This is a genomic window from Mesorhizobium sp. M0500 (assembly GCF_040321165.1).
GTDB lineage: Bacteria > Pseudomonadota > Alphaproteobacteria > Rhizobiales > Rhizobiaceae > Mesorhizobium.
In genome coordinates, this window is the sequence record NZ_JAMYRB010000012.1 from 55,233 (window position 1) to 111,626 (window position 56,394).

Annotated in this window: 52 protein-coding genes, 3 tRNA genes and 2 pseudogenes (1 of these 57 cut by a window edge); 35 read left to right on the forward strand and 22 right to left on the reverse strand. The window is 62.2% G+C overall.

Annotated elements, in window-relative coordinates:
- The first annotated feature begins 160 nt into the window (after positions 1–160).
- Positions 161–1,054, forward strand: a complete 894-nt coding sequence (locus NKI70_RS21005) for a LysR family transcriptional regulator (protein WP_023676402.1) — start codon at positions 161–163, stop codon at positions 1,052–1,054.
- 511 nt (positions 1,055–1,565) lie between these two features.
- Here NKI70_RS21005 and NKI70_RS21010 read toward each other — a convergent pair.
- Positions 1,566–1,640, reverse strand: a tRNA-Asn gene (locus NKI70_RS21010).
- A gap of 220 nt (positions 1,641–1,860) precedes the next feature.
- Here NKI70_RS21010 and NKI70_RS21015 point away from each other — a divergent pair.
- On the forward strand, positions 1,861–2,121 hold the full coding sequence (locus NKI70_RS21015; protein ID WP_023676401.1) for a hypothetical protein: 261 nt from the start codon (positions 1,861–1,863) through the stop codon (positions 2,119–2,121).
- Positions 2,122–2,185: 64 nt separating this feature from the next.
- On the opposite strand, the gene NKI70_RS21020 is transcribed toward NKI70_RS21015, so the two are convergent.
- Positions 2,186–2,386, reverse strand: a complete 201-nt coding sequence (locus tag NKI70_RS21020; protein ID WP_156937330.1) for a hypothetical protein — start codon at positions 2,384–2,386, stop codon at positions 2,186–2,188.
- 217 nt (positions 2,387–2,603) lie between these two features.
- Between NKI70_RS21020 and NKI70_RS21025 the strand changes: the two genes are divergently transcribed.
- The 8 genes from NKI70_RS21025 (at position 2,604) to NKI70_RS21060 (ending at position 13,747) form a co-directional block, all read left to right on the forward strand.
- A tRNA-Cys gene (locus tag NKI70_RS21025) sits at positions 2,604–2,677 on the forward strand.
- A gap of 89 nt (positions 2,678–2,766) precedes the next feature.
- Positions 2,767–3,435 (forward strand): protein-L-isoaspartate O-methyltransferase family protein, encoded by a 669-nt coding sequence (locus NKI70_RS21030; protein ID WP_352724872.1) that lies wholly within the window; start codon positions 2,767–2,769, stop codon positions 3,433–3,435.
- Between the two features lie 186 nt (positions 3,436–3,621).
- Positions 3,622–5,013: a TolC family outer membrane protein gene (locus NKI70_RS21035; RefSeq protein ID WP_023676398.1), complete on the forward strand. Its 1,392-nt coding sequence runs from the start codon at positions 3,622–3,624 to the stop codon at positions 5,011–5,013.
- A gap of 199 nt (positions 5,014–5,212) precedes the next feature.
- On the forward strand, positions 5,213–6,103 hold the full coding sequence (locus tag NKI70_RS21040) for a DUF2497 domain-containing protein (protein WP_352577583.1): 891 nt from the start codon (positions 5,213–5,215) through the stop codon (positions 6,101–6,103).
- Positions 6,104–6,489: 386 nt separating this feature from the next.
- On the forward strand, positions 6,490–9,273 hold the full coding sequence (locus NKI70_RS21045; RefSeq protein WP_352724873.1) for a valine--tRNA ligase: 2,784 nt from the start codon (positions 6,490–6,492) through the stop codon (positions 9,271–9,273).
- A 425-nt stretch (positions 9,274–9,698) separates the two neighbouring features.
- The gene (locus NKI70_RS21050) at positions 9,699–10,919 is read left to right on the forward strand and encodes an OmpP1/FadL family transporter (RefSeq protein ID WP_352644698.1); all 1,221 of its coding nucleotides are present in this window, start codon (positions 9,699–9,701) and stop codon (positions 10,917–10,919) included.
- 280 nt (positions 10,920–11,199) lie between these two features.
- Positions 11,200–12,924 carry a dihydroxy-acid dehydratase gene (gene ilvD / locus NKI70_RS21055; protein WP_352724874.1) on the forward strand — a complete coding sequence of 575 codons (1,725 nt, stop codon included), beginning with the start codon at positions 11,200–11,202 and terminating at the stop codon, positions 12,922–12,924.
- Positions 12,911–13,747, forward strand: coding sequence for a tetratricopeptide repeat protein (locus tag NKI70_RS21060; protein WP_023678939.1), 837 nt, complete (start codon positions 12,911–12,913; stop codon positions 13,745–13,747). Before ilvD ends, NKI70_RS21060 begins: the two co-directional genes overlap by 14 nt.
- Positions 13,748–13,771: 24 nt before the next feature.
- Here NKI70_RS21060 and NKI70_RS21065 read toward each other — a convergent pair whose 3' ends face one another.
- The 5 genes from NKI70_RS21065 to erpA form a co-directional block, all read right to left on the reverse strand.
- Positions 13,772–14,089: a hypothetical protein gene (locus tag NKI70_RS21065; RefSeq protein WP_352587859.1), complete on the reverse strand. Its 318-nt coding sequence runs from the start codon at positions 14,087–14,089 to the stop codon at positions 13,772–13,774.
- A 77-nt stretch (positions 14,090–14,166) separates the two neighbouring features.
- Positions 14,167–14,961 carry an exodeoxyribonuclease III gene (gene xth / locus NKI70_RS21070; RefSeq protein WP_023678937.1) on the reverse strand — a complete coding sequence of 265 codons (795 nt, stop codon included), beginning with the start codon at positions 14,959–14,961 and terminating at the stop codon, positions 14,167–14,169.
- 30 nt (positions 14,962–14,991) lie between these two features.
- Positions 14,992–15,381, reverse strand: a complete 390-nt coding sequence (locus tag NKI70_RS21075) for a VOC family protein (RefSeq protein WP_352568994.1) — start codon at positions 15,379–15,381, stop codon at positions 14,992–14,994.
- A gap of 2 nt (positions 15,382–15,383) precedes the next feature.
- Complete coding sequence (locus NKI70_RS21080; RefSeq protein WP_352568862.1) at positions 15,384–15,863, reverse strand: hypothetical protein; 480 nt, start codon at positions 15,861–15,863, stop codon at positions 15,384–15,386.
- 37 nt (positions 15,864–15,900) lie between these two features.
- Positions 15,901–16,248, reverse strand: a complete 348-nt coding sequence (erpA, locus tag NKI70_RS21085; RefSeq protein ID WP_352568861.1) for an iron-sulfur cluster insertion protein ErpA — start codon at positions 16,246–16,248, stop codon at positions 15,901–15,903.
- A gap of 73 nt (positions 16,249–16,321) precedes the next feature.
- Here erpA and NKI70_RS21090 point away from each other — a divergent pair, with 73 nt between their 5' ends.
- The 13 genes from NKI70_RS21090 to NKI70_RS21150 all read left to right on the forward strand — a co-directional run bounded on the left by NKI70_RS21090 (position 16,322) and on the right by NKI70_RS21150 (position 33,052).
- Entirely contained in the window at positions 16,322–17,536 is a 1,215-nt protein-coding gene (locus NKI70_RS21090; protein ID WP_352568860.1) for a deoxyguanosinetriphosphate triphosphohydrolase, read from the forward strand.
- A 61-nt stretch (positions 17,537–17,597) separates the two neighbouring features.
- Positions 17,598–19,355 (forward strand): arginine--tRNA ligase, encoded by a 1,758-nt coding sequence (gene argS, locus NKI70_RS21095; RefSeq protein ID WP_352568859.1) that lies wholly within the window; start codon positions 17,598–17,600, stop codon positions 19,353–19,355.
- Positions 19,356–19,458: 103 nt separating this feature from the next.
- The gene (locus tag NKI70_RS21100; protein ID WP_352697805.1) at positions 19,459–23,061 is read left to right on the forward strand and encodes an SPOR domain-containing protein; all 3,603 of its coding nucleotides are present in this window, start codon (positions 19,459–19,461) and stop codon (positions 23,059–23,061) included.
- A 116-nt stretch (positions 23,062–23,177) separates the two neighbouring features.
- Entirely contained in the window at positions 23,178–24,197 is a 1,020-nt protein-coding gene (gene nagZ, locus NKI70_RS21105) for a beta-N-acetylhexosaminidase (RefSeq protein WP_352697803.1), read from the forward strand.
- 58 nt (positions 24,198–24,255) lie between these two features.
- Positions 24,256–25,056: a segregation and condensation protein A gene (locus tag NKI70_RS21110; protein WP_023678931.1), complete on the forward strand. Its 801-nt coding sequence runs from the start codon at positions 24,256–24,258 to the stop codon at positions 25,054–25,056.
- The gene (scpB, locus tag NKI70_RS21115) at positions 25,053–25,832 is read left to right on the forward strand and encodes an SMC-Scp complex subunit ScpB (RefSeq protein WP_352451389.1); all 780 of its coding nucleotides are present in this window, start codon (positions 25,053–25,055) and stop codon (positions 25,830–25,832) included. The genes NKI70_RS21110 and scpB overlap by 4 nt, the downstream gene beginning before the upstream one ends.
- A 176-nt stretch (positions 25,833–26,008) precedes the next feature.
- Positions 26,009–26,230, forward strand: a complete 222-nt coding sequence (locus tag NKI70_RS21120; RefSeq protein ID WP_352490594.1) for a twin-arginine translocase TatA/TatE family subunit — start codon at positions 26,009–26,011, stop codon at positions 26,228–26,230.
- A gap of 29 nt (positions 26,231–26,259) precedes the next feature.
- A complete protein-coding gene (gene tatB, locus NKI70_RS21125; RefSeq protein WP_352568855.1) occupies positions 26,260–26,946 on the forward strand; it encodes a Sec-independent protein translocase protein TatB in 687 nt (228 codons plus the stop codon).
- The gene (gene tatC, locus NKI70_RS21130; protein WP_023678927.1) at positions 26,943–27,806 is read left to right on the forward strand and encodes a twin-arginine translocase subunit TatC; all 864 of its coding nucleotides are present in this window, start codon (positions 26,943–26,945) and stop codon (positions 27,804–27,806) included. Before tatB ends, tatC begins: the two co-directional genes overlap by 4 nt.
- A 413-nt stretch (positions 27,807–28,219) precedes the next feature.
- Positions 28,220–29,527, forward strand: a complete 1,308-nt coding sequence (gene serS, locus NKI70_RS21135; RefSeq protein WP_352697801.1) for a serine--tRNA ligase — start codon at positions 28,220–28,222, stop codon at positions 29,525–29,527.
- A gap of 244 nt (positions 29,528–29,771) precedes the next feature.
- Positions 29,772–30,530 carry a 5'/3'-nucleotidase SurE gene (surE, locus tag NKI70_RS21140; RefSeq protein ID WP_352724875.1) on the forward strand — a complete coding sequence of 253 codons (759 nt, stop codon included), beginning with the start codon at positions 29,772–29,774 and terminating at the stop codon, positions 30,528–30,530.
- On the forward strand, positions 30,527–31,192 hold the full coding sequence (locus tag NKI70_RS21145) for a protein-L-isoaspartate(D-aspartate) O-methyltransferase (protein ID WP_352568853.1): 666 nt from the start codon (positions 30,527–30,529) through the stop codon (positions 31,190–31,192). Before surE ends, NKI70_RS21145 begins: the two co-directional genes overlap by 4 nt.
- Positions 31,193–31,519: 327 nt before the next feature.
- The gene (locus NKI70_RS21150; protein ID WP_352587890.1) at positions 31,520–33,052 is read left to right on the forward strand and encodes a peptidoglycan DD-metalloendopeptidase family protein; all 1,533 of its coding nucleotides are present in this window, start codon (positions 31,520–31,522) and stop codon (positions 33,050–33,052) included.
- 96 nt (positions 33,053–33,148) lie between these two features.
- Here the strand turns inward: NKI70_RS21150 and NKI70_RS21155 are convergent, their stop codons facing one another.
- Positions 33,149–34,024, reverse strand: a complete 876-nt coding sequence (locus NKI70_RS21155; RefSeq protein WP_352587892.1) for an ATP-binding protein — start codon at positions 34,022–34,024, stop codon at positions 33,149–33,151.
- 292 nt (positions 34,025–34,316) lie between these two features.
- On the opposite strand from NKI70_RS21155, the gene yajC reads away from it, so the two are divergent.
- The 5 genes from yajC (at position 34,317) to NKI70_RS21185 (ending at position 39,840) form a co-directional block, all read left to right on the forward strand.
- Positions 34,317–34,658 (forward strand): preprotein translocase subunit YajC, encoded by a 342-nt coding sequence (yajC, locus tag NKI70_RS21160; RefSeq protein WP_352588014.1) that lies wholly within the window; start codon positions 34,317–34,319, stop codon positions 34,656–34,658.
- Positions 34,659–34,713: 55 nt separating this feature from the next.
- Complete coding sequence (locus NKI70_RS21165) at positions 34,714–35,814, forward strand: SecDF P1 head subdomain-containing protein (protein ID WP_352587894.1); 1,101 nt, start codon at positions 34,714–34,716, stop codon at positions 35,812–35,814.
- Positions 35,815–35,999: 185 nt separating this feature from the next.
- A complete protein-coding gene (secDF, locus tag NKI70_RS21175) occupies positions 36,000–38,552 on the forward strand; it encodes a protein translocase subunit SecDF (protein ID WP_352618273.1) in 2,553 nt (850 codons plus the stop codon).
- Between the two features lie 45 nt (positions 38,553–38,597).
- Positions 38,598–38,987, forward strand: coding sequence for an Mth938-like domain-containing protein (locus NKI70_RS21180; RefSeq protein WP_352647784.1), 390 nt, complete (start codon positions 38,598–38,600; stop codon positions 38,985–38,987).
- 25 nt (positions 38,988–39,012) lie between these two features.
- The gene (locus tag NKI70_RS21185; RefSeq protein ID WP_502898927.1) at positions 39,013–39,840 is read left to right on the forward strand and encodes a phytoene/squalene synthase family protein; all 828 of its coding nucleotides are present in this window, start codon (positions 39,013–39,015) and stop codon (positions 39,838–39,840) included.
- An 86-nt stretch (positions 39,841–39,926) separates the two neighbouring features.
- Here the strand turns inward: NKI70_RS21185 and NKI70_RS21190 are convergent, their stop codons facing one another.
- The 5 genes from NKI70_RS21190 to NKI70_RS21210 all read right to left on the reverse strand — a co-directional run bounded on the left by NKI70_RS21190 (position 39,927) and on the right by NKI70_RS21210 (position 42,722).
- Positions 39,927–40,259 carry a type II toxin-antitoxin system RelE/ParE family toxin gene (locus NKI70_RS21190; RefSeq protein ID WP_198023610.1) on the reverse strand — a complete coding sequence of 111 codons (333 nt, stop codon included), beginning with the start codon at positions 40,257–40,259 and terminating at the stop codon, positions 39,927–39,929.
- A complete protein-coding gene (locus NKI70_RS21195; protein WP_352454489.1) occupies positions 40,243–40,533 on the reverse strand; it encodes a type II toxin-antitoxin system ParD family antitoxin in 291 nt (96 codons plus the stop codon). The genes NKI70_RS21190 and NKI70_RS21195 overlap by 17 nt, the downstream gene beginning before the upstream one ends.
- A gap of 70 nt (positions 40,534–40,603) precedes the next feature.
- Positions 40,604–42,013: a methylenetetrahydrofolate--tRNA-(uracil(54)-C(5))-methyltransferase (FADH(2)-oxidizing) TrmFO gene (trmFO, locus tag NKI70_RS21200; protein WP_352697797.1), complete on the reverse strand. Its 1,410-nt coding sequence runs from the start codon at positions 42,011–42,013 to the stop codon at positions 40,604–40,606.
- 379 nt (positions 42,014–42,392) lie between these two features.
- Complete coding sequence (locus NKI70_RS21205) at positions 42,393–42,533, reverse strand: DUF1127 domain-containing protein (protein WP_023678914.1); 141 nt, start codon at positions 42,531–42,533, stop codon at positions 42,393–42,395.
- 48 nt (positions 42,534–42,581) lie between these two features.
- Positions 42,582–42,722: a DUF1127 domain-containing protein gene (locus NKI70_RS21210; protein WP_023678913.1), complete on the reverse strand. Its 141-nt coding sequence runs from the start codon at positions 42,720–42,722 to the stop codon at positions 42,582–42,584.
- A gap of 222 nt (positions 42,723–42,944) precedes the next feature.
- Here NKI70_RS21210 and NKI70_RS21215 point away from each other — a divergent pair, with 222 nt between their 5' ends.
- Positions 42,945–44,063, forward strand: coding sequence for a DUF2157 domain-containing protein (locus NKI70_RS21215; protein WP_352724877.1), 1,119 nt, complete (start codon positions 42,945–42,947; stop codon positions 44,061–44,063).
- Entirely contained in the window at positions 44,060–44,644 is a 585-nt protein-coding gene (locus NKI70_RS21220) for a GDYXXLXY domain-containing protein (RefSeq protein WP_352587907.1), read from the forward strand. Before NKI70_RS21215 ends, NKI70_RS21220 begins: the two co-directional genes overlap by 4 nt.
- Before the next feature lie 91 nt (positions 44,645–44,735).
- Here NKI70_RS21220 and NKI70_RS21225 read toward each other — a convergent pair.
- A tRNA-Leu gene (locus NKI70_RS21225) sits at positions 44,736–44,820 on the reverse strand.
- A gap of 343 nt (positions 44,821–45,163) precedes the next feature.
- Between NKI70_RS21225 and tig the strand changes: the two genes are divergently transcribed.
- The 5 genes from tig to NKI70_RS21250 all read left to right on the forward strand — a co-directional run bounded on the left by tig (position 45,164) and on the right by NKI70_RS21250 (position 50,097).
- On the forward strand, positions 45,164–46,639 hold the full coding sequence (gene tig, locus NKI70_RS21230; protein WP_023678910.1) for a trigger factor: 1,476 nt from the start codon (positions 45,164–45,166) through the stop codon (positions 46,637–46,639).
- A gap of 160 nt (positions 46,640–46,799) precedes the next feature.
- Positions 46,800–47,321, forward strand: coding sequence for a hypothetical protein (locus NKI70_RS21235; protein ID WP_023678909.1), 522 nt, complete (start codon positions 46,800–46,802; stop codon positions 47,319–47,321).
- Positions 47,322–47,533: 212 nt separating this feature from the next.
- A complete protein-coding gene (locus tag NKI70_RS21240) occupies positions 47,534–47,887 on the forward strand; it encodes a c-type cytochrome (RefSeq protein ID WP_502897749.1) in 354 nt (117 codons plus the stop codon).
- A 148-nt stretch (positions 47,888–48,035) separates the two neighbouring features.
- Positions 48,036–48,968, forward strand: coding sequence for a heme o synthase (locus NKI70_RS21245; protein WP_352697793.1), 933 nt, complete (start codon positions 48,036–48,038; stop codon positions 48,966–48,968).
- Positions 48,969–49,284: 316 nt separating this feature from the next.
- Positions 49,285–50,097: a DUF2189 domain-containing protein gene (locus tag NKI70_RS21250; RefSeq protein ID WP_023678906.1), complete on the forward strand. Its 813-nt coding sequence runs from the start codon at positions 49,285–49,287 to the stop codon at positions 50,095–50,097.
- Positions 50,098–50,163: 66 nt separating this feature from the next.
- On the opposite strand, the gene NKI70_RS21255 is transcribed toward NKI70_RS21250, so the two are convergent.
- The 8 genes and pseudogenes from NKI70_RS21255 to NKI70_RS21290 all read right to left on the reverse strand — a co-directional run.
- A complete protein-coding gene (locus tag NKI70_RS21255) occupies positions 50,164–50,637 on the reverse strand; it encodes an aminoacyl-tRNA deacylase (RefSeq protein ID WP_023678905.1) in 474 nt (157 codons plus the stop codon).
- Positions 50,638–50,781: 144 nt separating this feature from the next.
- Positions 50,782–51,186, reverse strand: a complete 405-nt coding sequence (locus tag NKI70_RS21260; protein WP_023678904.1) for a cytochrome C oxidase subunit IV family protein — start codon at positions 51,184–51,186, stop codon at positions 50,782–50,784.
- Positions 51,187–51,196: 10 nt separating this feature from the next.
- A complete protein-coding gene (locus tag NKI70_RS21265; protein WP_352466991.1) occupies positions 51,197–51,919 on the reverse strand; it encodes a heme-copper oxidase subunit III family protein in 723 nt (240 codons plus the stop codon).
- A 13-nt stretch (positions 51,920–51,932) separates the two neighbouring features.
- Positions 51,933–52,637, reverse strand: coding sequence for a cytochrome c oxidase subunit 3 (locus NKI70_RS21270; protein ID WP_352466990.1), 705 nt, complete (start codon positions 52,635–52,637; stop codon positions 51,933–51,935).
- A complete protein-coding gene (gene ctaD, locus NKI70_RS21275) occupies positions 52,634–54,403 on the reverse strand; it encodes a cytochrome c oxidase subunit I (protein ID WP_352470447.1) in 1,770 nt (589 codons plus the stop codon). The genes NKI70_RS21270 and ctaD overlap by 4 nt, the downstream gene beginning before the upstream one ends.
- Positions 54,404–54,494: 91 nt before the next feature.
- The gene (gene coxB, locus NKI70_RS21280) at positions 54,495–55,310 is read right to left on the reverse strand and encodes a cytochrome c oxidase subunit II (protein WP_352620497.1); all 816 of its coding nucleotides are present in this window, start codon (positions 55,308–55,310) and stop codon (positions 54,495–54,497) included.
- A 167-nt stretch (positions 55,311–55,477) separates the two neighbouring features.
- Positions 55,478–55,671 (reverse strand): annotated as a pseudogene (locus NKI70_RS21285) (efflux RND transporter permease subunit); the annotation flags it as partial.
- 6 nt (positions 55,672–55,677) lie between these two features.
- Positions 55,678–56,394: pseudogene (locus NKI70_RS21290) on the reverse strand (PQQ-dependent sugar dehydrogenase) (it continues 629 nt past the right edge of the window).

Sequence of the window (56,394 nt, forward strand, 5' to 3'; positions counted from 1 at the left end):
GCCATGGACGGCAATCTTTCTCTGCCGCTATGGACGGCAATGGGTTCACGGGAGACATGCGCCAGCGGGCGACGTTGCCTGGACGCAATTTGCCGTTCCTTTTGGTGATGCAGTAGTGCCATAATCAGGCAAGCTGTGTCGCGAAATGAGGAACGCTGAATTGGACATCGAAGATCTACAGACATTCGTCGCAGTGGCCGATGCAGGGGGCGTATCGGCCGCCGCGCGCCGGCTCGGCGTCTCCAAGTCAATCGTCAGTCGGCGGCTCTTTCGGGTTGAAGCGGAACTTGGCGTCCAGCTTCTTGCACGAACGACCCGCGGCGCCGCGCTCACCGAAGCGGGAATCGCGTTCAGAGACCATGCGGCCCGGGCCAGCGCAGAGATCGATACGGCTCGGGAAACGATCCTCCCCACCGGTGAGCTGCGCGGCCGCCTGAGGGTTGCCATGCCGCTTACTTTCGGCGCGACCCACTTCGCCCCCGTGCTCGCGGAAATGGCGCGTCTGCACCCGAAGCTTCACATCCATACTTCCTACAGCGATCGCTTCGTCGATCTCATCGCAGAAGGTTTCGATTGCGCGATCCGGGGCGCCTACCTTCAAGACTCCAACCTGATCGCGAAGCGCGTCGGGCCGATCCATGGAAAGCTTGTCGCAAGCCCGGATTATATCGAGGTGCACGGGTCACCCGAGACTCTGGACGAACTCGTCACCCATCAGGCCCTCATGCAGGGAACGGAAGCCTGGCAGTTCATAAATGGCAGCAAGATTGTTACGGTCCAGCCGCAGGGCAGGTTCAAGGCCGATAGCGCCACGGCGCTTGCCGCCGCGGCGGCGGCAGGTCTCGGCATCGCCTGGCTCCCCGATTGCATCACACATGAATATGTGGCCTCCGGCGCGCTGGTCCCGATCATGACACGCTATCCGGTACCTCCAGGGGCCGCGTATGTCGTCCGACCGCCGGGTCAGCATCCCACGCGGAAAGTGCGGGTGCTCACCGAGATGCTAATTGAGTACTTCAAACGGAACACGGATCTTTGGGGTCTTGACAACTAGGACACGAACGGTGCGAAGCCTCCCCACCGGCAGGAGGCACGGGGGTAAATTCTCCAGGCAACGCCGCAGGCGCGACGTCCACGCGGATCATGTTCAACCGAGTAGGCGTTGAGATCTTGCCTGTGCAGATCTGGCGCGAGGCCTCTCCGCTTTGTCCCAGCGACGCCTCGCGCGCGCAGGCTCAAAGCTATGCAATCCGCCGTCCACGAACACCTCGCGCCCGTCTGTAAGCTGCTGTCGTTGAGGCAGCGACGGCAAGTAATAACGGGCGGCAACGTTCGGACGCCGCCGCGGCGAACTGAACGGCGCACTCGGGCGCGAAGCCGCCGGTCATCAGTATTTCCGCGCGGTAGCCGCCGAATAGGCGTGGGCGGGCGAGCCCTGCTATTCTACGCCTGATTTCATCGGTCCTCGATGCTCTGACACTCTGGAGGCAGGACTATGGAGATCGACGCGTAGGGAGAAATTGCACGCTGGCGCGCAATATCGCGCTATGGCGTAGAAGAGGCGGTGGCTCCCCGGGCCGGATTCGAACCAGCGACCAACCGGTTAACAGCCGGTTGCTCTACCACTGAGCTACCGGGGAACAGAGGCTCTTGCGTGAGTGGGGCAGCCTATAGCAAACCCGTTTCGGCTTTGCAAAGAAGCATTTCGCATTTTTTCGGTGCTTTTTGGCGCGAGGCTTGCTGGCAATGGCCGGCGAGCGCCCTCATATGAGCTGTCTCTCGCCTGTCAAGGAACAGAAAAGGCCGTTGCGGCTTTCTCCGGCTGATGGTGCTACTGATGCAAACGGATCGACATTTCACATGACGGCAATGAGCGACGAACAGCCACCGGCCCGGAAAATCTCGGTCTTCGGCCGCCAGTTCACCATGCCGCGCTCGCGCGGCCTCAGGATTGCGATCGGCGTCGTGCTGATCATCGGCGGCATTCTCGGCTTCCTGCCGATCCTGGGTTTCTGGATGGTGCCGATCGGATTGCTGGTGCTCTCCTACGAATTCGCATTGGTGCGCCGTCACCGGCGCCGCTTCGTCGTCTGGTGGGAGCGACGGCGCCGGCCGGATTGAGACTGCCCTGCTGACAGGCCGGTATCCGGCAAAATGTCGGAGAGCGGCGTGGTCCGTCCAGGCCTCACCGAGGCTGGTCGAAACAGCTTTCCAGGCGTTCGCAAAGCTCCTTGAGAACGGCGGTAGCCGATGCCAGCCGCGCCCGGTCGCGCGGCGGCAGGCTGTTTGCGCCTTCTATGCTGAGGCGGTCGATGGCATAGCGCACAAGCTCTGCAGACTGCGACAATCCGCGCGACGTGCCGTCCTTCGTAGCTGCTCGACGCATGGCGGAGCCTCCTCTTTGCCCAACGTGGCCGCCGGTTTCGGGTTCCCGTCGCCCAGAATCATGCTTAACGATAAGCTAATATGTTATTGCTAACATGAGCATTGCGTTGATAAGGCAGGGCATGGAATGTCGAGGAAACGTTGGGAATGCATGGTGGCCGCTTGACGGCATTTTCGCCGCAACCTATTGGAGCCGGGTGGAACGCCGGGAGCAATGAGGCCTCGTGGCGGAGTGGTTACGCAGAGGACTGCAAATCCTTGCACCCCGGTTCGATTCCGGGCGAGGCCTCCAATGCCCGAGCTCCCGCGCGTCAGCGCCAGGGGGCTTCAGTTCCGGTCGAAACAGCCGCGGCCTTTGCGCGGCAAGCGGATGGTTGGAACATGAGCGCTGATTTTGCCGAACGCCGGGTGAAGATGGTCGACGGCCAGATCCGCACCACCGACGTGACCAGCGCACCGCTGCTCGAGGCGATGCTTGTCGTGCCGCGCGAGGCCTTTGTCGGCGCCGGCCAGCGTGACCTTGCCTATATCGACGAGGACATCCGCATCGCCGATACGGCCGATGGCCCGCGCTATCTGATGGAGCCGTCGCCATTGGCCAAGCTTATGCAACTGGGCGATATCGGCCCAAGCGATTCGGCACTCGATGTCGGCTGCGGCACCGGCTATGCGGCGGCGATCCTGTCGCGGCTGGCAAGGTCCGTGGTGGCGCTGGAAAGCGATCCGGCGCTGGCCGAGACCGCCACTTCGATGCTTGCGGCGCTGGGTTGCGGCAATGTCACCGTGGTCCACGGGCCGCTGCCGCAAGGCCATGCCGCCAAGGCACCTTACGACGTGATCCTGATCGGCGGCAGCGTCGGGGACGTGCCGGCGGCGCTGTTCGACCAGCTTGCCGAAGGCGGCCGACTCGTCGCCGTGGAGGGGCAGGGCAATTCGGGCGTAGCCCGGCTTTTTTTTAAGACTGGAGGGGTTGTAACGGGAAGACGCGCATTTAATGCGGCAATTAAGCCACTACCGGGATTCGAACGCATTCCCGCCTTCGAATTCTGAGTGATTTTGCCTTGCAGCGAAGGCGCTGTCATGATCGCTTGCGTTTGAACAATCGTTGCTGATCTGCATAACCGGGCGTTTCTGGGGGCTTTCAGCGGGGGAACGATAAAAAACGCGGCGCCGGCTGATCAGAAGGAGAAGCCAGCGTGGCGCAGTTCCCGTGCAAAACGAATGAGGGAATATAACGTGCCGTCTGTACGCAAGTTGCTTTTTACCGCTGTCCTCGTTTCGGCGACAGCGCTGTCTCCAATGGCCGCCTCGGCCGAAACCATTCTCGGGGCCCTTTCAAAAGCCTATCAGAACAATTCCTCGCTCAATTCGACACGCGCCGGCGTTCGCGTCACCGACGAGGGCGTTGCAATCGCAAAGTCCGGCTGGCGCCCGACCATCACCGGTTCCGCGGACATCGACTACACCAGCACCCATATCAATGGTACTAGTCGAACCGCGCGCATAACTACCGGCAACTTTGGCGTCCAGATCAATCAAACCCTGTTCGACGGCTTTCAGACCAGGAACAACGTCGCGGCCGCCGAAGCGCGGGTCAGCGCCTCGGTCGAGAGCCTGCGCAACACCGAAGAAAACACCCTTTTCAACGCGGCAAGTGCCTATATGGACGTCATCCGCGACCGCCAGATCGCGGTGCTGACCGAACAGAACCTGCAGTTCCTGACCGAGCAGGCGCGTGCGGCGCGTTCGCGCTTCGAGGTCGGCGAAGGTACCCGCACCGACGTCGCGCAAGCCGACGCGCAGCGTGCCTCCGCGGTGGCGCAGTTGAGCGCCGCCCGCGCGACGGCGCTGGCAAGCGCTGCGACCTATCGCCAGATCGTCGGCGACGAGCCGGGCAGGCTCAGGCCGGCTTCGCCGCTGTCGAAGCTGTTGCCGTCGAGCCTCGATGCAGCGATCGCGATCGCATCGGCCGAACATCCGGCCATCCTCGCCACCGAGCACCTGGTCGACGCGGCGGCGTTTTCGGTTAAATCGGCCGAAGGCGCGCTGCTGCCGCAGCTTTCGGCTAGCGCCGGCGTTTCCGGCGACTATCGCAACACGGTTCCGGGCGTCCTTGGGGCATCGCAGGATGGCACAAGGACGTCGGCGAACATCGGCGCGACACTGACCGTGCCGATCTATTCCGGCGGACGGACCTCGGCGACCGTGCGCCAGAACAAGGAATCGCTCAGCCAGGCGCGGATCGAAGTCGACGTGAGTCGCGACCAGGTGCGCCAGGCCGTTACCTCGGCATGGTCGCAATACACCGCCGCGCAGCAAAGCGTCACGGCCAACCGGCAGGTGGTCGCCGCCGCGCAGCTTGCCCTGAACGGCGTCATCGAAGAGCGCAATGTCGGCCAGCGCACCACGCTCGACGTGCTCAACGCGCAGGCGACCCTCATCACTGCCAAGATCAATCTTGTCAGCGCCGAACGCGACGTGGTGGTGGCGAGCTATGCCATCCTCTCGGCGGTTGGCCATTTGTCGGCAGACCGCCTTGCGCTCAACGTGACGAAGTACAGGCCCGAAGAGCATTACAACGCCGTCAAGGACAAGTGGATCGGCCTGCGCACGCCGGACGGCCGCTGATCGCCAAGCCGTGTTTTCAGCCCGCGCTCGAACGACGCGCGGGCTTTCAACTCCCGACCCTAATCTGTTGAAATCCGAGATGTCGCCAGATTGGGGATTCTCGCAAGCCGTTCCGTCGGTTACGCTGTTGCCATGATTCGAATCCGGCATTGCCGGACAGGAAATCTGAGAACGAGTCACAAGGGCGGCGGATGTGACGATGGCGACGGCAAGCAGCGTACAGCGCGAACCTTCCATGGAAGAAATACTGGCTTCCATCAGAAGGATCATCGAGGACAGCGATACCGGCCGCAAGCAGCCGGGCGACGCGGACGAGCTGCGCCAGGATCTGCAACCGGCGCCGGCAGCCGGACGGGCAGCGGAGGGGGATGCGTTCCGCTCCGAACTGCGCGGCGGACTGGAGATCGCCAAGCCGGCCACGCGCGCCGAGGTGCAGCCAACGGCCGCGCCGGTCATTGAGCGCCTGGAAACGCCGCTGCGCGCCGGCCCGGCAAAGGCAGCGGTGACGCTGGCTGAGGTGAACACCGCTCCCGAACCGCCCGCAAAGCCGGATCGGCCTGCGACAGCCAAGGCTGCCGAGACGACCGACACCATCATTGCCGATTGGCGGCGCGAGATCGCCGCGGTCGGCGACGCGATGGCCAAGCCGGAGCGCGCCGAGCCACTCCGGACGCCGGACGCCGAGCCGAAAGCCGAGGTTTTCGAGAACGAGGCGACTGCTGGACCTGTGCCGGAGCCTTCGGAAATTGGGCCGGAGCCTTCGGAAAGCGGCCCGGAGCCTTCGAAAACCGGCCCGGAATCTTCGAAAATCGGCCCGGAATCTTCGAAAATCGGATTGGCGCGTCCGGCGGCCAGCGAGGCGCCGCCCGCACGTCCGGCAATCCTTTCGGAGCATACGGGCCGGCAGGTTGCCGCCGCCTTCGGCGAGCTTTCCGACGCGTTTGCCAGCCGCAGCAAGAAGACCTTCGACGAGATGGCCGAGGAGATGCTGCGGCCCATGCTGCAGGACTGGCTGGACAACAACCTGCCGACGCTGGTCGAGCGGCTGGTGCGCGAGGAAATCGAGCGCGTCGCGCGCGGCGCGCAGTAGCAATTCGGAGAGCCGCCAATAGGCGGCGCTCGACCGGCGAATTGTCGAAGTCGGCGCTGCCCCTCATCCGCCTGCCGGCACCTTCTCCCCGTATAGTGACGGGGAGAAGGGGTTGACCGCAATTTAGGCGCCTTTTCCGCAACGTTCGTGATTGGCGAGAGCTTCAGTACAGGCGTCTTTCTCCCCGTCACTATACGGGGAGAAATGCCCGGCAGGGCAATGAGGGGCAGCGCAAACCTGAAGCGATTGCCGTGCAACATTCAGTTCCGCGAGTTGCACCGAACCATCCCGGCGCTATCTATCGGCCATGCCCTTGCGGTTGACTTGGCAACAACCTTCCGATTTACACCGGACCACAAATTCCGGACAGCGCGGACCGTTTTCCCATGCTCGAAAAGACCTACGACGCGAAAGCCGTCGAGCCGAAGATTGCCAGGATCTGGGAAGAGGCCGACGCCTTTCGGGCCGGCGCCGGGGCCGAGGAGGGGGCTGAAGCCTTCACCATCGTCATCCCGCCGCCGAATGTCACCGGCTCGCTGCATATGGGTCATGCGCTCAACAACACGCTGCAGGACATTCTGGTGCGCTTCGAGCGCATGCGCGGCAAGAATGTTCTTTGGCAACCAGGCATGGACCATGCCGGCATCGCCACGCAGATGGTGGTAGAGCGCCAGCTTATGGAAAAGCAGATCCACCGCCGCGACCTGACGCGCGATGAGTTCATCGACAAGGTGTGGGAGTGGAAGGCCGAGTCCGGCGGCGCCATCCTCAACCAGCTGAAGCGGCTCGGGGCCTCGGCCGACTGGAGCCGGGAGCGCTTCACCATGGACGAGGGCCTGTCCAAGGCCGTGCTCGAAGTGTTCGTGACGCTCTACAAGGAAGGGCTGATCTACAAGGACAAGCGCCTTGTGAACTGGGATCCGAAGCTGTTGACCGCCATCTCGGATCTCGAGGTCGAGCAGCAGGAAGTCAACGGCAACCTCTGGCACTTCCGCTATCCAGTCGAAGGCATGACCTTCGATCCGGAAAATCCGAAGACCTTCATTACCGTTGCGACGACCCGCCCGGAGACGATGCTGGGCGATACGGCTGTCGCCGTCCACCCCGACGACGAACGTTTCCGGCATCTCATCGGCAAGAACCTCATCCTGCCGATCGTCGGCCGCAGGATTCCGGTGGTGGCGGATGAGTATTCCGATCCCGAAAAAGGCAGCGGTGCGGTCAAGATCACGCCGGCGCATGACTTCAACGACTTCGAGGTCGGCAAGCGCCACCGGCTGCCGGCGGTCAACATCCTTACCGTCAATGCGGCGGTGAGCCTCAAGGACAATGAGGACTTTCTCGCCGGACTGGACGTGACACCGGAGCGCCGGGCCGTCTGGGACAGCCTCGATGGTCTGGACCGTTTCGATGCGCGCAAGAAGATCGTTGAACTGATGCAGGCGGGCGGCTTTCTCGAAAAGGTCGAGCCGCATCGCCACGCCGTGCCCCATGGCGACCGCGGCGGCGTGCCGATCGAGCCGTTTCTGACCGACCAGTGGTATGTCAATGCGGCGGAACTGGCCAAGCCGGCGATCGCCTCGGTGCGCGAGGGCCGTACCAACTTCGTGCCCAAAAACTGGGAAAAGACCTATTTCGACTGGATGGAAAACATCCAGCCCTGGTGCATTTCGCGCCAGCTCTGGTGGGGTCACCAGATCCCTGCCTGGTACGGGCCGGACGGGCATGTCTTTGTCGAAAAGACCGAGGAAGAGGCGCTCGGTGCCGCCGTCGAATATTATCTGGCGCTGGAAGGGCCGTGGAAGGCCTGGGTCGAGGACAAGCTTGAGAATTTCCAGCCTGGCGAGATCCTGACCCGAGACGAGGACGTGCTCGACACATGGTTCTCGTCGGCGCTGTGGCCGTTCTCGACGCTTGGCTGGCCGGACCAGACGCGGGAGCTGAAGACCTATTACCCGACCGACGTGCTGGTGACCGGTTTCGACATCATCTTCTTCTGGGTCGCCCGCATGATGATGATGGGCCTGCATTTCATGGATCAGGAGCCGTTTCATACCGTCTATGTCCATGCGCTGGTTCGCGACAAGAACGGGCAGAAGATGTCGAAGTCGAAAGGCAACGTCATCGATCCGCTCGAGCTCATCGACGAATACGGCGCCGATGCGCTGCGCTTCACCTTGACTGTGATGGCAGCGCAAGGGCGCGACGTTAAGCTCGATCCGGCCCGCATAGCCGGTTATCGCAATTTCGGCACCAAGCTGTGGAACGCGACGCGCTTCGCCGAGATGAACGAAGTGGCGCGCGACGACGATTTCTGGCTGCAGGACGCCAAGCTGGCGGTCAACCGCTGGATCTTGACGGAGTTGACGCGAGCCGCGCGGGACATAACGGACGGTATCACCTCATACCGCTTCAACGAGGCGGCGGGTGCCGCCTACCGCTTCGTCTGGAACCAGTTCTGCGACTGGTACCTGGAACTGCTGAAGCCGGTGTTCATGGGCACCGACGAGGCCGCCAAGGCCGAGAGCAGGGCATGCGTCGCCTTCGTACTCGACGAGATCTACAAGCTGCTGCATCCGATGATGCCGTTCATGACCGAGGAACTGTGGGCCGAAACCGCCGGCGAGGGCAGGCAACGGCAATCGCTGCTTTGTCATGCGGCATGGCCGTCGCCCGACTTCGAGGACGAGGCGGCCGCCGCCGATATCAACTGGCTGGTCGACCTTGTCTCCGGCATCCGCTCGGTGCGTTCGGAGATGAACGTGCCGCCGGCGGCTATCGCACCGCTCGTGGTGATCGGCGCCAACGACGCGACACACGAAAGGCTCGAGCGTCAGGGCTCGGCTATCAAGCGTCTGGCGCGGGTCGGCGACATCTCGCTCGCCGAGGCGCCACCGAGGGGATCCGCCCAGATCGTGGTCAACGAGGCGACGATCTGCCTGCCGCTCGGCAGCCTGATCGACCTTGCCGCCGAGGCAGCGCGCCTGCACAAGGAGCTTGCGAAGGTGACCGAGGAAATAGCGCGGCTCTACAAGAAGCTGTCCAACGAGAAATTCGTCGCCAACGCGCCGGAAGAGGTGGTGGAGGCCGAGCGTGAAAAACTCGCCGAATATCGCGAGGCGCAAGAGAAGCTTTCGGTGGCATTGGCGCGGGTGCGCGATGCCGGTTGATCGAACGGATTGGGCCGGTTGATCGAACAGATTGGGCCGGCTGATCAAACAAATTGGGCCTGTTGGCCGCAATAGATTCGCCGGTCACGAATCTGCCTTCCAGACAGGCCTCCTGCCACGAAAACAGGCATTCCGCAGCGTAAATCTTGAGGCAAACTGAATGTTTTTGCCCCATTGTTGCCATAATGTAACAATGGCTGACTGGGCACGCAAAATGCCCTGATCTGTAGTGATTTAGGGGTTTTTCCCGAGTTTTCTCGTCGATCTGTATTGTGGCGGCCATTTTCCCGCCTCGGTAAGAAGGCCGACACCTTGTCGGAAATGCGTTCAGCCAAGGTGTACATGTACGCACGGCGAATTCGTTGTTGCGCCGTTAACCTGAATTGGTTCTAGCTTGATGCAAGGATATTTCGGGGAGGAGATTCATGTGTTATTCGCGTCTGAAAGTGCTGCTGGGCGCGGGGGCTTTTTCGCTGGCTTTGGCTGGGACGGTGCAAGCCGGGGGCTTTGACCGGGGCGGCGTCAATATCGACCAGCTGTTCGACGCGGCGCCATATTCGTTCGACGCAGGCGTCACCTATGTTTCGCCACAGCGCAAACTCAAGAATGTGCAGCGCCTCGATGGCTCGGGTTTGTCGACATCAGCGGTGGATGTTGGTGGCGACTATGCGGTGCCGCATGTCGGCATCAAGGCCAACATCTTTGAGCCCGTAGACTGTCTTGCCACCTATACGAGACCGTATGGTGCGGACGCGAATTTCGGCATGAACAACGCCTATTCGCCGACAGCGGTCAAATACGCCGTCGACACAGACGATTTCGGTCTCACCTGCTCCTACAAGGTGAACGTCGGCAAGGGCGCCATACGATTCATCGGCGGTGTCTCCTACCAGCAGGTAGACGCGTTTCTTTCCCGTCAGACACTGCTCGCCTTCGGCAATACCGGCCTCGGCGTCTTCAAGCTTTCCGACGAGGCATGGGGTTGGCGTGCGGGCGCAGCCTATGAGATCCCCGAGATCGCTCTGCGCGCCAGCCTGATGTACTCTTCGAGCTACAAATATGACGGGCTGTCGGGAACCGTCGACACGACCGGCTTCAGGGGCGCCTTTCCAGCGGATCTGATTCCCGGCTCTACCGGCGTGTACCCAGTCTCGGCGTCGGCTGAGATACCTCAGGCTCTGGAATTCAAGCTGCAGAGCGGCATAGCTCCTGGCTGGCTGGCCTTTGGTTCCGTCCGCTGGCAGGAGTGGAGCAAGCTTGGCGTCATTGCCATCAATGGCGTGCGCAGTCCGGTAACCGGTTTGCCCTCGCCCGTTTCATTCGACCTGCTTTATCGCGACGGCTGGACGGTCACGGGCGGTATCGGGCACAAGTTCACCGATCAATTGTCGGGCGTGGTTTCGCTGACCTGGGATCGCGGCACCTCGACGACCTCCGGCTATCAGTCGGATACCTGGGCCGTTGCCAGCGGCGTCTCCTATTCGCCGAACGATCAGGTCGAGGTCAGGCTGGGCGGCTCGATCGGTGTGCTGACGAGCGGGTCATCGACTTTCAGCGGTGTCGGCGACGTGGCAAATGCCGTTACCTACACCTACGGCAACGACCTGCTTCTCGCTGGTTCGGCTTCCGTCAAGATCAAGTTCTAACTATTAAATTTTAAACGACAAAACGGCCGGGCGTTGCCCGGCCGTTTTGTTTCGGTGCGTCATCCGGCGTTCGGCCAGCGCAACAAATTGCCCCCATGATGTTCGCTCCGATAATTGTGACGTTTTGGCAACAGTTTCTGAACAACCCTCGCGTCGCCCGGCCGCCCGGGAACATTGCCTATTTCCCGCCATAAACCCGGCGCACCTCGAACCTGTCTCGGGACATGCGCCAAAAGGCTAGGCGAAGAGGCAGGCCGCACCGCCCGCGGCAAGGACGAGTATGGACGCCAGAGCGATCTCCAAGGCCAAGCTGCCGAGCCGCCACGTGACCGTTGGTCCCGAGCGGGCGCCGCATCGCTCCTACCTTTATGCGATGGGGCTGTCGGCGGCCGAGATCGCGCAGCCTCTGGTCGGTGTCGCCAGCTGCTGGAACGAGGCCGCGCCCTGCAACATCTCGCTGATGCGCCAGGCGCAAGTGGTCAAGAAGGGCGTGGCGGCGGCCAACGGCACGCCACGCGAATTCTGCACCATCACCGTCACCGACGGTATCGCCATGGGTCATCAGGGCATGAAGTCGTCGCTGGTGTCGCGCGAGGTCATCGCCGACTCGGTCGAGCTCACCATGCGCGGCCATTGCTACGATGCGCTGGTTGGATTGGCCGGTTGCGACAAGTCGCTGCCCGGCATGATGATGGCCATGGTGCGCCTCAACGTACCGTCGATCTTCATCTATGGCGGCTCGATACTGCCCGGCAGCTACCGTGGCCGGCAGATCACCGTGCAGGACGTGTTCGAGGCGGTCGGCCAGCACTCGGTCGGCACCATCGGCGACGCCGAGCTGCTCGAGATCGAGCAAGCCGCCTGTCCGTCGGCCGGCTCCTGCGGCGCCCAGTTCACCGCCAACACCATGGCCACCGTCGCTGAGGCGATCGGCCTGGCGCTGCCCTATTCCTGCGGCGCGCCGGCACCCTACGAGATGCGCGACCGCTTCAATTTCGCTTCCGGCGAAAAGATCATGGAGCTGATCGCAAGGAACATCCGCCCGCGCGACATCGTTACTATAAAAGCGTTGGAAAATGCCGCGACCGTGGTCTCGGCCACCGGCGGCTCGACCAACGCGGCGCTGCATCTGCCGGCGATCGCGCACGAGGCCGGGATAAAGTTCGATCTTTTCGACGTGGCCAGGATATTCGAGAAAACACCCTATATCGCCGACCTCAAGCCGGGCGGCAAATACGTCGCCAAGGACATGTTCGAGGCCGGCGGCATTCCGCTCTTGATGAAGACGCTGCTCGACCATGGCTATCTTCATGGCGATTGCCTGACGGTGACCGGCCGCACTTTGGCCGAAAATATGGAACATGTTTCCTGGAATGACAGCCAGGATGTGGTCCGTCCCGCCAATAGGCCGATTACCCAGACCGGCGGGGTCGTGGGCTTGAAGGGTAACCTTGCCCCCGAAGGCGCGATCGTGAAGGTCGCTGGTATGGCGGAACTGAAATTCTCGGGTCCGGCACGCTGCTTCGATTCGGAAGAGGAATGTTTCGAAGCGGTTACGCACCGTAACTATAGCGAAGGCGAGGTTCTCGTCATCCGTTACGAGGGTCCGCGCGGCGGCCCGGGCATGCGCGAAATGCTGTCGACGACGGCGGCTCTCTACGGCCAGGGCATGGGCGGCAAGGTGGCGCTCATCACCGACGGGCGTTTTTCGGGCGCAACGCGCGGTTTCTGCATCGGCCATGTCGGGCCGGAAGCGGCAGTGGGCGGCCCGATCGGGCTGCTTAGGGATGGCGACTTGATCTCGATCGATGCGGTGAACGGCACGATCGAGGTTGCATTGTCCAAAGCCGAACTGGCGGCGAGGGCAAAAGCATGGAAGGCGCGCACGACCGACTATCAGTCGGGCGCGATCTGGAAATACGCACAGACGGTCGGATCTGCCCGCGACGGCGCGGTCACCCATCCCGGCGGTGCCAAAGAAACACACTGCTATGCGGACATCTGAGTTGTTGAGGTCGTCTGTCCTTTCGGCACTGGTTGCGCTCGCCACGTTTGGCGCGACCTTGGGCGCCGTCGGCCAGGCCATGGCCTTCGACGATAAGGTGTTCGACGACAAGACCGGCGTGAAGCCGCAGTCGAGCCCGTGGGCGGTGTTCCAGTTCGGCTTTTCCGCCTACAAGAACGGCCATAAGGAGCAGGCCGCGGAAGCCTATAAATATGCCGCCGAGAACGGCCAGATCGGCGCCACCTGGAAGCTTGCGCGCATGTATGCCGAAGGCGATGGCGTGGCGCGAGACGACTACGCGGCATTCAAGTTCTTCAGCGAGATCGTCGACCAGGATGTCGAGCCCGGTTCGCCCGAGGAAAGCTATGTTTCGGACGCGCTGGTGGCGCTTGGCGACTATCTGAGGAAGGGCATTCCCGGCAGCCCCGTCGAGGAGAACGAAGTGGCGGCCCAGGAATATTACATGCGTGCCGCCGCCAACTACCGCAATCCGAACGCCCAGTTCGAGATGGGCCAGATGTTCCTCAAGGGTGAGGGCGGCGTCAAGGCCAGCGTCAAGCAGGCCGGACGCTGGTTCCAGCTGGCGGCCGAAAAGGGCCATGCGGGCGCGCAGGCGACGCTCGGCAACCTGCTTTTCCAAAGCGGCAAGATCGTGCGGGGGCTGGCGATGATGACCGCGGCGCTCGAACGGGCCTCACCCGCCGACCAGCCATGGATCCGCGGCATGCAGGAAGAAGCGTTTGCAGCCGCCGGCGAAGCCGACCGCCGCACCGCGATCTCGCTGGCCGACGACATCCTCACCAAGGGTGGCGGCGACCAGTAGGCCGGCAGAAATTCCGTTTTGAAATCAATTCTCGGTCGGTTCCGCCGGCATGCCGCTGGGCGCCGGTGTTGAGATCGGCGTGCCCTGCAGATGTGGGGCCAGCGTGTTCTCCGGGCAGCCATCCCGCTGCTTTGTCCAGGACGTGTTGTTGAGCACCATCTCGCAACGGGCGAGGTAGCTTTGGCCGGCAGGCGTCAGGCAAGCCACCCGGCCGATCTCGAATGATTTGCCGTTAGCCAGGCACTCTGCATCGGCAAAGGCCGGCGTCGCCACCGCCATCGCAAGCGCGCAGCCGATCGGGCAAAGTGCAAATCGAGTAGTCATGGGAACCCCAGCCACCATGATGATTTCTCATCAAGCACGCGATTTGTGGCGATAAGAGGTCAACTTATCAATGTGCCGCCGGACAGCAGCTCCGGTCAGGCCGGCTGCAGCGCCAGATCGATCGCCACCGGCACGTGGTCGGAGGGTTTTTCCCAGGCGCGCACCTGTTTTTCGATCGAAGCCGAGGAAAACCAGTTGGCGGCTTCGGGCGACAGAAGCAGGTGGTCGATGCGGATGCCGTTGTTCTTCTGCCAGGCGCCGGCCTGATAGTCCCAGAACGTAAAAATGTCCGGTGCGTCGGTGACGGCACGCACGGCTTCGGTGAAGCCGAGATTCTTCAGCCGCCGGAACGCCTGCCGCGTCGCGGGCTGGAACAGCGCATCGCTTAGCCAGTTTTCCGGATACTTCGCGTCGATCGGCTCGGGAATGACATTGTAGTCGCCGGCCAGAACCAGCGGCTCTTCCAGTGCAAGCCGCTCCTCGGCCCAGCGCTCAAGTCGCGCCATCCAGGAAAGCTTGTAGGAGAACTTCTTCTCGTCGTCGATCGGGTTGCCGTTCGGCAGATAGATCGAGGCAACGCGCAAGGCGCCCTTGTCGGTCGAGAACACGCCCTCGATGAAACGCGCCTGCTCGTCGGCATCGTCGCCCGGCAAGCCGCGATTGACCTCGTCGAAACGCAGCTTCGACAGGATGGCGACGCCGTTGAAGCCTTTTTGGCCGTAAGTCTCGACATTGTAGCCGAGTGCCTCGATCTCGGCGCGGGGAAACTGCTCGTCGACCGTCTTGATCTCCTGCAGGCAGGCGATGTCGGGCGCGCTTTCCGTCAGCCAATGGGTCAAATTGCCGATGCGGGCGCGAACGCCGTTGATGTTCCAGGTGACGATTTTCATGACGGCCTCGATAGGCTGGTGGTCCGGAGACTAGCGATCCGGTGGATGACGTTCGACAAGGCCGATCGTATTGCCTGCCGGGTCCTTTAGGAAGGCCATCCATTCGCTTTCCCCCGCCTGGCCGAACAGGCCTTCGGTGTCGCGATGGACGAGCGCCGGCGGCGCGGTGAAGGGAACACCGGCGACCCTTGCCGAAGCGTGGAACTCGTCGAGGCCCGATATGTCGAGATAGACGGTGCCGGCAGGTAGGCCGTCGGTGAAAAGCAGGCGCACGTCACCGGCCATGATAAAGGCGATGCCTGGCGGATCGAAACGCGCATGCAGGTTCATGCCGAGCACCTCGCGCCAGAACGCCAGCGTCGCATCGAGGTCGCGCCCGGCGGAAAGCGCGACCTGACGGACCGCGCCGACACGGCGCATGCTCATTCACTCCCGAAAGGTTGGGGTTCGGCATTTTCCGCGAGTATTTGCTCTATCATCCATCGCAGGTGCGATGCCTGCTCGCGCGTTGCATTCTCGTCCATCCAATCACAGCCGTTGTAAAGGTCTCCAAGCCAGTGTGGAAAATCGTATTTGTCCTCAATCGGCGACACCATACGGCAGACCTGAAAGGGTTCCAGGTCGCCGTCAAGGTAAGTCCGAATGCGTCGAAGGAACAGCTTACGTGCTATTTCCTTGGCTTCATCGGACTTGTCGTTGAAATCGGGAAAACACCGCGCGATCAGCGACCTCAAATGGCCATGAGCTTTCGCAAGATTAACGGCATTCCGCGGATTGCACCGCACGAGCTGCACATAATCAGCGTCGTCTGCGTAGACCCGAGCTGCCTTGTGACGGTTGGCCCAACCAACGATATCGATATCGGAAATTGCTTCTATCTCGCGGGCGACAAGGACCGTCATCGGATCCTCAAGGCCCTCGAGGAGCGGCTTCATATTTTCAAATACTGAAGCTGGTGCCGCAGCCGCAGGAGGCGACCGCATTGGGGTTTCTGATCTGGAACGACTGGCCCATCAGATCGTCGACGAAATCGATCACCGAGCCGCCCATATAGACCAGCGACAGGTCGTCGATCAGCACGGTGGCGCCGTCCTTCTCGATGGCGACGTCGTCGTCATTGCGCCCATCGACCAGGTCGAACTTGTAGGAGAAGCCGGAACAGCCGCCGCCCTCGACCGAAACGCGCACGGCCGTCTTACCGGCTTCGCTCGCCACAATCTTGGCGATCCGCCTGGCGGCGGCGTCGGTCATCTCGACTTTCATGGCGGTCTTGGCATCAGCGCCCATGGGCGTCACCTTGCATTCGGTTTCGTATGATAGGTATGAAGCGCGACGGGGCAAGTCAACTGCGGCATACGCTATGACCAACGAGTTTGGCGACATCGGATTCGGCTATCGACCGCGCGCGGCCTATGCCAGCGACCCGGCGAAGTCGCGCGGGCGGCTGTTCGACGAGGTGGAAAGCCCGACGCGTACGCCGTTCCAGCGCGACCGCGACCGCATCATCCATTCGACGGCGTTCCGCCGGCTGAAGCACAAGACGCAAGTGTTTGTCGCGCACGAAGGCGACCATTACCGCACGAGGCTGACGCATTCGATCGAGGTAGCGCAAATCGCACGCGCTCTGGCGCGGGCACTGCGCGGCGACGAGGACTTGGCCGAGGCGGTGGCCCTGGTGCACGACTTCGGCCACACGCCCTTCGGCCATACCGGCGAGGACGCGCTGAACGAGAAGATGGCCGCCTGGGGCGGCTTCGACCACAATGCGCAGTCGCTGCGTGTGGTGACGCGGCTGGAGCGGCGCTATGCCGAGTTCGATGGGCTGAACCTCACCTGGGAAACGTTGGAGGGGCTGGTCAAGCACAATGGCCCGCTGACCGATGCCAAGGGCAAAGGGCTGAAGGGGCCGGTGCCGCAGGCTATCCGCGACTATTCCGAACTGCACGACCTCGAACTCGACCGCTTCGCTGGTATCGAGGCGCAGTGTGCGGCGATTGCCGACGACATCGCCTACAACACCCACGACATCGATGACGGCTTGAGGGCAGGGCTGTTGACGCTGGATATGCTGGAGGGCGTCTCGCTGCCGGGGTCGATCCTCAAGGGCGTGCGTCAGCGCTATCCGGCGCTCGATGACGTACGCACCGGCCACGAGCTGATGCGCCGGCAGATCACCATCATGGTCGAGGACGTGATCGTCTCGACGACAGCCAATCTGGCGCGCATCAAGCCCGGCAGCGCCGAAGCGGTAAGGGCGGCCGGCGAGCCGATGGTGAGCTTCTCCGCCGAGACGGCCGTATTGGAAAAGGAGCTGAAGGCCTTTCTCTACAAGCACCTCTACCGGCATGCGGAGGTCATGCGGGTGCGCGCCGATGCCGACCAGATCGTCAGGGACCTGTTCGACGTCTATTTCGCCGATCCGCGCGCTATGCCGGATGGCTGGCGCGAAGGGCTCGACCGGGCAGAGGACCGCGTCAAGGCGCGCAGTGTTGCCGATTTCCTAGCCGGCATGACGGACACTTATGCGCTCAAGGAACACAGGCGTTTGTTTGACCATACGCCGGATTTGAGCTAGGGCGGGCGCGATTTTGCCGGCCAACGAGCCGGATCCCTGCAAAACCGTCAGAGCCACAGCAATGAACATCTTCGCCGATTTCAACGCGCGAATCATAAAGGCCGTCGAAGCGCTTGATTTGAAAGACAAGGATGGCGTGTCGCCGGACCTGTCGCGCATCGCCGTCGAGCCGCCGCGCGATGCCAGCCATGGCGATCTCGCGACCAACGCAGCCATGGTGTTGGCCAAGCCGACCGGCCAGAACCCGCGTGCGCTGGCCGAAAGGCTGGCCGAGGCGCTGCGCGCCGACGAGGATATCGCGGCCGCCGAGATCGCCGGCCCGGGCTTCGTCAATCTCAGGCTCAAGGACGGCTTCTGGCAGGCGCATCTGACGGCGCTGCTCGGCGAAGGCCGCAACTATGGCCGCTCGACTATCGGCGACGGCAAGAAAACCAATGTCGAATATGTCTCGGCCAACCCAACCGGCCCGATGCATGTCGGCCATTGCCGGGGTGCTGTAGTCGGCGACGCGCTGGCCAATCTGATGGCCTTCGCCGGTTACGACGTGACCAAGGAATACGTCATCAACGATGCCGGTTCGCAGATCGACGTGCTCGGACGCTCAGTCATGCTGCGCTACCGCGAAGCGCTCGGCGATGAGATCGGCGACATTCCGGCCGGGCTTTATCCAGGCGACTATCTGATCCCCGTTGGTCAGGCGCTGGCCAGCGAATTCGGCCGCTCCCTGCTGCAGATGCCGGACGAGGAGGCGCTTGCCATCGTCAAGGACAGGACGATCGACGCGATGATGGCGATGATCCGCGAGGATCTGGCGCTGCTCAACGTGCATCACGACGTCTTCTTCTCCGAGCGGACGCTGCATGCGAACAACGCCCGCAAGATACGCTCGGCGATCAGCGACCTGACGCTGAAGGGCCACATCTACAAGGGCAAGCTGCCGCCGCCCAAGGGCGAGAAGCCGGACGACTGGGAGGACCGCGAGCAGACGCTGTTCCGCTCGACCGCGGTCGGCGACGACATGGACCGGGCGCTGGTCAAGTCGGACGGCACCTTCACCTATTTCGCCGCCGATGTCGCCTACCTCAAGGACAAGGTCGATCGCGGCTTCGTCGACCTGATCTATGTGCTTGGCGCCGATCATGGCGGCTACGTGAAGCGGCTGGAAGCGCTTGCCCGGGCGATTGCCGGCGACGAGGTCAAGCTTACCGTGCTGCTTTGCCAGTTGGTGAGGCTGTTTCGCGCCGGCGAGCCGGTGCGTATGTCGAAGCGGTCGGGCGAGTTCGTGACCTTGCGCGAAGTGGTCGAGGAGGTCGGCCGCGACCCGATCCGCTTCATGATGCTCTACCGCAAGAACGACGCGCCGCTCGACTTCGACTTCGCCAAGGTAACCGAGCAGTCGAAGGACAATCCGGTGTTCTACGTGCAGTATGCCTCGGCGCGCTGCCATTCGGTATTCCGGCAGGCGAGCGAGCAATTGGGCGAGGCCATGTTCGACCGCAACCAGCTGGCCGCCGAAGTGGCTTTGCTGACCGATGAGGGGGAGATCGGCCTGATCAGGAAGCTCGCCGAATATCCTCGGCTGATCGAAGCCGCGGCGCTCGCGCTCGAGCCCCACCGGCTGGCATTTTACCTCTACGAACTCGCTTCCAGCTTCCACGGACACTGGAACCGGGGCACCGATAATCCCGACTTACGTTTTGTTAAGGTTAACGACCGACAATTGACGCATGCCAGACTAGGGCTGGTGCAGGCTGTTTCGGACGTTTTGACGTCCGGCCTGACGCTGATCGGAGCCAATGCGCCCACCGAAATGCGTTAGGTTTGAGTAAAAAACCTGTCACCTTTTGCCCACATTGCGCTGGTAAGGGCCAACCCTACGCGACGTCCATGGCGTCCGAATGAGTGCGAGTTCGGGAACAATAATGGCAGACAGAACCCAGCTGAGAGCAGCCGACCACAACGACATCGCCAACGATGATCCGTTCGCGGAACTGACCAGGATCATGGGGTTCGACCCGCGCCAGCCGGTCAAACCGCAAACCCCGGCCCAGCCGAAAACCGCTGCCGCCGAACCGTCGGTGGACGAGGGCGATTTCGAGATCGATCTCGAGAAGGAGTTGATGGGCGAATTCGGCGCCGACGCCAACGACAATGCTTCCCCTGCCAAGCTTCGCGAGCCGACACCCGAACCGGCCGCCGCCGACGAAATGGAGGACGCGCTTGCTGCCTCGTTCGAACAGGATTTCGCGTTCGACGACAGTGCGGCGGATGATGCTGCTCCTGTTGCAGCCACTCCTGTTGCCGCCGACGAAATTGCCTCCGCCCCCGAAAGGGCGTTCGCTCCCGCCGTCGAGCCGGAGCTCGACGACGATTTCGATAACGCCGTCGCCGGCTCGCTCGAAGACGTGTCGCCGTTCGAGGACGACCTTTCGAGTGACGACGAACTTGCCGCCTCGCTCGACCAGGATTTTCGGCACGACGACGGTGTGACGGCCAAGATCGCGGTGACCGGCGAGGATGAACCCAGGGCCGCAGCCGAGGCGATCGAGCCGGTCGACGAGCCCGCCTTCGACGATGAGTTCGACAACGCCGTGGCAAGTTCGCTCGAAGACGAGCTGATGCTCGAAGAGCATGAGCCGATGGAGCAGACCGTCGCCGTTGAAACCGCCGCGCAAGCGGCCGCGTTCGATGACGAGTTCGACGATGCCGTTGCAAGCTCGCTCGAAGACGAGCTGATGTTCGACGAGCATGAGCCGGCGGAAAACGTCGCCGCCACGTCATCGCCGGTTGAGGCGGTTTCGGCCGATGAGGATCTTGCCGGCCAATTCGATGATGCCATGGCCGATGTCGACATGGACTTCGATGTTCGCTCGAACGGGCCTGCCGAAATCGAAGAACCAGAGTTTATCGAAGAGCAGTCGATCGAAGAGCCAGAGGCCGCCCGGCTTTCCGGCGCGGCCGCTGAAGCGGCGTTCGACGACGATTTCGATCTGAGCTTCGACGATGCGCCTGCCGAGGAAGCCGAAGAGCCCGTGGCGCAAGTTGCGGCCGAACCAGTGGCGCCAGCCGCTGTCGTCCCGACGGCCCCAGTGGCTGAGGAACGCAGCCTGGAAGACGAACTGAACGCGCTGCTCGGTGCGATGAGCACACGGCCGGCACAAGCGGTCAACGAACCTCAGACAAGCCAGCAGTCTGCCCAGCAGCCCGTGATGGCTGTTCAGCAGCCTATCGCGCCGGTAATTCAGAAGCCAGCAGTGGCCGCTGAACAGCCAATGGCGGCGGTCAAAGACGTCGCCAACGAACCGGTGCATGCTGTCGACGAGCTGGATTGGGAACTCGACGAGCACGAGCCCGCTGAGCCGCCGCAGTCCAGTGCCGCCGATGACGCCGAACTTGGCAGTGTCCTCCTCGATGAGCTTGAAGGCGAGGATTTCGGTGTTGAAGCCGCTGCCGGACCCGCGGATGATCTCGACAGCGATGCGCTCGATGCCGACTTCGCCAGGAATATCGGCCTGGATCATGACTCGGCCGACAAGAGTGCGGCAGCTGCTGCCGAAGAAGACCCGCTCGATGCGCTGAACTGGCTGACGACACGCGCCACGCCGCCCGAGCCGGCCCGCTCGTGGAGCCGCGTGACACCGGTCGCACAGCCTCAGCCCGCTTTTGCAAGCCAGCCGGTAGCTTCGGCGCGTCCGGCACCACCGCCGCAGCCGGCTGCAACGCCGTCCTATCGGGCCGCACCGGTCGAAGAGAGGCCATCCTATGAAGATCGGCCCGCCTACACGGAAGCTGCACCAAGCTCGCATCAGCAGCCTTCCGCTTATGACGAGATGCCCGATGTCGAGACGGTCGACGTGCCCGAGCGCGTCGTGGCGCTGGCGGACGATCTCGACATTCCGGAGCTCAACTTCGACGATGACGAGCCGGTGGCGCCCGCCTACGACGATCTCGATGCCGATTTTGCCAGCCTTCTCACCGAAATGAATGCCACGGATATAGCGCCTGCCCCGGTGCGCAGTGCTGGCTATGACGATGAATACGATGCCGGCTTCGCGTCTGGCTATAAGCAAGATCGTAGCGAGACGCGCGCCTATGGCGCCAAGCCTGCGGAAGCCCCCGTCAGCGCGGCGGCCGCTTCCTATGCCGATGCAGCGGACGGTTTCGATCTGGGCCCATTGCCTGGCGGCCAGCCGGTTTCGCAAGCCGACGATTTCACCTTCGATGAGCTCGACTACGATCCCGAACTGGACGAGGAGATGTCGGTTCCGGGCCTCGCCGAACGCGAGGCCGAAAGGCAGCCGCGCAGGCGCGGGCTGCTGATAGGAGCGGTGGTCGGCGCCGTGGCGATCGCCGGAGGCCTTGGCGCCTTTGCGTTGACCCTCGGCGGCAAGAGCGGCAGCGATGCGCCGGTTATCGTCAAGGCCGACAACAGGCCGATCAAGATCAAGCCGGAAAATCCAGGCGGCACCGTCGTGCCGAACCAGGACAACAAGGTTTATGACGCTGTGGTCAAGGGCGCCAAGCCCGCCGAGCCGGTTCAGCAGAAGCTGGTCACCAACACCGAAGAGCCTGTGGACCTGAAGGCCGACGAACCGGAGAGCCGCGTCGTCGATCTTTCGCCCAATGACCCCGATGCCGCGGACGATATCGACGCGCCCGGCACCGTGGCGTCCGACACCGACGGGTCTGGCACCAATGCGCCTGGCACTAACGCGTCTGACTCCAGCGCGCTTGGCGCCAGTGCGGCTGGCGCTACCGAAACCGCCGCCGCACCGGCGCCCAAGTCCGAGGATCGCATCGCGCAGGTTCTGCAGGAGGCCGAGAAGGGTGCAACCCCCGAGATCGTCGCTGTTGCGCCGCGCAAGGTACGGACCATGGTCGTGAAACCTGACGGCTCGCTCGTGGCGCGCGAGGATCCGGCGCCCGCCGCCCCGCAGATGGCTGCTGCCGAGCCGGCCGATCCGGCGCCGCAGCACGTGGCTCCGGCCGCCCAGGCCGACGCCGCGGCGCAGACCGGCACCGTGCCCCTGATCGACCAATTGACAAGTGATCTGAAGATTGGCGACCAGGCGAGCGGCGATCAGGCCGAAACCTCCAAGCTGCAGCCGGCGCCCAAGCCCGACATAAAGGCTGAAGCCAAGCCGTCAGCCAGCAAGCAGTCCGCCAGCACCCCGGCCACGGTTCCGGTGGCGCCGCAGCGCCCGTCCGACCAGCCGGTCGACGTGGTCGGCGAGGTCAAGCCCGATCAGGTCGCTTCCATCGATCCGGCCGCGGCCGGCGCTGGTTCGTGGTCGATACAGATCGCTTCGCAGCCGACCGTCGAAAGCGCCCAGGCGACTTATCAGGATCTGCAGCGCCGCTACGGCAGCGTGCTTTCCGGCCGCACCGCCAACATCGTCAAGGCCGAGATTGCCGGCAAGGGCACCTTCTACCGCGTCCGCGTTCCGGCGCAGTCTCGCAACGAGGCGATCAAACTGTGCACCAGCTACAAGGCTGCCGGCGGCAATTGCTTCGTGTCCCACTAGGCACCAAAACCTCTCGAAAAGCCGGCGTCCGCGCCGGCTTTTTTGCGTGAACGGAAACCTCTGAAGGCAATTGCGGGCGATTCCCTTTGTCGGCGCGAAGCTCTAAACTGTTCCGCATGACCGAATCAAAATCCATGATCCTCGGCTGCGCCGGGAAATCACTGACCCGCGACGAGATCCGTTTCTATCGCAACGAATGCCCGTGGGGCTTCATCCTGTTTGCGCGCAATATCGGCGAGACCGAGCAGATCCGCGATCTGGTCGCCGCGATGCGCGACTGCGTCGGGCGTGCGGATGCGCCGGTGTTTATCGACCAGGAGGGCGGCCGGGTGCAGCGCCTACGGCCGCCGCTGGCGCCGAACTATCCGGCTGCCGGTGCACTCGGCGCCTTGTGGCGCGACGACCATGACGCCGGCACCCGTGCCGCATGGCTGATGGCGCGGCTGCATGCCTTCGACCTGCTGCGCTACGGCATCACGGCGGATTGCCTGCCGGTGCTCGACGTGCCCATCGAGGGCGCCAGCGACGTCATCGGCGCGCGCGCCTATGGCAAGGAGCCGCGCGCCGTCATCGAATTGGGTCGCGCCGCGGCGGAAGGCCTGATGGCGGGCGGCGTGCTGCCGGTGATGAAGCATATTCCCGGTCATGGAAGGGCCTTCGCCGATACGCATTTCGAACTGCCGACCGTCGACGCCTCGATCGGCGACTTGCAGCGGCATGATTTTGCCCCGTTCAGGGAGCTCAACCATTTGCCGATGGCGATGACGGCGCATGTCGTCTATAGCGCGATCGACCCGAAGAACCCGGCCACCACATCCGGCAAGGTCATCGAAAAGATCATCCGCGACGAAATCGGCTTCGACGGGCTGTTGATGAGCGACGACACCTCGATGAAGGCACTTTCTGGGGATTTCCCGTCAAAGGCGGCCGCTATCCTTGCGGCGGGCTGCGATCTGGTCCTTCACTGCAACGGCGTGTTCGAGGAGATGGCCGGCATTGCATCGCGCACGACCGGGCTGGAAGGCAAGTCGTTTGAGCGCGCGGAGCGGGCGCTGACCTATATCAGGAACCGTGACGTGGCGGACGAGACCGAGATTCGGGCCGAATTTGCCAGTTACTTCGACGCGGTGGCCTAGCATCAAAGGAAGCGAAGTGGCGGAAACATTGGACCTGAAGGCCGGCAAGGCCGCACCGATGGACCGCTTGTGGGCCGAGAACGACGATTCCCGGCTGACCGGCGATCCGGCGTTGGTCGTCGATGTGGCCGGCTTCGAAGGTCCGCTCGATCTTCTGCTGCATCTTGCCCGCAATCAGAAGGTCGACCTGTCGCGCATCTCGATCCTGGCGCTGGCCGAACAGTATCTGGCCTTCGTCGAGAAGGTGAGGGCGCTGAGGCTGGAGCTTGCCGCCGACTACCTGGTGATGGCGGCATGGCTGGCCTTCCTCAAGTCGAAGCTCCTGATCCCCAAGCAGCCCGGCGACGAAGGCGAAAGCGGCGAGGAACTGGCGGCGGTGCTGCAGTTCCGGCTGAAGCGGCTGGAGGCGATGCGCGACGCGGCGGCACGGCTGGTCAACCGCAACCGGCTCGGACGCGACGTGTTTGCACGTGGCATGCCGGAAATGGTGATCGTCGAGAAGCGCAATGCCTATTCGGCCTCGCTCTACGACCTGTTGACCGCCTATGCCCAGCAGCGCCAGAAGCAGGCAATAACCAATGTGACGATCGCCAGGCGCGGCGTGTGGTCGCTCAAGGATGCGCGCGACGTGCTGACCAGGCTGATCGGGTCGCTGCGCGACTGGACGGCGCTCGACAGTTTCCTGGTCGAATATCTGGCCGGCCCGGAAGAGCGGCGCACCGCGGTTGCTAGCTCGTTTGCCGCGACACTGGAACTGGTGCGCGAAGGCAAGATGGAAATGCGGCAGGACCAGGTGTTCGCGCCGCTTTATCTGCGCGGCCGCGCCCAGGCCATCAAGATAGTCGAGGTAACACCATGAGCGAACGCGCCAACGCTTCGGTCATTCCGTTCAAGGTCGACGACGACGCCGAGCAAGGCGCGGTCGCCGAAAACCCGGCACAAAATCAGGGGCAGAATTTGTCGCGGAATCCTGGCGAGCGGCTGCATATGGCGGAGGCCGTACGGATGGCCGAGGCGATCGTATTCGCCAGCGCCGAGCCGGTCAGCGAAAAACAGCTCACTTCGCGACTGCCCGACGGCATCAACATTGCCGCGGCAATGGCCGAACTGCAGCAGATCTATGCGCGGCGCGGCGTCAATCTGGTGCGCGTCGGCGATGCCTGGGCGTTTCGCACCGCCGGCGACCTCGCCTTCCTGATGAGCCGTGACACGGTGCAGCAGCGCAAACTGTCCCGCGCTGCCCTCGAAGTGCTGGCGATCATCGCCTACCACCAGCCGGTAACGCGCGCCGAGATCGAGGACATCCGCGGCGTCGAGACGTCGAAGGGGACGCTCGACACGCTGATGGAGACCGAATGGGTGAGGATGCGCGGCCGGCGTCGCACGCCCGGCCGTCCCGTCACCTACGGCACGACCGACATTTTCCTCGACCATTTCGCACTGGAGGAGATACGCGATCTCCCCGGCATGGAGGAATTGAAGGGTGCGGGGCTGCTGTCAGGCCGCATGCCGTCGAATTTCTCGGTGCCGCTGCCGCCGGCCGACCCCGATGCGCTCACCGACGACGAGGATCCGCTGACCGACATCGACCTCGAAGAACTCGGCCTTTTGACGCCGCGCGTCACGGAAGATTGAGCCGAGCGCCATCTTAGCCACAGGCAGGATGGGACTGCGCCGATTGGTAGCGGGCCGCCGTGCCGAAAGTGCGTGACTTCGGCGACTCATTCATGAACTCTGTCGCAGTTCTGTTTGAATCCGAACCCGAAAGCGCATAGATCAGCGTCTGGGAAACCGTTCGAGAGAGATTTGCTATGGGTTCATTTTCGATTTGGCACTGGATGATCGTTCTGGTGATCGTGCTGCTGGTGTTCGGCCGCGGCAAGATCCCCGAGTTGATGGGCGACATGGCCAAGGGCATCAAGAGCTTCAAGAAGGGCATGGCGGACGACGAGACTGCCGAGGACAAGCGTACCGTTGAACACCGTGCCGACGAAACCGTTTCGGTACCGAAGGAAAAGGCCAGCAAAAGCTGAGCCCAAAACTTTAGTCGGAACGTATAGCCATGTTCGAAGTCGGCTGGACCGAGATGCTGGTGATCGCGATCGTCATGATCGTGGTCGTCGGGCCCAAGGATTTGCCCAACATGCTGCGCACCTTCGGCCGCACGACGGCGAAGCTGCGGAGCATGGCGTCCGATTTCCAGCGGCAGTTCAACGATGCGTTGAAGGAAGCCGAGCTCGACGACGTCAAGAAGTCGGTCGATTCGCTGAGAAGCCTCAATCCGGCAGCCGAGATCAGGAAGCAGCTCAATCCATTCGAGCAGGCCGCCGCCGACGTCCGTTCCGGCGTCGACGCAGTGATGAAACCCAAGCCGGCCGTCGATGCCGCCGCTTCGACAGAGCAGACAGCCGAGCCGCTGAAGAACGGCGCAACGACGATGCCGGGCGTCAGCCCGCCGGAGCCGACGCCGGCCACGCCGATCTTTCCGGCGATGACGGACGAGTCCGTCGTGGCGCCGGCAGTGCAGGCGCAAACGACCGCAGCGGCCGTGCCGCAAAAAGCGCCGGCGGCAAAGAAGAAGCCGGCGCCCGCAAACGCCGCGGCCGCAGTGCCGGCCAGGCCGGCAAAGACTGCTGCGCCAAAGGCTGCCGCAAAAGCTGAGCAAAAAGCGCAGTTGTCAGCAGCGAAGAAGCCGGCGTCAGCAACGAAGAAGCCGGCCGCCAGGAAAACGGCGGGAGCCGCCAAGTGAGCGTTTCGGACAAGGAAAAGGACGAGATAGAAAAATCGTCGGCTCCGCTGATGGAGCACCTGATCGAGTTGCGCCGGCGGCTGATCTGGTCGATTGGCGGTTTTTTTGTTGCCTTCCTGGTCTGCTTCTTTTTCGCCAAGCGGCTGTTCAACCTTCTGGTCATTCCGTTCAGATGGGCGACCCAATGGGCCGGGCTCGACCCGCACAAGGTCGAGCTGATCTATACGGCGCCACAGGAGTTCTTCTTTACCCAGGTCAAGCTCGCCATGTTCGGCGGCATGGTCATCGCCTTTCCGCTGATCGCCACGCAGATCTACAAATTCATCGCGCCCGGCCTCTACAAAAACGAGCGCAACGCCTTCCTGCCGTTCCTGATCGCCTCGCCGATCCTGTTCCTGATGGGCGCATCGCTGGTCTATTTCTTCTTCACGCCGATGGTGATGTGGTTCTTCCTCGCCATGCAGCAGACCGGCACCAACGACCAGGTGCAGATTTCGCTGCTGCCGAAAGTGTCCGAATATCTCAGCCTGATCATGACGCTGATCTTCTCCTTCGGCCTGGTGTTCCAGCTGCCGGTGGTGACAAGCCTGATGACGCGGGTCGGCATGCTGTCGTCCACGGCCCTGGCCGAGAAGCGCAAATGGGCGATCGTCATCGCCTTCGTCGTGGCGGCGGTGCTGACGCCGCCCGACCCGATGAGCCAGATCGGCCTCGCCATTCCGACGATCCTGCTCTACGAGGTCTCGATCTGGTCGGCCCGGCTGATCGAACGCAGCAAGGAGCGCGACCGTGTGGCCCGCGAAAAGCAGGACGCCACCGAAGAGGTGGCCGAAAAGCCGGCGGACGCGTCTTCGACGTAGGTTCGGTTGAAGCGGGCAGCATTTTTTTGCCGGCCATGGCAACTTTGTTCTTGCTTTGTGCCGGCAGCTATGCTACTAATTTAAGTATGGTGCCAATTGGCTCCAAAAACCCGCCCACTCAGGCGGGTTTTTTTGTTTCTTCCTTTGAAGTTCCGGTGTTGCCGCCTGAGGTCGGCGGGACAGCGCCCCCCTCTGTCCTGCCGGACATCTCCCCCACTTGGGGGGAGATTGGCAACTTCGCCGATGGCTTGCTTTTTCAGCGCCGGAGATTGGCGAAAGCAGCAGTGACGGCCGATCTCCCCACCCGTGGGGGAGATGTCCGGCAGGACAGAGGGGGGCGCGAAGGAACTCTGCCTTGACGCCTTGCATCGATGCGGTTTACCCCCTCTGGCCTACTCAAGGACGAACAGACCATGCTTGACATCAAATGGATTCGCGACAACCCGAAGGCCTTTGTCGAGGCGCTCCAGAAGCGCTCGTGGTCGGCTGAGGATGCGCAGTCCACGGTCGACGACCTGATCGCCGCGGATGAGGCGCGGCGCGAGCATCTGACCGAGCTGCAGACCAGGCAGGAACGCCGCAACGCCGCATCGAAGGAGATCGGCAATGCCATGCGCTCGGGCGATGCAGCTCTCGCCGAAAGGCTGAAGGCCGAGGTCGGCGAGATCAAGGCCTTCATCCAGAATGGCGAGGCGCGCGAGCGCGAGCTCGACAAGGCGCTGAACGATGCGCTGGCGGTGCTGCCCAACGTGCCGTTCGACGACGTGCCGGTCGGCAAGGACGAGCACGACAACGTCGTCATGCGCGTCGTCGGCGAGGTGCCGACGCGGCCGAATTGGGTGAAGGAGCATTTCGAGATCGGCGAAGCGCTCGGCATGATGGATTTCGAGCGGGCAGCACGGCTTTCCGGCTCGCGCTTCACGGTGCTGAAGAGCGGCCTGGCGCGGATGGAACGCGCGCTCGGCCAGTTCATGCTGGATCTGCACACCACCGAGCACGGCTATATAGAGATCCAGCCGCCGTTGATGGTGCGCGACGAGGTGCTTTTCGGGACCGGGCAACTGCCGAAATTCGAAGAGGATTTATTCTTCGTTCGGCACGGGGACGGCAGGCTTGGCCTAATCCCAACCGCCGAAGTGCCGCTCACCAATCTCGTTCGCGACGAGATCATGCCGCACGAAAAACTGCCGCTGCGCTATACGGCGCTGACGCCGTGCTTCCGCTCCGAGGCGGGCTCGGCCGGGCGCGACACGCGCGGCATGCTGCGCCAGCACCAGTTCTACAAGGTCGAGCTGGTGTCGATCACCGACCAGGAGACTTCGGTTGCCGAGCATGAGCGCATGACCGAATGCGCCGAGGAGGTGCTGAAGCGGCTCGGCCTGCCGTTCCGCACCATGACGCTGTGCACCGGCGACATGGGCTTTGGCGCGCGCAAGACCTACGACATCGAGGTCTGGCTGCCCGGCCAGAATGCCTATCGCGAGATATCGTCGTGCTCGGTATGCGGCGATTTCCAGGCGCGGCGCATGGACGCCCGCTACAAGGACAAGGACGGCAAGGGCAACCGCTTCGTCCACACGCTGAACGGTTCGGGCACCGCCGTCGGCCGCGCTCTCATTGCCGTCATCGAAAATTACCAAAACGAGGACGGCAGCGTAACCATTCCTGAAGCGCTTCGGGCTTACATGGGCGGTCTCGCAAAGATCGAATCATCGAAGTGACAAGATTGTCGGCCCCGCGTTCCTTCGCGCCCCCCTCTGTCCTGCCGGACATCTCCCCCTCAAGGGGGGAGATTGCGCCGTCATCACAGCTTTCGCCAACTGTTGGCGTAGCAAGGAAGGCGGCGGCTACGGTATTGCCGATCTCCCCCCTTGAGGGGGAGATGTCAAGTGGTGGCAAAGAGGGCAGGACAGAGGGGGGTATCGTAGAGCGCTGCCGTCAATCCAATTCTGCAAAGGCGGTCTCATGCGCATCCTCCTGACCAACGACGACGGCATCCATGCCGAGGGCCTTGCATCACTCGAACGCATCGCGCGCACGCTGTCGGACGACGTCTGGGTGGTGGCACCGGAACAGGATCAGTCCGGCTATGCGCATTCGCTGTCGATCTCGGAGCCGCTGCGGCTCAGGAAAATCGGCGAAAAGCACTTTGCGGTGCGCGGAACGCCGACCGACTGTGTCATCATGGGCGTGAAGAAGATCCTGCCCGAAGCGCCTGACCTGATCCTGTCCGGCGTCAATTGCGGCGCCAACATCGCCGACGACGTCACCTATTCGGGCACGGTCGCCGGCGCCATGGAAGGCGCGCTGCTCGGCGTGCGATCGATCGCCATCAGCCAGGCCTATTCCTATGTCGGCGAGGACCGCGTCGTTCCCTACGAGACCACCGAAGCGCTGGCGCCGGCCCTGCTCGAAAAGCTCGTCGCCATGCCGTTGCCGGACGGCGTGCTGCTCAACGTCAATTTTCCGAACTGTGCGCCGGAAGAGATCGCCGGCACTGTAGTCACTTCGCAGGGCAAGCTGGTCCACAGCCTGTGGGTCGACGAGCGGCGCGACGGGCGCGGCCTGCCTTACTACTGGCTGCGCTTCGGCCGCGAGCCAGTCGAGGGCAAGCAAGGCACCGACCTCCATGCCTTGCGCAATCGGCTGGTGTCGGTGACGCCGCTGCAGCTCGATCTCACCGCGCATGAAATCCGCGATCAACTGGCCAAGGCGCTCGCATGAACTTGAACCACGCTGCAACGGTCGACGAGCGCGAAGGTTTCGCTGCCTTCCTGCTTCGTCTGCGCGGCAGGGGGACGGTGCCGAAGGCGCTGATCGCCGCCTTCGAGGCGACGCCGCGGCGCGGCTTTCTGTCTCCGCATTTCCACCCGATGGCCTGGTCGGACCGTATGCTGCCGATCGAATGCGGCGAGGCCATCGAAGGCGCCGACCTGCAGGCGGCGGTGATCGCGGCATTTGCCATCGAGCCGGGCAACCGGGTGCTCGAGATCGGCACCGGGTCCGGCTACACGGCGGCGGTGATGTCGCGGCTTGCCGCGCGGATCGTCACCATCGACCGTTACAAGACGCTGGCCGAACAGGCCCGGCAGCGCCTCGAGGCACTCGCCATCGGCAATGTGATCGTGCGCCAGGCGGACGGTTCCAACGGGCTGGCCAACGAAGCGCCGTTCGACCGCATCGTCGCCTGGGCGGCCTTCGACAGCCTGCCGCGCTTTCTCCTCGACCAATTGTCGAGCGGCGGCATCGTCATCGCGCCGATCGGACCCGACGAAGGCGAGCAGGTGCTGGCCAAGCTGACCAAGGTCGGCAGCCGCTTCGAACGCGAGGATATCGGCCTGGTGCGCCTGCAGCCGATCCTGCACGGTGTCGCCGCGGTGATCTAGACTGTGTCGATATTCAGGTGAGGCCGGCCTGCAAATGGCGGCTTCCTCCGCTTCCGGCCTTCGCCGGCCGAAGCATTCATAAGAGGTCGCGGCAGTTAAGGCTATGGCCGGCGTAGGCCGGTGCTCACGTACCGAAAAAGTACGCACCGCTCCGGTTCTCGGAACCCACCATTTTCGGCTCGGCCTGACCTGAATCTCGACACACCCGGCGCTCGATCCTCGAATATTTTAAGAAAATTTGCGTCTGATTCTACAGGTTTAACCGACCGGTAACATTAACGCGCTTTAATCACACTCAGTTGTACCGGGTCTGTGCGGGTTAGTGCGATGCAATTCAGTGTTTTGAAGGCAAACGGACGCAATCTGGCGCGTGGCTGCGCCGTCCTCATGATCGCAGGCGCTGCGACGGGGTGTAGTTCCCAGGTGGCGCGGTTCAACAGCGTCGATGACGTGTTCACCGCCTCGACCAACAACCAGCGCGCCATCATCGACAAGCAGGATGCTGCCCAGCCTTATCCGGGCGATGTTGCGGCCGCGCCGATCGACGGCAGCCACACCCAGTCGGTCAGCCGCTCAAGCCTCGAACCGGTTACGGCGCAGCAGTTGCCACCGCCGGCTCCCGCCCTGGCACCCGCCGCCCGCCCGGTGCGTACCGCTGCCGCGCCGGCGATGGCGCCTGCCGCTCCTCGTGTCGACAGGACGGCAACCGGCACCGTCGCTCCGGCGGCAAGGCCGTTCAAGAACGCCGAGCCCGACGCGCCGCGCATGGCGACGGCCGCCGGCGCACCGCATGCAGCCGAGATCGTCGTCAAGGACGGCGAGACCATTTCCGGCCTGTCGCGGCGCTACGGCGTGCCGGCCGATGCCATCATGAAAGTCAACGGGCTGAGCGCGACCAAGGGGCTGAAGACCGGCCAGAAGCTCGTCATCCCGGCCTATGCGTATTCGAGCAACGGCGCCACGCCGAAAGTCGCCGACGCCAAGCCCGCGAACGGCACCAGGCACGACCAGCCGGCCGACGCGCCGGAGAAGGTGGCCGTGCTGCCGCAGCAGCCGAAGCTCAGGGAAGGCAAGTCTGCCGCGCAGGTGGACGCCTCGGCTGCCGCAAGCCAGCCGAAGGATGGAAAGACCGCGCCCAAAGTGGCTTCGGCGACGGCCAAGCCAGCCGGTGCCGGCGGCACCTACACGGTTCAGCAAGGCGATACGCTGTCGGCCATCGCCAGAAAGACCGGCGTCGGCATCGTCGCGTTGAAGCAGGCGAACGGCATGCAGGATGGACTGCTCAAGATCGGCCAGACCCTGAAAGTGCCGGCAGGCGGAACCGCTGTCGTCGCCAGTGCGAAGCCGGCAAAGGTCGATCCGGTGACGACGGCCACCACCCAGCCGCCTGCCAAGGCCACGCCGACGCAGACGCTCGCCTCCTACACGCCGCCAAAGAAGGACGCGAAAGTCATCCAGCAGGCCGAGGACGACGATGCGGTGGCGCCGGACGCAACCGGCATCGGCAAGATGCGCTGGCCGGTGCGCGGCCGCGTGATCTCAAGCTTCGGCGGCGGCAAGGACGGCGTCGACATTGCCGTGCCCGAGGGGACGCCGGTCAAGGCAGCTGAGAACGGCGTCGTCATCTATGCCGGTGACGGCCTCAAGGAATTCGGCAACACGGTGCTGGTGCGGCACGAAAACGGTCTGGTCACCGTCTACGGCCACGCCAGCTCGATCGAGGTGCAGCGCGGCCAGAAGGTCAAGCGCGGCCAGGAAATCGCCCTGTCCGGCATGAGCGGCACCACCGACTCGCCGAAACTGCATTTCGAAGTGCGCAAGAACTCGGCGCCGGTCGATCCTTCGACCTATCTCGAATAGAAGACGGAAGCGATTTGCGGGCCACTTGACCTTCAGCCCGCCGAGGAAGTCCGCTCCGCAAGGTGCGGGCTTCCTCTGCTGTTAGTCCTTGAGCGGCTAATCCTTCAGCGATTTGCCGAGCCGGCCTGCCAGATCCTGGGTGAACTGCCAGGCGACGCGGCCCGAACGGCTGCCGCGCGTCGTCGCCCATTCCAGCGCCTCGGCGCGCAGCGTCTCGGGATCGATGGCGAGATCGTGATGGCGGACATAGCCGTCGATCATGTCGAGATATTCGTCCTGCGAACATTTGTGGAAGCCAAGCCACAGGCCGAAACGGTCCGACAGCGAAACCTTTTCCTCGACCGCTTCGGACGGATTGATCGCCGTCGAGCGCTCATTGTCGATCATGTCGCGCGGCAACAGATGCCGCCGGTTCGAGGTGGCGTAGAAGATGACGTTGGCCGGGCGGCCCTCGACGCCGCCTTCAAGAGCTGCCTTCAGCGATTTATAGGACGTGTCGTCGTGGTCGAATGACAGGTCGTCGCAAAACAGGATGAAGCGGAAGGGTGCCGCCTTCAGCAGTCCCATCAGCTTCGGCAGCGTGTCGATGTCTTCGCGATGGATCTCGATAAGCTTGAGCGGCAGGTCGAGCTTGGCCGAAGCGTTGACCGCGGCGTGCACCGCCTTGACCAGCGACGATTTGCCCATGCCGCGCGCGCCCCACAACAGCACGTTGTTGGCAGCATAGCCTGAGGCGAAGCGCTCGGTGTTGTCGACCAATATGTCGCGGACGCGGTCGACGCCGCGGATCAGGCCGATGTCGACGCGGTTGACCTTGCGCACCGGCTCCAGATAGCCGGGATCGGCCTGCCAGACGAAGCAATCGGCCTCGCCGAGGTCGGTTTGCGGCACCGGCGGCGGGGCGAGGCGGGCGACCGCCTCGATCAGGCGGTCGAGCTTCTGGCTCAGGATATCGATGGTACTGTCGGTCATCTCTTGTCTTTTTTGTTTCGCTTTCAGGATGGTGCGGCAGGCCAACCTACCTGATTTCAGCGGTTTCGAAACTCGTCCCAAGCATTTGTTCGGGCATGATCTTTTGCGGAAACCGAGCGTCGCTTTTGGGGATCACCCTCTAACACGGCTCACCAGGCCGGAAAAGCAGCCGATTTGCCCGGCCGCGCAGTTGCATTGGCAACGTTACCGACTATATTCCGGCCAAATTTGGCGGGGCCGTCAAATTCCCAGAACGGTTTGGCGGCTGTTTTTAAAATTCAGGAGTACCTCGATGTTCGTGACACCGGCATACGCCCAAGGCATCGGCGGGGACTCGTCCGCAATGTTTATCCAGATCGTGCCGTTTGCTCTGATTTTCGTGATCATGTATTTTCTGATCATCCGGCCGCAGCGCACGCAGCTAAAGAAGCGCGGCGAGATGCTGGCGGCGGTTCGTCGCGGCGATACCGTTGTCACCGGCGGCGGCTTGGTCGGCAAGGTGACCAAGGTGATCGACGATAACGAGCTCGAGGTCGACCTTGGCGGCGGCACCAAGGTGACGGCGCTGCGCTCGACGATCGCCGACGTGCGCGTCAAGGGCGAGCCGGTGGCGAACCAGAACGCCAAGAAATAAAGCTCAGGAGATAACCGGGTCTTCGGGCGGCACGATCCGCAACGGGCAACGCCATATGTGGTTTTCGCGCCTTACCAAGATTCTTATCTGGCTGGCTGTTGCCGGCATGGTGGTCTTGGGCGTGATGCTTGGCGCGCGCGCTATGAAGCCGGACGGTACGCTCGTCGACCTTCTTGCCTGGCTGCCGAAGCGGCAGGCGAGTTTCGACCGGCAAGGTGGTTGGCAGATTCTGCTTGAGGTGGATAAGGAGGATCTGATCAAGAACCGGCTGGAGACGGTGCGCAATGACGTTCGCTCGCTGCTGCGCGATGCCAGGATCGGCTATACGGGCCTTGCTGGATGGGGTCGCGAGGTCAAGGTCCGCATTTCGGATCCGGCTCAGATCGATGCCGCCAAAACAGCCCTGAAAATATTCACCGATCCGGTTGCCGGGACGAACCCAGTCGAGGAGATCGCGCTTGATGAGCCGGAACCCGGATTGCTCAGCCTCACAATAACGGATGCTGGCGTCAGGCTTCGGACATTGATGGCGCTGGTGCCGTCGATGGAAGTCGTCAAACTCCGGGTTAGCGAGAGTGGCGCTTTCGAACCGATCGTGCAGCAGCAAGGCGATGACCAAATACTGGTTCGGGTGCCCGGCTTGCGGACCCCAGTCCGGTTCAAGGACATTCTCGGACGGACTGGCAAGTTGACATTTCAAATGGTCGATACGTCGTGGCCTGTGCAGGATGCGCTCAACAACCGGGCGCCGCGAGGCTCTTCGGTGCTCTATTCGCAGGACGATCCGCCGATTCCCTATCTGGTCGAAGATCGTGTGATTGTTTCCGGTGACAACATCGTCGATGCCCGGGCGACCTACAATTCGGCCATGAATGAGCCGGTTGTATCGTTCAATTTCGATTCCAAGGGTACAACGCGTTTTGCTCAAGCGACCTCACAGAATGTCGGCAAGCAGTTTGCAATGATCCTCGACAGTCAGGTGCTTTCGGCGCCAGTTATCCGCGAGCCGATCCTTGGCGGCTCCGGCCAGATATCAGGCAACTTCACCAATGAGAGCGCCAAAGAACTTGCCCTGCTTTTGCGTTCTGGTCCGTTGCCGGCAAGACTGAAAATAGTTGAAGAACGCACTATAGCGCCTGGCGGCGGGCAGAATTAGAATAGGGCAGGAGATCAGCCAATTACGTCGGAACCGATCCCGGCGGCGGCGCCAAATTGACTGCACCGCGCTCGACAATTGACGATGTGCAGGTTAAGGGCGAGCCGGTGGCGAACCAGAACGCCAAGAAATAACCGAATTGTCGGCGGAACGATCCGCCAGTACGCCCTGACGGACGACGCCATATGCTCTATTTTTCGCGCTTCAAGATGATCCTGATCTGGCTGGCCGTGGCCGCCACAGTGGTCCTCGCTGCGCCCAACCTTTTTTCCGCCAGCACGCTGGCCAAGCTGCCCGACTGGGTGCCGAAGCGGCAGATGACGCTCGGCCTCGACCTGCAGGGCGGCTCGCACATCCTGCTCAGGATGGATCCGAACGATCTGATCAAGGACCAGCTGGAGACGACGCGCGACGAAATTCGAACGCTGCTGCGCAATGCCAAGGTCGGCTATACCGGCCTTTCCGGATCGGGCCGCAGCGTTCAGGTCCGCATCACCGATGCCAATCAGGTCGATGCCGCCAAGAATGCGTTGAAGACATTAACCGATCCGGTGCAAGCTGGCCTGTTCAGCGGCGGCTCCATCCGGGAGATGACGCTGGATGAATCCCAGCCCGGCCTGCTGAAGTTCACCGTCACCGATGCCGGCATCAAATACCGCACCTCGGCGGCGCTGACGCAGTCGATCGAGGTCGTCGGTCGCCGCGTCAACGAGCTCGGCACCACCGAGCCGATCGTGCAAAGGCAGGGCGACGATCGCGTTCTGGTCCAGGTGCCGGGCCTGCAGGATCCGCAGCGGCTGAAGGAGATCCTCGGCCAGACCGCCAAGCTGACCTTCCAGATGGTCGACCAGTCGATGCCGGTGCAGGATGCGCTCAAGGGCCGCCCGCCGGCGGGGTCCTCGGTGCTCTATTCGCAGGACGATCCGCCCGTTCCCTATCTGATCGAGAACCGCGTCATCGTCTCGGGTGAAGACCTCGACAAAGCGAGTGCGACCTATAACTCCCAGACCAACGAGCCGGTGGTTTCGTTCACCTTCAATTCCAGGGGAGCGACGCGGTTCGGCCAGGCGACATCGCAGAATGTCGGCAAGCTGTTCGCCATCATCCTCGACAATCAGGTGATTTCGGCGCCGCAGATCCGCGAACCGATCCTTGGCGGCAGCGGCCAAATCTCGGGCAATTTTACTGCCGAGAGCGCCAACGACCTCGCCGTGCTGCTGCGTGCCGGCGCTTTGCCGGCGACGCTGACTGTGATCGAGGAGCGCACCGTGGGGCCTGGTCTCGGCCAGGATTCCATCCATGCCGGCAAGGTCGCGGGTATCATCGGGTCAATCCTGGTGGTGGCGTTCATGTTCGTCGCCTACGGTTTCCTCGGCTTCCTCGCCAATATCGCGCTGGCGGTGCATGTTGCGATGATCGTCGGGCTGCTGTCGCTGCTTGGAGCGACGCTGACCCTACCTGGTATCGCCGGTATCGTGCTGACCATCGGCATGGCGGTCGATTCGAACGTCCTCATCTATGAACGCATCCGCGAGGAGCGACGTGCCGGCCGCTCGGTCATTCAGGCGATCGATACCGGTTTCAGCAAGGCGCTGGCGACCATCGTCGATTCCAACGTGACCTCGCTGATCGCAACCGTGGTGCTGTTCTGGCTCGGAACCGGGCCGGTGAAGGGCTTTGCCGTCACCTATGCCATCGGCATCCTGACCACGGTCTTCACCGCCTTCACCTTCACCCGCCTGCTGGTGTCGATCTGGCTTCGCCGGGCCCGTCCGAAGGAGTTGCCGCGCGCGCCGGTGACCTTCATTCCGCCGGGAACGAAAATTCCGTTCATGGGCATCCGCCGCTGGACGTTCACACTGTCCAGCGTGCTTTCGGTGCTGTCGGTCATCGGCTTCATGACCATCGACATCAATTACGGCATCGATTTCAAGGGCGGCTCACTGATCGAGGTGCAGTCCAAGGCCGGCAATGCCGATCTGGCCGACATCCGCGGCAGGCTGACGGAACTTAATATCGGCGAGGTGCAGGTTCAGCAGTTCGGCGAGCCGAACGACGTGTTGATCCGCGTCGGTACGCAGGAGGGCGGCGAGAACGCCGAGCAGACCGTCATCGACAAGGTGCGCGGCGAGCTGCAGGACCAGTATGATTTCCGCCGCGTCGAAGTGGTCGGGCCAACGGTCTCAGGCGAGCTTGCCAAGCAAGGCACCATTGCCATGCTGGTCGCGCTGCTCGGCATCCTGATCTATGTCTGGTTCCGCTTCGAATGGCAGTTCGCGGTCGGCGCCATCGTTGCGACCGTTCACGACGTGGTCATGACGATCGGCTTCTTCGTCATCACCGGCCTCGAATTCAACCAGTCGTCGCTGGCGGCGATTCTCACCATCATCGGTTATTCGCTCAACGATACGATCGTCGTCTATGACCGCGTTCGCGAGGATCTGCGAAAATATAAGCGAATGCCGCTGCCGCAACTGCTGAACAACGCCATCAACGAGACGCTGTCGAGGACGACGCTGACCTCGGTGACGACGATCCTGGCGCTGCTGGCGCTGGTGCTGTTCGGCGGCGAGGTGATCCGCTCGTTCACCATGGCGATGCTGTTCGGCGTCGTGTTCGGCACCTATTCGTCGATCTTTATCGCCGCGCCGCTGCTTATCCTGTTCAAGTTGCGGCCGCAGGCCACAGCGTCGGACGAGGAAAAGCCGGTGGGCGGCGGCAAAGCCATAGCCACCTGACGGCCTGCCGCACGGCTTGCCGCGCCAGTTAGAATCGGACCACTAGTGGCCAAAGGCATCGTCATCCGCGAGGCGCATTTCCCCGGCCGCGCGCCGATCGAAGCTTACGGCAATGGCGGCTTCCGCTTTGCCGATATGTCGCATCGCGGCTCGTTGCTGTGCCTGCCTTCGGGCATCTATGGCTGGGAACCGGCCGATCCGCTGGCGCTGACGGCGGCGGATTTCACCAAGCTGTTTGACGAGGCCGCCAAGGTCGAGATCCTGCTGGTCGGCAGCGGCAAGGATCTGAGGCCGTTGCCGACCGCGCTGCGTGCCGCGCTGAAGGACGCCGGCATTTCCGCCGATCCGATGTCGACCGGGGCGGCTGTGCGGACCTACAATGTGCTGCTGGCGGAAAACCGCGCCGTGGCCGCAGCACTCATCGCCGTCGACTGACGTGGCCGAAAACACCAAAGTCGCCATGGAGACGGTGCGCGCCGCCGATCATGACCGCTATCTGACCGCGCTCTACGCGCCCGAAGACAAGCGGGACGCGCTGTTTTCGCTCTATGCCTTCAACACCGAAATTGCCGGCATACGCGATCGCATCCGCGAAGCGCTGCCGGGCGAGGTGCGGCTGCAATGGTGGCGAGACGTCATCGCCGCCGAAGAGGATCCGACTAAGGTCGGCCATCCCGTGGCGGACGCGCTGAGGGCGACTATTTCCGCTCACCGCCTGCCCAAGGCCGCTTTCGACAATATGCTCGAAGCGCGCATCTTCGATCTCTATGACGACCCGATGCCGTCGCGCACCGACCTCGAAGGCTATTGCGGCGAGACTGCCGCCGCGCTCATCCAGCTTGCGGCGATCGTGCTCGATCCGGTCGAAGCACCACGCTTTGCCGAACTTGCCGGCAGGGCAGGTTGTGCGCAGGCGATGACCGGTCTCCTGCTTCTGCTGCCGCTGCATCGCAAGCGGGGACAGTGCTTTGTCCCGGCCGATATTTTGGCGGCGGCGGGATCCTCGCCGCAAGAATTCGTTACGGGCAACGGCGGGCCGGGCGCGGAACGCGCCGTTGCCGCGATGATCGCTCTGGCACGGGAGCATCTTTCCGCCTTCGAGTGGGGAGCGTCCGCTTTACCGGTTTCATTGCGCCCGGCCTTTCTGCCGCTGGCTCTGTCGGGCGCCTATCTCGACAAGATGGAGACTGCCCGCCGCCCGCCTCTCAAGGATATGGCTCGGCTCTCCATCCTGCGCCGGCATTGGCTTTTGTTCCGGCGAGCGACGCGAGGCTGGCCGGCCGCATGAATGCTGATGACCAATGAGGAAGTCCGGGGAGGCCGCCAAGCCTGGACTGCAGGCGGCGAGCATTGCCCCGGCCGAGTAGTTTTTCATCACGATGGATTACTCGATCCGCCATCGCGCATCAGCGTCTCATAATCGCGACCGCCGTAGAAGATGTTGACGATGCGAACAAGATCGTCGCTGACAACATAGGCGATAATAGCCGAGTGCTCGAACGGCACCGTTCGCAACCCTGGTGCAATGTCATCGCGCGGCCGGCCGCCACGCGGTGCATTGCCGATGCTTCGGCAGCGATCTTCGATTCGAAGCACGAATTTCAGCGCTATGTCCGGATTTCCGCCGGCCTCGATGATGTGCTTGAAAATGTCAGCCAAATCGTTTCTGGCGGTTTCACGGTAGTCGACCTCAAGCCGCTGAATCATCAGCGCGGCCTGAATACCGAGCAAACAGTCCTCGGAGATGATCGCGCACCTCTTCTCCGGTATAGCCAGGCCTCGTATCCTCGATCGACGCCTTTACACGCGCCCTGATCGAGGCCATGCGCTCGGCATGTTCTTCCTCCTCGCGCTGGAAGGCGCGAAGCGCTGCGCGGATGACTTCGCTGGCCGAACCGAAGGAGCCGTCTTCAACCTTTTCGCGGATCATACGCGCCATGGCGGGCGTTACGGTGATTGACAGTTTCTCAGCGGATTCCATGGAATTTGGCCTCGCGATACAAAGTAGGATGTTATCCTACTTCTGCGCCGCGCAATCCGCAAGCAGGGAGCTACTCCGCCGCTTCGGCCTGGGAAGGCAGCCCCAGCCATTCGCGGCAGTCGGCGAGCGCGCGCGACGTCACGGCGTGCCGCTTGGCGACCGTCTTGTCCTTGCCGCGCAGCCGCTTGCCTTCGATCTTCGGCGCGTCCACCGGCGGGAACAGGCCGAAATTGACGTTCATCGGCTGGAAGGAGTGCTTTCCCGGCTCGTCGTCGGAGACAATATGGCCACCGGTGATATGGTTGAGCAAGGCGCCGAAGGCGGTGGTCAAGGGCGGCAGCGACGGCGCATGGCCAAGCCTTTCGGCGGCCGCGAAACGTCCGGCAAGCAGGCCGATGGCGGCGCTCTCGACATAGCCCTCGCAGCCGGTGATCTGGCCGGCAAAACGCAAGCCGGGCCGCGATTTCAACTGCAGCGACGCATCGAGCAGCGTCGGCGAATTGATGTAGGTGTTGCGGTGCAGGCCGCCTAGGCGGGCAAATTCGGCGTTTTCCAGCCCGGGGATGGTGCGGAATATGCGCACCTGCTCGGCATGCTTCAGCTTGGTCTGGAAGCCGACCATGTTGTAGAGCGTGCCCAGTGCGTTGTCCTGGCGAAGCTGGACGACGGCATAGGCCTTTACAGACGGATTGTGTGCATTGGTCAGCCCCATCGGCTTCATCGGCCCGTAGCGCAATGTCTCGACGCCGCGCTCGGCCATCACCTCGATCGGCAGGCAGCCGTCGAAATAGGGCGTGCCTTCCCACTGCTTGAATTCGGTTTTCTGGCCGTTGACCAGCGCCTGGATGAAGGCAAGGTACTGCTCCTTGTCCATCGGGCAGTTGATGTAGTCCTTGCCGGTGCCGCCGGGACCGACCTTGTCGTAGCGCGACTGGAACCAGCAGATATCCATGTCGATCGTGTCGAAATGGACGATCGGGGCGATGGCATCGAAAAAGGCGAGCGCGTCGGCGCCGGTTGCGTCCGCAATCGACTGGGCGAGCGACGGCGCCGTCAGCGGGCCGGTGGCAACGATCGCCTGGTCCCAGTCCGCCGGCGGCAGGCCGGGCAATTCCTCACGCTGGATGGTGATGAGCGGGTGGGCTTCGAGCTTTCTGGTCACCGCTTCGGAAAATCCGTCGCGGTCGACGGCCAGCGCACCGCCGGCCGGCACCTGATGCGCGTCGCCGGCGCTCATGATCAGCGAACCGGCCAGCCGCATTTCGGCGTGCAGCAGGCCGACGGCATTGGTTTGCGCATCGTCGGAGCGGAAGGAATTGGAACAGACGAGCTCGGCCAGCCCGTCGGTCTTGTGCGCATCGGTGCCGCGGACGGGACGCATTTCATGAAGGACAACGGGAACGCCGGCTTCGGCCGCCTGCCAGGCGGCTTCCGAGCCGGCAAGTCCGCCGCCGATAACGTGAATGGGGTTCTTGTCCATGAGCGCCGAAATAGTCGCTTGGCGCGAGGATTGCAATTGCCAGGGATCGCACCGCAAGTGGGCTGCCTAGGAAAGACCGCCCAAAACAACAACACCCGCCGAGGGAGGAGATCCGGCGGGTGTCGTTTTGTTGGTCGATCCTCGGGAGGAGGTGAAGATCGACCGTATTCGTCATTGCCGGGGAGGAGGTCGGCTTTAACGAAATTCTTTTCGCCATTTGAAGGGCGCGAAACCCTTTTAGAAACAACCTGGAAACAGCGCCCGCCGGGGGAGGAGGTCCGGCGGGCGCCGTTTTTGTGGTCAACCCTCGGGAGGAGGTGAAGGCTGACCGTATCCGTCAGGGTCGGGGAGGAGGTCGACCCTGGCGAAATTCTTGTTGTTAGATCGCCCTGCGAGCGACCATCTTGATCTCGTCGCGGACGATGCCGAGATCGTTGAGCTGGCGATTCGACAGGCGACCCAGCTCGGTAACCGTCTCGCGGTAGACGCGCCAGTTACGATAGTTGCGGATCAGGTTCATTGTCGTTCTCTTTTCAAAACTGGTTCGGACCATTTGCGGCCCGAAGGATTAGACCGCCTTGCGGGCGACGTAGTGAATGTCGCTGCGGCTGATGCCGAGGTCGGTCAGTTCACGGGTGCTCAGGCGGTTCAGCTCGGACACGGTGTCCCTATAGCGGCGCCAGTTGCGATAGTTGCGGATCAGGTTCATGGTAGTCTCGTTTCGTCTTTCTTTCGGATCATTCCGTCTTTGTGTGCACCGTGAAAATAGGTGGGGTTATATCGATTTAAAAGCGCTATTGGTGCATGGCAGCAATGCAAATTGTGCAATGCAGCATTAACGCGCGTCCGGTTTTCCGCCCAGATCGGAAAATGCCGTTAGGTCAAACGCTTGGCCGGACGAGCTAAAAGGACCAAGCAAAGGGGGAGGGGCATGGCGAGCTATTCGTCACGGGTCAGGTCGGATATCGCGCGATGGCAGCAGGCTGGCCTGATCGACGCGCCGACGGCCGATGCGCTGGCGCGCGACGTCGAGGCAAACGAACGCAAATCGCTGAGTTTCGGCTCGATCCTGGCGATGATGGCGGCGCTGCTGTTCGGCGCGGCTATCCTGATCTTTATCGCCGCCAACTGGGAAGTCATCCCGCGGCTGGTGCGGGTCGCGGCACTTTTTGCCGTTATCCTTGCCGGCTATGTCGGCGGCGCGGTGCTGAAGATGCGCGACCATGCGGCGATCGGCGAAGCACTGTGGATCGTCGCGGCAGCAGCGTTCGGCGGATCGATCGCGCTGATCGGCCAGATGTATCATTTGTCGGGCGACGAGGCCTCGGCCTTGATCACCTGGGGCGCCGGCACGGCGCTGGCGGCGGTGGCGCTGCGCTCAAACCCGCTGACCGTCGCTGCCGTCGGCATCGCCGATGCCTGGCTGTTCCTGAGAGGGTTCGACTACTTCCGGCGCACGGAATTTCCGCATCTCTTCGTGGTCATGGCGCTAATTCTGTTCGCCGTTTCGTTCTGGACGCGCAGCCAGGCGGCGCGCCACCTGATCATCCTGTCGCTCCTTTTCTACCTCGTGCTGTTGGCCATGGAATACGACACGCTGCAAGTCGCCATCCCGCTCGTTGCCGCATCGGTGCTGCTTTTTACCGCTGCGATCTTTGCTGCCGGGCCGGTCGAGAGGGTTTTGCAACTCGGCGGCAGGTTGCCCTTGCACGCGCTGATCGGCTTTCTCACCGGCCTGGCGATGATCCAATTCGAACTGGCGGATGAAAGCAGCTACAATAGCGGCTTCGCCATTGCCTCGGCTGTTGCGCTGGCCGGCATCGTCGCGGCGATCGTGCTGGGCGGCCGCGAGAGCCGGGGACTGCGCTGGGTTGCCTATGCGGGCTTCGCCTTCGAACTCGCCATCATCTATGTGGTGATGCTGCAATCAATGCTCGACACGGCAGGCTTCTTCCTTGCGGCGGCGGTGCTTCTCGCCGTTCTTGCTTTCATTATCATCCGCATAGAAAAGCGCATGAACGCCTCGAACATGACAGGAGCGGCGGCATGATGACCGGCAAAAGACTGATCATCTCGGCGCTGGTCCTGGCGCTCGTCCAGATCGGCTTTCTGAGCTGGATCATCGCCGGACGCGCGGCGATCCTGCGCGATGGCAAGCAGGTCCTGCTCAGGGTCGAGCCGATCGATCCGCGCGATCTCTTGCGCGGTGACTACATTCTGCTCGGCTACGATATTTCGCGCATACCGGTGAAGCTGATCGGCAACATTCCGGCCGGCAAGCTTTCCAGCGAGGAAACGTCGATCGTGGTCAGGCTGAAGCAGGGCGCCGACGGCTATTGGGGGCCGACCGCGGCTTGGTTCGGGCAAGCGCCGGCGCCGGCAGCATCCGATGAAGCCGATATCGTCGGACACGTCTCCGAGGGCTGGAATATCAGCCAGGGAGCAACGACGATCGCGCCGGATTACGGCATCGAGCGCTTCTATCTGCCGGAAGGCGAGGGGATGGCGATCCAGAACGACATGCGGGTGCGGCCGTTCGGCATCCGGGTGGCGATTGCGGCCAACGGCACCGCGCAGATCAAGGCGCTGGTGGACGGCGACAAGACACTGTTCGAGGAGCCGCTTTACTAGATCGCGCTACGGCCTTGGCAATGATCCTCCTTCGCCAAGGCTTTGGAGGAGCTTCGAGTGGCCTGCCACCCGAAGCTCGAAGAGCGAAGGATGGTGCGGATGAAGGGACTCGAACCCCCACGCCTTTCGGCACTGGAACCTAAATCCAGGGCGTCTACCAATTCCGCCACATCCGCATTGCCCGGCCAATCCCATGTAGCCATCATTCTGTCAATGTCAGAGCCCACATCGGCATCATTGGCCGGAATGCAAAGATGGTTGAAAATCGGCCGCGCCTGTGACAAAAGGCGTGTCGAATGTGACGGGACGCGACGATCCGCTTCTGCAGAATGTGATAAGAAGTAGGAAAAACAAAGACTTATTCACATTTTGGAGCGTATTTCTGGAGGATTTGTGCCGCGTTGAGCGGACAGATCGCCAAGTCCCGCACCAAAAGCCATTCCCGGCAAGATCATACCGGCAGGCTGTAAACGGCAGGGGCCGTTTGACGGCCTCATTGGTGGAAACAAAGGTTTTATGATGCAGGTCACCGAAACGCTCAACTCCGGTCTCAAGCGCGAGATCAAGATCACCGTGCCGGCCGGTGACATGGAAGCCAAGCTGATGGCGCGGCTCTCCGATGCCAGGAACAAGGTCCGCATCAACGGCTTCCGCCCCGGCAAGGTGCCGGTGCAGCATCTGCGCAAGGTCTACGGCAAATCATTCATGGCCGAAGTGGTCAACGAGATTCTCAACGATTCGACCCGTTCGATCATCACCGGGCGCGGCGAAAAGGCCGCCATGCAGCCCGAAGTGATCATGACCGAGGACGAGAAGGAAGCCGAGAAGATCCTGGCAGGCGGTGCCGATTTCGAGTTCCGCCTGAACTATGAGGTCATTCCGCCGATCGAGATCAAGGATTTCTCCGACATCAAGGTGACGCGCCAGGTGTTCGACGTGCCGGATGAAGAGATCGACGAGCAGGTCAAGCGTGTCGCTGAATCCGCCCGCACTTACGAGCCGAAGACAGGCAAGGCCGCCGAGGGCGATCGCGTGACCATCGATTATGTCGGCAAGATCGACGGCGAAGCCTTCGGCGGCGGCGCGGGCACCGATCAGCCGCTGGTGCTCGGCTCGAAGGAATTCATCCCCGGCTTCGAGGACCAGCTGGTCGGCAGCAAGGCCGGCGACGAGAAGCAGGTCACGGTTACCTTCCCGGAAAACTACCAGGCGGCGCATCTGGCCGGCAAGGAAGCCACTTTTGACGTGACGATCAAGGAAGTGTCGAAGCCCGGCGCGCTTGAGATCAACGACGAGATGGCCAAAAATCTCGGCCTTGAATCGCTGGAGCGCCTGCGCGAGGTGGTGCGCGGTCAGATCGAGAACCAGTTCGGCTCGATAACGCGCCAGAAAGTCAAGCGGCAGTTGCTCGACCAGCTCGACGCTGCTTACTCGTTCGAGGCGCCGTCCAAGCTCGTCGAGGCCGAGTTCAACAACATCTGGAACCAGGTCAACCGCGACCTCGAAGCTGCTGGGCGCACCTTTGCCGACGAAGAGACGACGGAAGAAGAAGCGCGTGCAGAATACATGCGGCTTGCCGAGCGCCGCGTGCGTCTCGGCCTGGTTCTCGCCGAAATCGGCGAGAAGGCCGGCGTCACCGTGACGGACGAGGAATTGCAGCGCGGCCTGTTCGAGCAGGTGCGTCGCTATCCGGCCAACCAGCAGCAGGAAGCCTTCGAATTCTATCGCAATAATCCCGAAGCGCTGAACACGTTGCGCGCGCCGATGTTCGAAGAGAAGGTGGTTGACCATCTGCTCGGCCAGATTTCGGTCACCGATGTCAAGGTCAGCAAGGAAGAGCTGCTGGCCGACGACGAGGATACGGAGACAACCAAGGCCAAGCCGGCGAAGAAGGCGGCTGCGAAAAAAGCGGACACCAAGAAGGCCGACGACGACGCTGAAGAGCCGAAGAAAAAGGCCGCGCCGAAGAAGAAGGCCGCCAAGGACGCTGAATAACGTCCCTGCTGAATTCCGAAAGGCCGCCTTCTCGAGGCGGCCTTTTTCGTTGTGGCGCAGACGCAACGGATTTCGCGCATCTGGCGGTCGAGGTAGCGATATGAAGCTTTGATGATTATCTGCGCTGGGTTGCTGACCGCAGCGGTTGTTGGAGGCATCGTTGAGACAGTTCTTCGGTATCGGAAGCGTGGCGGCGGCGTTCCTGCTTGCGTCGGTCTGCGGCATTGCCCAGGCTGATACGGTTCTCGACAACTGGCGGTTCGACAAGAGCAGCGATGGCCTTGTCACCGCCTCGCTTTACGCGACCAACAAGCTCATCACCGGCGGCGGCGCATTGAGCTACAGCCCGGTTTTGACGATCGCCTGCCGGACAGCCGGCGAACCGCGTTGGAGCGAATGGCTGCAGCTGAGCGACACCGTTTCCGCCAGCCGAACCATCGCCATGTCGGTGACTGTTGGCCAATCCGGCAAGCTCAACGAAAGCTGGTCGGTCGGCCCGCGCAGCAGAATGCTGGTCCGCGACGGTGCCGACGGCATCAGGCGACTGATTTCCGCGGACCGGCTGCTGCTGTCCTGGCGGTTCGGGCTGCTGTCGGGGCGCGGCAAAGCCGAGTTTGACCTCACCGGAGTTGAAGAGGCGATCGGCCGGATCGCCGCCAGCTGCAACACCAAATTGCCTTGAGCAGATTGTCCGCATTAAACCTTCGCATGGCCGAACTCTACCTGCCGGCCGGGTTCTGTGGTATGTAGGTGCCGCAACCCCAGGCAGTGGATATCCGTTCTGCCATTCAAGAGCGCATGCCAGCGGACTAAATGTCGGCCTGTGCAGGTCAGCCAGGGCAAATTGGCGATCAGGGAGGAAATGCCATGCGTGCCATTGTGTTTTTTATCACCATGTCCGTCGCCACCGTCATTGCCGGCCCCTCGCGGGCACAGGATGCCGCGGCGGGTGAGAAGGTCTTCGCCAAATGCAAGGTCTGCCATATCGCAGACAAGGACCAGAACAAGGTCGGTCCGTCCTTGAACGGCGTTATCGGCCGAACGGCCGGGACGCATCCGGGGTTCAGCTATTCCAAGGCCATGACCGAGGCCGGCAAGTCCGGCGTCAAATGGGATGAGGCCACGCTGACGACCTACCTTCGCGATCCCAAGGCGATGGTCAAAGGAACCAAGATGGCATTCCCCGGCCTCAAGAAGGACGAGGACGTCGCCAATGTCATTGCTTATCTGAAGCAATTCTCCAAATAGCCCGGCTCTTCCGCCGGATCTTGGTATAGCAAACAGGTCGAGGCAATAGCCTCGGCCGCAATCTGCCGGCAGTGTCGGTGGGGAGGGCGGCTCGTTGCAAAAAAGACGTTGGCCGGCTAGGCTGCCATTCCCATCGGTGGTCGTCTGAATGTCGACTGAAGAAAGCCGTCTCAAGGATACCGGCATCCGCCTCTCGGAGGCGACGGCGGGTGATTTCTTTGCGCTTTTGAAGCCACGCGTCATGGCGCTTGCCGTGTTTACTGCCTTCGTCGGCCTGATGATGGCGCCCGGCGTGATGAATCCAGTTATCGCCGTAATTGCCATCGGCGCAATCGCGGTTGGAGCGGGAGCCGCCGGCGCGCTCAATATGTGGTACGACGCAGACATAGACGCCTTGATGTCTCGCACGTCCAAGCGACCAATTCCGTCCGGTCGCGTCACGCCTGGCGAAGCTCTCAGCTTCGGTCTGGTGCTTTCCGCACTGTCGGTCATGACGCTCGGCGTGCTGGTGGGGTGGCTCGCCGCATCGTTGTTGGCGTTCACCATCTTTTTCTATGTCGTTATCTACACGATGTGGCTGAAGCGCTCGACGCCACAGAATATCGTCATAGGCGGCGCGGCAGGCGCCCTTCCTCCGGTGATCGGGTGGGCTGCTGCAACCGGCGCAATCGGCATTGAAAGTCTCATCCTGTTTCTGATCATTTTCCTCTGGACGCCGCCTCATTTCTGGGCGCTGGCCCTTTTCAAGGTCGGTGACTATGCCGCGGCGGGGGTCCCGATGATGCCGAATGTGGCCGGCCAGCACTCGACCAGAAAACAAATCTTCGCCTATTCGCTGCTCTTGGCGCCAATCGGCGTGCTTCCTTGGGGCTTCGGCTTCGCGAGCGGATATTACGGCACTGCTTCAGCCGCGTTGGGTGCAGGTTTCATTTGGCAGGCCTGGAAGGTTCTCGTCGCCGACAAGGAGATGAAGCCGGCAAAGGCACTGTTTGCGTATTCGATTGTCTATCTTTTCGCAATATTTGCGGCGTTGCTTGCCGACACCATTGTAATGCGAGTGATCGCTTCAGCCGACTATTGACCCCGGCTCAAAACATCACGTTGGCAGAGCACAAAATCCCAGCAACAGCAGAATAATGACGCCAAGGCCGAGTATGAGAACTGTCCTTCCGTCCATGACCTTCACCTTCGACTAGAAGAGCATATCGAAGAACGGCGTCCGTAGCTAGTCAGGCTACCCGGGAGCTCCTACTCCCGGGCCTTCCTACAAAGCGCGACAAGTCCCCCGCATGAGAGTATATTGATCATGGTGCAGGTCGCGGTTTGCGTGGGCCAATCATGCAGAACGGCAGCACCGTAAAACGCGACCTTACCGGACCTGGTCTGGAGGAATGGTCATGGCAAGCTTTCACGTGATAGCAGGCGCCAGCGAGACGCTGGAACACACCAGAATTCGAAAAATCGGTGTCTCCGATCTTTTTGATGCGCTCAGGCGTGGCGTCGATGATTTCATGGTCAAACCGTCGCACATCGTTTTTCTCTGCCTGATCTATCCGATTGCGGGAGTCGTGCTTGCTGTCTGGACATCAGGTAACAACACGCTGCCATTGCTGTTTCCGCTTGTATCCGGCTTTGCACTGATTGGTCCGTTCGCGGCGATCGGCCTCTATGAGATCAGCCGGCGACGGGAAGCCGGGCTCGACGCCTCGTGGAGGCACGCCTTTGAAGTCAGGAGTTCTCCGGCACTGCCGGCTATTGCAGCGGTCGGCGTCATGCTGCTTGCGATCTTTATCGCCTGGCTTTTGACGGCCCAGATATTCTACCAGACCCTGTTCGGCCCGGCGCCGCCGCAATCGCTGTCCAGCTTCATCAGTGAAATATTCGCCACGGGACGCGGCTGGACGCTCATCATCCTGGGTCACGCCATCGGCTTCGTGTTCGCCGCGGTTGTGTTGTGCACCACGGTCGTCGCATTCCCGTTGTTGCTCGACCGCGATGTCGGCGCCTACGAAGCCATCCACACCTCGGTGCGCGTTGTCCTGGCCAACCCGATCGTGATGGCCGTGTGGGGCCTTATCGTCGCCGTCGCCCTGATCGTCGGCTCGCTGCCAGTGTTCGCCGGGTTGGCAGTCGTGCTGCCGATCCTTGGTCATGCGACCTGGCATGTCTATCGGAAAGTTGTGGAATCGCCGCCGGCCACCAGACCGTGAGCTGAAAAAAACCTGCCCTGCGCGCACCGGTGAAAGTGCCGGTGCGGGCAGGGTGGGGCAGAGCTTTCAATAGGCCGGGTGGCTGAAACGGGCCTGGCGCGCGTCCTTTGTCAGGTCGCGGAAATCCTTGCCGCTCACATGCACCAGCGTCCTATGGTCACCGCCCTCGAAATAGACTTCGGGAGCGTCGCCGAGGCTTTCATCGAGGACCACTGGCACATCATAGGCAGCGCCGATCGGCGGCACAGCGCCGACATCGCAATCGCCGAACAACGAGACCACCTCGTCTTCGGAGGCAAGTCCAAGAGGCTTGTCCATGACATCCTGCAATGTCGCGAGTTCTATCCTGTGCGTGCTTGGAACCACGGCGAGCGCGTAGCCACGGTCGTGGTGAACGACCACCGATTTGGCCATTATGCTGCCAGGCACATGTGCCGCAATGGCGGATTGTCTGCTTGTCGCCGTGCGGTGATGCTCGACGGTGTCGTAGGAAATTCCTTTTCTGTCGATGAAGTCCTTCAGTCTGTTTGCGATGGTCATCTTGGGCGCCCCTTGCTGGTGTTCGCGACGCATGTGGAAACGCCGGCATTGCCTGTCGTTTCCGATACCAACAGAAATGGACCAGCCGTGGATTGTTTCAAGGCGAAGGCTCCAGGACCGGACCGCCTGGATCCGGATTGCATGTCAGGGCCCGGCCCCGAAAAACGCCATTCGGGTGAGAAGCGTGTAGTCCGCTTCGAAGACCATCATCGTCACGAACACCAGCACCAGCACCGGCGGCAGGATGATTGCATATGTCAGCGCCAGCCGTTCCCAGGCCATGTGCATGAAGATGGCGACGATCAGCCCTGCCTTGAGGATCATGAAGATCAGGATCAGCGACCATCTGAGATAGCCGTGGAGACCGAAATAGTCGACCAGATAGGAGCAGGTGCTGAGGATGAACAACCAGGCCCAGACCACCAGATAGAGCTTGATCGGGTGCTCCTGATGAACCTCCGCCGGGGTAAACCCGGTCGTCGTCGCATCATGGGTACGGGCGCTGTCCAGCGCATGCTGTCCCAGGCCGTTTGCGGTTGCTTCAGCCATGTCCTGCCTCTCACCAAAGATAGAAAAATGCGAAAATGAACACCCAGACCAGGTCGACGAAATGCCAGTAAAGCCCCATGATTTCGACGTTCTCGTAGCGGCCCCTCCGGCTGGTGAAGAAGCCGGGCCGTCCGACGTCGTAGTCTCCGCGCCAGACCTTTCGCGCCACGATGATCAGGAAGATCACCCCGATCGTCACGTGCGTGCCGTGAAAGCCGGTAATCATGAAAAAGGATGCGCCGAACTGGGCAGCGCCCCAGGGATTGCCCCAAGGCCGCACGCCCTCGGTAATCAGCTTGGTCCATTCGAAGGCCTGCATGCCGACGAAGGTCGCGCCGAGTGCTGCGGTCAAGAGCATCAGCACTGCCGTCTTGCGGCGGTCGCGGCGGTAGCCGAAATTGACCGCCATGGCCATCGTTCCGCTGCTCGAGATCAGCACGAAGGTCATGATGGCGATAAGGATCAGTGGAATGTCGGAGCCGCCGATGCGCAGGGCGAAGACCTCGCTCGGATTGGGCCACGGCACGCGTGTTGAGATACGCGCGGTCATGTAGGAGAGCAGGAAGCAGCCGAAGATGAACGTGTCGCTGAGCAGGAAGATCCACATCATGGCCTTGCCCCAGGACACGTTTTTGAACGCCCGCTGATCCGAGGACCAGTCGGCGGCGATGCCTTGCAAGCCTGCGGGCCGCAGCTCTGTTCGGCCGATGTGGGCCAGTGTCGTCTCTGCCATCCGCCCATTCCTCCTAGGTCAGCAACCCTCGGCAAATGTCGATTAAAGTCGAAGCCCAGCCGGCCAGAAGCGCAAAGATGGCGAGCCAGATGAAAAGCAGGAAATGCCAGTACATGGCGCACAGCTCGACACTGAGGCGAAGCCGCTGCGGCTGCGCTCCGTTCCAGGCGCCGACGCTCGTTCTGCCCAGCCCGACCAGTCCTCCCAGTATATGCAGGCCATGCATTCCCGTTAGCAGGTAGAAGAAGCTGTTGGCCGGATTGGATGCCAGAAAATAGCCGTCCGCACTCAGTTCCCGCCATGCCACAAGCTGTCCAATCAGGAAGACGAGCGCCGTGAGTCCAGCGGTGGCGAGGCCAAGCCTGACCATGTCCACTTGACCCTTGCGCGCTGCGAGCGAAGCGCACTGTATCGCAATGCTGCTCAAGACCAGTACGCCGGTGTTAAGCCAGAGCAGGGGCGGGATGGGCAGCGGCCGCCAATCCGACAGCGCCATGCGCATGAAATAAGCACTGGTGAACAGCGCGAACAGGCAGCCGACGACGGCAAGGAAGACGCCGAGACCGATCTTTGCGGTCGGCAGCGCCGATCGGTCCAGAGCGACAAAATCCCCGATCATACCTTGCTCGAGCCACGGCTTCGTCATTAGCCGCTGATGGGAAAGCCACCACCCGGCAATACCGGCGATCACGAGCAGGAAGACCAGGATTACGCTCATGCCGGCTCCCTGGAGGGCGCGAAGGAGCCCGGAACGTTTTGCGGTATGAAGTCCTCCTTGGCTCCCGGTACGCTGTAGTCATAGGCCCAGCGATAGACGATCGGCAGATCCTTGCCGAAATTGCCGTGGGCGGGCGGTGTTTCGGGCGTCTGCCACTCGAGCGTCGTTGCCCGCCACGGATTGCCGCCAGCCTCACGGCCATGGCGGATGCTCCAGATGAGATTGAACAGAAACACAATCTGAGCAAAACCGACTATAAAAGCCATGATGCTGATAAACGAGTTCAGGTGGTGGGCCGATTCCGTCATGATCGTCATGTCGGTCAATTCGTTGTACCGCCGCGGCACGCCCATCAAGCCGAGATAGTGCATGGGAAAGAAGATCAGATAGGCGCCGAGGAAGGTGACCCAGAAATGGAACCGGCCCAGTGTCTCGTTCAGCATCCGGCCGGTGACCTTCGGATACCAGTGATAGATCGCGCCGAAGATTACGATGATCGGGGCAACCCCCATGACCATATGGAAATGGGCGACGACGAACATCGTGTCCGACAGCGGAACGTCGACGACGACATTGCCAAGAAATAGCCCAGTCAACCCGCCATTGACGAAGGTGACGATGAAGGCCAAGGCAAAAAGCATCGGTATGGTGAGGTGGATGTCGCCGCGCCACAGCGTCAGCACCCAATTGTAGACCTTGATGGCTGTTGGGACGGCGATGATCAATGTCGTTGTGGCGAAGAAAAAGCCGAAATAGGGATGCATGCCACTGACATACATGTGGTGCGCCCAGACCACGAAGCTCAGCGCGCCGATGCCGACGATGGCCCAGACCATCATGCGGTAGCCGAAGATGTTCTTGCGCGCGTGGGTGCTGATCAGGTCGGATACGATGCCGAAGGCCGGAAGCGCCACGATGTAGACCTCCGGATGGCCGAAGAACCAGAACAGATGCTGGAACAGGATCGGGCTGCCGCCGCCGTGCTGCAACTGTTCGCCCATCTCGACGATCGCCGGCATGAAGAAGCTGGTGCCGAGCGCCCGGTCGAGCAGCATCATCACGCAGGCGACGAACAGCGCCGGGAAGGCGAGCAGCGCCATGACGGTGGCGGTGAAAATACCCCAGACAGTAAGCGGAAGGCGCATCAGCGTCATGCCGCGCGTGCGCCCCTGCAGCACCGTCACGACATAGTTCAAGCCGCCCATGGTAAAGCCGACGATGAACAGGATCAGCGAGACAAGCATCAGGATGATGCCCCAGTCCTGGCCGCCTGGCGTACCGGTCATGATCGCCTGCGGCGGATAGAGCGTCCAGCCGGCACCCGTCGGTCCGCCGGGCGCAAAGAAGCTCGACACCAGGACCAGCACGGCGAGCAGATAGATCCAGTAGCTCAGCATGTTGACATAAGGAAAGACCATGTCGCGAGCACCAACCATCAACGGGATCAGATAGTTGCCGAAGCCGCCCAGGAAGAGTGCCGTGAGCAGGTAGATCACCATGATCATGCCGTGCATGGTGATGAACTGGTAGTAGGCTTCCGGGGTGATGAAGTCGAATGTGCCGGGGAAGCCGAGTTGCAGCCGCATCAGCCAGGATAGCACCAGCGCGACCATGCCGATCGCTGTCGCCGTCGCCGAATACTGGATGGCGATGACCTTGGCGTCCTGCGAGAAAACGTATTTCGTCCACCAGCTGTGCGGATGGTAGAGTTCCATTTCCGCGACTTCGGCCGGCGGTACCGCATCTGCAGGTGTGATATCGACCATAGGAACACCTCCGTGCCCTTTTCGGCCAGCCCGACAGTTCGGGCTTGCCACACTAATTTCAATCCCGACGGCGCGCCGTCGTTCCGGTTTCCTACTCTGCCGAGCCCATCTGCTGGGGGGCGGACAGCTGCGCAAAAGTCTGCTGCTGGCCAAGCCACGCCAGATAGTCTTCCTGAGTATCGACCATGACCACGCCATGCATCATCGGATGTCCCTGGCCGCAGAGTTCGGCACACAGGACCTGGAAGGTCCCCGTCTTGGTCGGAGTGAACCAGAAATAGGTGACCGAGCCCGGGATCATGTCCATCTTGGCGCGGAATTCCGGCACGTAGAAATCGTGCAGCACATCGATCGAGCGGAGCAGCATCTTGACCGGTTTGCCTACTGGGAGGTGCAGGTCGGCCGCTTCCACTACGACATCGTCCTGGCCGTTGGCATCGGTGGCGATGACGCCGAGTGGATTTTCAGCGTTGACGTCGCGAGTGTCGGATGTGCCGAGCTTGCCGTCCTTGCCGGGGAGGCGGAAACTCCATTGCCACTGCTGGCCGACAACTTCGATCTCGGTTGCGTCGCTTGGAACGTTAACGAACCGGCTCCAGACGAACAGGCCTGGAACGAGCAAAGCGGTGACGCCAACCGCGGTGACGACCGTCAGCCAGGATTCGAGCCGCCTGTTCTCAGGTTCATATGCCGCCTGATTGCCTTCCCGATGACGGAAGCGGAAGACGCAATAGGCCATGAAAAGAACCACGGCGGCGAAGACGACACCGGTGATCCAGAAAGTTATGATGATGGTGTTGTCGATATAGTCCCAGTTCGAGGCAATCGGCGTCCACCACCATGGGCTCAGGAAGTGGAACAACACCGAGCCCACGACTATCAGAACGAGTACAAGCGCAACGGCCATGTCCCGGTTCCTCCCGGTATTCCAAGCGGCGCAAGCCGTCCCGGGAAATACCAAGTGCATCATAACTTGATTTGCGATGAAAATTCTAGAGCCGGCTGTGGGAAGGGCAAAAATACCATTTCGGCGCTGGCGGTCCTTCGGTTCGGCGGTGATCAGCGGCAGCGCGTGGCAAACATCGTCAGCGTCGAGTAACCGGCAAGGGCTGGGCACGCCGAATGTGCCCGGCAGAGTCACCGGAACGGCGATCGTCGGGGATCGTCGCGCGCAGGTTCTGCAGGAACAGCAGCATGACGAAGCACGTCAGCACGATTGCTTCGACCAGTGTCCGTTCACCTGCTCGACGCTCGACGAAGGGAGTGGAGCCACTTTATTGGCCGGCAGATGTCACCCGCCAAACTGTGTTGCCGACGTCGTCGGCGATGAGCAGGGCCCCGGTTTTGTCGACAGCCAGGCCGACAGGCCGGCCGCGCGCCTTGTTGTCCTTGTCCAGGAAGTCAGTCACCACGTCGGTAGCGACGCCGCTCGGACGGCCGCCGCTGAATGGTACGAACACTACCTTGTAGCCATTGAAGCGCGTGCGGTTCCAGCTGCCATGCTCGCCAACGAAGGCGCCGCCGCGATATGCCTCGGGAAGGCTGGTTGCCGTATAGAAGGCCAGTCCCAGAGGGGCGACGTGGGAACTCAGTGCATAATCCGGAACGATCGCTTTTGCGACCAGGTCCGGACGTTGGGGCATGACGCGGGGATCGAGATGCTGGCCGTAATAGCTGTATGGCCATCCGTAGAAGCCGCCATCCTTTACCGAGGTCAGATAATCCGGCACGAGATTGGGGCCGAGCTCGTCGCGCTCATTGATCACTGCCCAGAGCGCCCCGGTCTGCGGCTCCCAGCTCAGGCCGTTTGGATTGCGCAAACCGCTGGCGAAAATGCGCGACCGGCCGGTGGCCCTGTCTACCTGCCAGATGGCGGCGCGGTTCTTCTCCGCCTCGATGCCGTTTTCGGCGACGTTGCTGTTCGAGCCGATGCCGACATAGAGCAGCGAGCCGTCGGGGCTTGCCACCAGACTCTTCGTCCAATGGTGGTC

What these genes read in the sequence shown, in the direction of transcription:
- NKI70_RS21015 (WP_023676401.1), top strand. Translation starts at nt 1,861, where the DNA reads ATGACGGCAATGAGCGACGAACAGCCACCGGCCCGGAAAATCTCGGTC.
- NKI70_RS21020 (WP_156937330.1), bottom strand. Translation starts at nt 2,386, where the DNA reads ATGCGTCGAGCAGCTACGAAGGACGGCACGTCGCGCGGATTGTCGCAG.
- NKI70_RS21030 (WP_352724872.1), top strand. Translation starts at nt 2,767, where the DNA reads ATGAGCGCTGATTTTGCCGAACGCCGGGTGAAGATGGTCGACGGCCAG.
- NKI70_RS21040 (WP_352577583.1), top strand. Translation starts at nt 5,213, where the DNA reads ATGGCGACGGCAAGCAGCGTACAGCGCGAACCTTCCATGGAAGAAATA.
- NKI70_RS21045 (WP_352724873.1), top strand. Translation starts at nt 6,490, where the DNA reads ATGCTCGAAAAGACCTACGACGCGAAAGCCGTCGAGCCGAAGATTGCC.
- NKI70_RS21050 (WP_352644698.1), top strand. Translation starts at nt 9,699, where the DNA reads ATGTGTTATTCGCGTCTGAAAGTGCTGCTGGGCGCGGGGGCTTTTTCG.
- ilvD (WP_352724874.1), top strand. Translation starts at nt 11,200, where the DNA reads ATGGACGCCAGAGCGATCTCCAAGGCCAAGCTGCCGAGCCGCCACGTG.
- NKI70_RS21060 (WP_023678939.1), top strand. Translation starts at nt 12,911, where the DNA reads ATGCGGACATCTGAGTTGTTGAGGTCGTCTGTCCTTTCGGCACTGGTT.
- NKI70_RS21065 (WP_352587859.1), bottom strand. Translation starts at nt 14,089, where the DNA reads ATGGTGGCTGGGGTTCCCATGACTACTCGATTTGCACTTTGCCCGATC.
- xth (WP_023678937.1), bottom strand. Translation starts at nt 14,961, where the DNA reads ATGAAAATCGTCACCTGGAACATCAACGGCGTTCGCGCCCGCATCGGC.
- NKI70_RS21075 (WP_352568994.1), bottom strand. Translation starts at nt 15,381, where the DNA reads ATGCGCCGTGTCGGCGCGGTCCGTCAGGTCGCGCTTTCCGCCGGGCGC.
- NKI70_RS21080 (WP_352568862.1), bottom strand. Translation starts at nt 15,863, where the DNA reads ATGACGGTCCTTGTCGCCCGCGAGATAGAAGCAATTTCCGATATCGAT.
- erpA (WP_352568861.1), bottom strand. Translation starts at nt 16,248, where the DNA reads ATGGGCGCTGATGCCAAGACCGCCATGAAAGTCGAGATGACCGACGCC.
- NKI70_RS21090 (WP_352568860.1), top strand. Translation starts at nt 16,322, where the DNA reads ATGACCAACGAGTTTGGCGACATCGGATTCGGCTATCGACCGCGCGCG.
- argS (WP_352568859.1), top strand. Translation starts at nt 17,598, where the DNA reads ATGAACATCTTCGCCGATTTCAACGCGCGAATCATAAAGGCCGTCGAA.
- NKI70_RS21100 (WP_352697805.1), top strand. Translation starts at nt 19,459, where the DNA reads ATGGCAGACAGAACCCAGCTGAGAGCAGCCGACCACAACGACATCGCC.
- nagZ (WP_352697803.1), top strand. Translation starts at nt 23,178, where the DNA reads ATGACCGAATCAAAATCCATGATCCTCGGCTGCGCCGGGAAATCACTG.
- NKI70_RS21110 (WP_023678931.1), top strand. Translation starts at nt 24,256, where the DNA reads ATGGACCGCTTGTGGGCCGAGAACGACGATTCCCGGCTGACCGGCGAT.
- scpB (WP_352451389.1), top strand. Translation starts at nt 25,053, where the DNA reads ATGAGCGAACGCGCCAACGCTTCGGTCATTCCGTTCAAGGTCGACGAC.
- NKI70_RS21120 (WP_352490594.1), top strand. Translation starts at nt 26,009, where the DNA reads ATGGGTTCATTTTCGATTTGGCACTGGATGATCGTTCTGGTGATCGTG.
- tatB (WP_352568855.1), top strand. Translation starts at nt 26,260, where the DNA reads ATGTTCGAAGTCGGCTGGACCGAGATGCTGGTGATCGCGATCGTCATG.
- serS (WP_352697801.1), top strand. Translation starts at nt 28,220, where the DNA reads ATGCTTGACATCAAATGGATTCGCGACAACCCGAAGGCCTTTGTCGAG.
- surE (WP_352724875.1), top strand. Translation starts at nt 29,772, where the DNA reads ATGCGCATCCTCCTGACCAACGACGACGGCATCCATGCCGAGGGCCTT.
- NKI70_RS21145 (WP_352568853.1), top strand. Translation starts at nt 30,527, where the DNA reads ATGAACTTGAACCACGCTGCAACGGTCGACGAGCGCGAAGGTTTCGCT.
- NKI70_RS21150 (WP_352587890.1), top strand. Translation starts at nt 31,520, where the DNA reads ATGCAATTCAGTGTTTTGAAGGCAAACGGACGCAATCTGGCGCGTGGC.
- NKI70_RS21155 (WP_352587892.1), bottom strand. Translation starts at nt 34,024, where the DNA reads ATGACCGACAGTACCATCGATATCCTGAGCCAGAAGCTCGACCGCCTG.
- yajC (WP_352588014.1), top strand. Translation starts at nt 34,317, where the DNA reads ATGTTCGTGACACCGGCATACGCCCAAGGCATCGGCGGGGACTCGTCC.
- NKI70_RS21165 (WP_352587894.1), top strand. Translation starts at nt 34,714, where the DNA reads ATGTGGTTTTCGCGCCTTACCAAGATTCTTATCTGGCTGGCTGTTGCC.
- secDF (WP_352618273.1), top strand. Translation starts at nt 36,000, where the DNA reads ATGCTCTATTTTTCGCGCTTCAAGATGATCCTGATCTGGCTGGCCGTG.
- NKI70_RS21185 (WP_502898927.1), top strand. Translation starts at nt 39,013, where the DNA reads ATGGAGACGGTGCGCGCCGCCGATCATGACCGCTATCTGACCGCGCTC.
- NKI70_RS21190 (WP_198023610.1), bottom strand. Translation starts at nt 40,259, where the DNA reads ATGATTCAGCGGCTTGAGGTCGACTACCGTGAAACCGCCAGAAACGAT.
- NKI70_RS21195 (WP_352454489.1), bottom strand. Translation starts at nt 40,533, where the DNA reads ATGGAATCCGCTGAGAAACTGTCAATCACCGTAACGCCCGCCATGGCG.
- trmFO (WP_352697797.1), bottom strand. Translation starts at nt 42,013, where the DNA reads ATGGACAAGAACCCCATTCACGTTATCGGCGGCGGACTTGCCGGCTCG.
- NKI70_RS21205 (WP_023678914.1), bottom strand. Translation starts at nt 42,533, where the DNA reads ATGAACCTGATCCGCAACTATCGTAACTGGCGCGTCTACCGCGAGACG.
- NKI70_RS21210 (WP_023678913.1), bottom strand. Translation starts at nt 42,722, where the DNA reads ATGAACCTGATCCGCAACTATCGCAACTGGCGCCGCTATAGGGACACC.
- NKI70_RS21215 (WP_352724877.1), top strand. Translation starts at nt 42,945, where the DNA reads ATGGCGAGCTATTCGTCACGGGTCAGGTCGGATATCGCGCGATGGCAG.
- NKI70_RS21220 (WP_352587907.1), top strand. Translation starts at nt 44,060, where the DNA reads ATGATGACCGGCAAAAGACTGATCATCTCGGCGCTGGTCCTGGCGCTC.
- tig (WP_023678910.1), top strand. Translation starts at nt 45,164, where the DNA reads ATGCAGGTCACCGAAACGCTCAACTCCGGTCTCAAGCGCGAGATCAAG.
- NKI70_RS21240 (WP_502897749.1), top strand. Translation starts at nt 47,534, where the DNA reads ATGTCCGTCGCCACCGTCATTGCCGGCCCCTCGCGGGCACAGGATGCC.
- NKI70_RS21245 (WP_352697793.1), top strand. Translation starts at nt 48,036, where the DNA reads ATGTCGACTGAAGAAAGCCGTCTCAAGGATACCGGCATCCGCCTCTCG.
- NKI70_RS21250 (WP_023678906.1), top strand. Translation starts at nt 49,285, where the DNA reads ATGGCAAGCTTTCACGTGATAGCAGGCGCCAGCGAGACGCTGGAACAC.
- NKI70_RS21255 (WP_023678905.1), bottom strand. Translation starts at nt 50,637, where the DNA reads ATGACCATCGCAAACAGACTGAAGGACTTCATCGACAGAAAAGGAATT.
- NKI70_RS21260 (WP_023678904.1), bottom strand. Translation starts at nt 51,186, where the DNA reads ATGGCTGAAGCAACCGCAAACGGCCTGGGACAGCATGCGCTGGACAGC.
- NKI70_RS21265 (WP_352466991.1), bottom strand. Translation starts at nt 51,919, where the DNA reads ATGGCAGAGACGACACTGGCCCACATCGGCCGAACAGAGCTGCGGCCC.
- NKI70_RS21270 (WP_352466990.1), bottom strand. Translation starts at nt 52,637, where the DNA reads ATGAGCGTAATCCTGGTCTTCCTGCTCGTGATCGCCGGTATTGCCGGG.
- ctaD (WP_352470447.1), bottom strand. Translation starts at nt 54,403, where the DNA reads ATGGTCGATATCACACCTGCAGATGCGGTACCGCCGGCCGAAGTCGCG.
- coxB (WP_352620497.1), bottom strand. Translation starts at nt 55,310, where the DNA reads ATGGCCGTTGCGCTTGTACTCGTTCTGATAGTCGTGGGCTCGGTGTTG.